The organism is Bacteroidia bacterium (assembly GCA_041391665.1).
In the GTDB taxonomy this organism is placed as follows: domain Bacteria; phylum Bacteroidota; class Bacteroidia; order J057; family J057; genus JAGQVA01.
This window is the reverse complement of record JAWKNO010000003.1, coordinates 692,058-749,728: the sequence shown is the minus strand read 5'-3', so window position 1 is coordinate 749,728 and position 57,671 is coordinate 692,058. Positions and strand designations below refer to the sequence as shown.

Below are 57,671 nucleotides of genomic sequence, written 5' to 3'. Positions count from 1 at the left end.
TTCGCCTTCTTCCTTTTGTTTGGCGGGCTGATCGTTTTGCGGGTGATGACCATTCAATGGAACAAAAGTGAATGGGTACAGAAGGAAATCGAAGACCAGGTGTTCTTTAAAAAGATGGTCGCCGACAGAGGCAATATCGTTTCTGAAGATGGTACCATCATGGCTACGAGTTTGCCCTTTTACCGTATTGCCATGGACCCTTCCATCATCGATACGGCTACCTGGTTAAACTTCAACGATTCTCTGATGCTGCTGGCAACAAACCTCGCCAGCCATTTTGGAGACAAAGAAGAAGATACCCTTATGTATTATCACCGGATCAAAGATGCCCTGGTCCGTGGAGACAAACACGTTTACCTCTCGCGTAAAAAACTCAACTTCAAGGAGCTTGAAATGGCCAAAAAATGGCCCATTATTAATATGGGGCGCTATAAGGGAGGCCTGGTTATTGAAAAATTCAACAATGAACGTTACTATCCCATGGGCGAACTCGCCCGAATTACCCTGGGGCGCCTGGTTGACGATACGCTTGGAATCCGGGGGATTGAGTATTCGTTTAACCGCGAATTGAGAGGCCGGGATGGTTATATTATTGCGCAGAAAGTAGTCGGGGACTCGTATGTTCCGCTTGATGAATTTGGTGATGACGGATCCAGGGATGGTCTCGACGTAGTGACCACCCTTAATGTAGATATGCAGGATGTCGTAGAAAATGCTCTCCGTAAGGGGGTGGAAAAACACGCGGCCAAATATGGAACTGCCATTCTGATTGAAGTGGAAACCGGGAAAATCAGAGCTTTGGCCAACTATCCTGAGAATTTTAACTATGGGATCGCCACACAGACAGAGCCTGGCTCTACCTTCAAAACGGCTTCAGCGCTGGCTTTGCTGGAAGACAACCTCATCGATGTATGTGATACTATCGATACAGGCAATGGCTCCGTTATGTACGATGATAAAGAGGTTACTGACAACGGCCACGCCTGGGGAGAGATTGAGTTTGAAAAGGTGTTTGCACACTCATCCAATGTTGGGATGTCCATGACGGTGAATGAGCACTTTGGTGCCAATCCGGATCGCTATATGGAGCATTTGAAAAACTTCGGCTTTTTTGCGACCAGTGATTTTCAACTGTTTGGAGAGCCGCAGCCGATTATCATCACACCCGATAGTAAAGATTGGACAATCGCTACTTTGCCTTCTCTTTCTTATGGTTACTCCATTCAGGTTACGCCTCTGCAAATGGCTGTGTTTTACAATGGCGTCGCCAATCAGGGCAAACTCATGAAACCCTGGATTGTCAAAGAGGTGAGAGATAATTCGAGGATTATCCAATCTTATGGCCCGGAAATGCTGAACCCTCAAATGTGTACCAAAGAAGCTGCAATCAAAGTACGGGAACTCATGAAAGCAGTGGTTGATTACGGTACCGCTCAGCCGGCTTTCCGTAACATGCCATTTGAAGTTGCCGGAAAAACCGGTACAGCCAGAAAAATACAGAATGGCCAGTATGTAAAAAAATACCGGGCATCGTTTGGTGGGTTTTTCCCCGCCAATAATCCCCGCTATACTTTGTATGTCATGGTGGATGAACCAGAAGGTGGATATGCTTCCGGTGGTACAGTGGCCGCCCCGATTTTCAGAGAGATCGCCGACGAAATTTATGCGATGGATATGAAACTCTCGAAGATTCCCCGGAAAGAAGATCCCCGCCCGACACGTAAACCGGCAAATCAACTGATGTTTACCCAAAGCGCAAAGATGGTTTATCCTGAATTTGGGATCAATACCAGCACACTTCCAGAAGGTGAATGGGTGAAAGCAGAAACGAACGGGCACCAGATTAATCTGGCGCCATTTGAAAATAATAAAGAAAATATGACCATTCCCAATGTCAGGGGCATGACCAGTCGCGATGCGATAACCCTGCTGGAAAGGATGGGAGTACGAGTTATTTTAAAAGGTACCGGAAGGGTAAGGCGACAATCGCTTTTACCTGGGTACAAAATAGGGAATGAGGCCTCGATCACATTATTTCTCGGATAGAAAAAAAAGAACCAGTGAAACTCGCAGCATTACTGAATCAAGTACCTACAATTACGATTCATGGTACTACAGACCGGGAAATAACAGATGTTCACTTTGATTCGAGATCAGTGAAGGAGGAAATGCTGTTTGTCGCTGTAAAAGGTACAGCAAGCGACGGGCATCAGTTCATTGACATGGCGATAGCCAAAGGTGCAAGTGCAATTGTATGTGAAATATTGCCTGAAAAGCTGGAAACAACTGTTACCTATGTGCAGGTAGAAAACAGTCAGCGGGAACTTGCCTATATCCTTTCCAACTTTTACGGAAATCCTTCCCGCAAATTAATTGTTGTGGGAGTTACCGGTACAAATGGAAAAACTACTTCTGTAAATCTGTTGCACAGGTTGTTTCAACAGATGGGATATATGTCGGGTATGATTTCTACAATCGGTAATAAAATCGGTGAAAAAGAAATACCTGCAACGCATACCACACCTGACCCCAGACAACTCCATATGCTGTTTGCGGAAATGGTGAAGGAGGGCTGTGAATATTGTTTCATGGAAGTGAGTAGCCATTCACTGGTACAACACCGGGTCACAGGAATTCCCTTCCGCCTGGCAATGTTTACCAATATTACTCACGACCACCTCGACTACCACGGAAGTTTTGCGGAGTATATCAGGGCTAAAAAAATTCTGTTTGATCAACTCCCTGCCGATGCTGTTGCGCTTATCAATGCAGATGATAAAAACAGTAAGGTGATGGTGCAGAATACCCGGGCAACTGTCAGGCAGTTTGCAATAAACCGAATGGCTGACTACCACGCAAAAATCGTTGAAAATACTTTTCACGGTTTGCTGTTGCGTCTCGAAAATGAGGAGGTATGGTTTCGGATGATCGGCAGCTTTAATGCTTACAACCTCCTGATGGTGATTGGTGCGGCAGTCGAACTTGGGCTTGACAGGCGGGAAGTGCTGGAATGCCTTAGTGGTTTTGATGGAGTTTCGGGGCGATTTCAGGTTATCCGAAGTAAAAGTACTGCGATTACAGGCATTGTCGATTACGCGCATACTCCTGACGCGCTGGAAAATGTACTCAATACGATTAAGAATATTCACCAGGCAGGAGGAAAAATCATCACGGTTGTAGGTTGTGGCGGAAACCGGGATAAGGAAAAACGGCCGGTTATGGGAAGGATTGCCGTGGAAAAATCAGATCAGGTGATATTCACCTCTGACAATCCCCGCAATGAAGAGCCGCAGGCAATTCTTGACGAGATTGAGCGGGGAGTGTCGATCACACAGAAAAAAAAGACGCTGGTGATCGAAAACCGCAGGGAAGCGATCAGAACCGCCAGCCGGCTGGCCAATGCCCAGGATGTGATCCTGGTCGCAGGAAAAGGACATGAAGATTATCAGGAGATTAAAGGGGTAAAATATCCGTTTGACGACAGGGCAATATTGAAGGAAGCATTGGATGAGTTTCACGGTTAATACCTAAATAAAATAGAAATAGTAACAGAGGATAAATTGAGGCGAAGTGCATCACCAAAAAAAATAACAACAAGAGATGCTTTATTACTTTCTGGATTGGCTGCATAAAACTTATGACTTACCCGGGTTTGGGGTATTCCAGTTCATTACGTTCAGGGCAATCCTCTCAATTATTTTCTCGCTCATTATTTCTTTGCTCATAGGCAAAAAGATCATTGACTTACTGAGAAAAAACCTGATCGGAGAAGTTGTAAGAGACAGTTCTACCGGTCCTGACCACGCCGCAAAAGCAGGGACTCCCACTATGGGCGGACTGATTATCATTGCCGCAATTGTGATTCCAACACTGTTGTGGGGGGATATTCAAAACGGATACGTCTGGCTGATTTTACTTGGGACTATCTGGATGGGCGTTATCGGATTTGTTGACGATTATATCAAAGTCTTCAAAAAAGATAAGCAGGGATTGAAAGGTAAATTCAAAATCATTGGCCAGATCGGACTGGGACTGATTGTCGGGATCACGATGTTGTTTCACCCTGATTTTATGGGAAGCCGGGCAAATATTACCCAGCTAAATAAAATCAAGACCAACCGCCTCCTGCGCGATGCTGGATTTTTGACAGGCGACGAATTGGTAAAAATTAATGGTGAGGCTTTTACGACTTTTCCCGATGGCGAAATCTACGATGAGTTGGCGCTATATCGGGTGATTCGAATAACAAAAGATTCTCTGGGTGAAACGAAACCTGAAGAAAAAATCATTTTGATCCCTCAGGAACAACGCAAGCTCATAGCCAGTGAGCTTTTCGGGCCTGAAGATCAGAGTTTTATATACATTACAGATTTTCCTTTTTTCAAAGAATATGTCTTTGACTATTCGAAGGTGTTTTTTCTCGATCGGGTGATTGACCCCAATGTTCTTGGAAGAATTGTATATCTGCTCATTGTCATATTTGTCGTAACCGCTGTTTCCAATAGTGTGAATCTTACAGACGGTATTGATGGACTGGCTGCCGGAACCACCGCAATTGTAGGCGCCGGACTTGGGGTATTTGCTTATGTTTCGGGTAACTATGTCTTTTCCAATTACCTGAACATTAGCTATATACCGCTTTCCGCAGAGCTTTTGGTATATGTGGCGGCATTGGTTGGTGGCTGTTTGGGCTTTCTCTGGTACAATGCTTACCCCGCTCAGGTTTTTATGGGAGATACGGGAAGCCTTGCATTGGGAGGAGCCGTCGGGATTCTTTCTTTGATGGTCAAAAAAGAATTGTTACTGCCGATTCTGTGCGGAATCTTCTTCGCAGAATCCATTTCAGTGATTGTTCAGGTTTCGTACTTCAAGTATACGAAGCGAAAATATGGAGAAGGAAGGCGGATTTTTAGAATGTCCCCGCTGCATCATCACTATGAGAAGGCCGGGTTACATGAATCAAAAATCGTCGCGAGGTTTTGGATTGTGGCAATATTGATGGTTTTAGTAGCATTTGCAACCTTAAAACTTAGATAACAATGGCCAAAACAGCAATTCTGGGAGGGGGGGAAAGTGGCGTAGGTGCAGCTATTCTGGCAAAGAAACAGGGGGAAGAAGTATGGCTATCTGATACAGGGTCGATAAAGGAGAATTATAAAAGTGAATTGATACAACATGCGATTCCATTCGAAGAAGGAACGCACAGTATAGATAAGTTCTTTGAAGCAGATGTGATTGTGAAAAGTCCGGGAATTCCCGGTACCGTGCCAATCATTCAGCAGTTGAAAGCAGCGGGTAAATCCGTGATTTCCGAAATAGAATATGCTTCCCGCTATACCCATGCGAGAATCATCGGAATCACAGGTAGTAATGGGAAAACCACTACTACTTCCTTGATTTATCATTTGCTCATAGCAGCAGGAAAAGACGTGGGTCTGGGTGGTAACATCGGCCAGAGCTTCGCCTTACAGGTTGCCATGGGCAAAAGGGAAGGATATGTGCTGGAAATCAGTAGTTTCCAACTGGACGATATCCAAAATTTCCACCCCGAAGTGGCTGTTCTGCTGAATATTACGCCTGACCATCTGGATCGGTATGGCTACAATTTCGACAACTATGCCGCAGCAAAATTCAGAATTACAGAGAATCAGACCATGCATAATGCATTCATTTGGTGTCTGGAAGATGAACAAAGCTTGCGAATGATGGAGAAAACGAAGGTGTCGGCCCAAATGCTGGGATTTGGTCTTAAAAAAGCGCCAGATTCTGCGGCGTGGATGGAAAACCATCAGCTGTGTCTGGCTTCTACAGGGCCTTTGATGGATTTCAGGGAAATGAAACTCCTTGGAAAACACAACGAGGCAAATACCCTGGCTGCACTTCTGGCAGTTGAAGCCTATGGCGTGGATGTAAAGGCGGTTTTGCCGGCACTGAAGACATTCTCCCCGATTGAACACAGGTTGGAGCCTGCTGGCGACATGGATGGTATTCGGTACATCAATGACTCCAAAGCCACAAATGTGGACGCTGTCTATTTCGCATTGGAAGGACTGGAAGGGCCAATTGTATGGATTGCCGGAGGGGTTGATAAAGGAAATGATTACACTTCACTTATACCGCTTGTCCTGGAAAAGGTGAAGGCCATTGTTGTCCTGGGAGAAAATAAAGGAAAATTTCTCAAAGCGTTTCATGCGCCGGTATATCAGGCAATGAGTATGAGCGCAGCGGTTGAGACTGCCCGGGGACTATCACAATCAGGAGATACGGTTCTGCTTTCACCTGCATGTGCAAGTTTTGATCTGTTTAACAACTATGAAGACAGAGGAAAACAGTTTAAAACAGTCGTACAGGAAATGATTCAAAAGAAGAAAAACTCATAAATACAGCAAAATGATACGCTGGATTCTACATAGACTAAAAGGAGATAAGATCATCTGGATTCTGGTGATCCTGATCTCGCTTGTAAGTATTCTGGCTGTTTACAGTGCATCCAGTGCTTTATCCTTCCGGCTTCACGGGGGCGATACAGAGTATTTTTTGGTTAAACATACGATACTGCTGGGAATTGGCTTTTTTGTCATTTTCGCCATTCACCTGCTGGACTACCGGATTTTTGCACGCATTACAAACATTTTGCTGATTATCACAATCCCCCTGTTGTTATATACTATTTTCCAGGGTAGTGAGGTGAATGAAGCTGCGCGATGGATTTCGATTTTCGGCCAGTCTTTCCAGCCTTCCGACCTTGCGAAGCTCACCCTGATGATTTATCTGGCAAAGCTTCTCACACAACGGCAGGACGTGATCAAAGATTTTTATGAAGGTTTTCTTCCTTCGCTTTTTTGGGTATCGGTGATCTGTGGATTGATTGCACCTTCTGACCTTAGTACAGCAGCGCTGATGTTTATCGCCAGCATTATGGTCATGTTTATTGCAGGGATTGATATCAAATATTTGGGCATGCTGGCCGGAATTGCATTTATCGGACTGATCATTCTGGTGATGACTGCAAAACGTTCTGAAACCTGGCAGTCGCGCTGGGGCGATTATGTAGAGCGAATGACCAACGAGTATTACGATGGCAACGTGCAGACCACTCAGGCCAACGTGGCCATCGCTTCCGGCGGATTTTTTGGAAAAGGAGTGGGCAAAAGTGCACAGAGAAACTTTATCCCGCTGGCACATGCTGACTTTGTGTATGCAATTATCATAGAAGAATATGGCCTTTTGGGAGGAATGATTGTAATCGGATTGTACCTCATGCTGCTTTTCAGGAGCGTGAGTATTGTTACTGTGAGTAAGACATTTGGGGCCCTGATGGCGGCAGGATTATCATTTATACTCGTTTTGCAGGCTATGCTAAATATGGGGGTTACCGTTGGATTGTTGCCGGTAACCGGGCTTACCCTTCCTCTTATCAGTATGGGAGGTACCTCTATCCTTATGACTTCGATCTCGTTGGGAATTATCCTGAGTGTAAGCCGTGAGGCAATGGACCCAAGTGAGAAGAAACAGGCAAGAAAACCAGGCGTTTTTAAAAATATCAAACCACAGGGAAACGTAAAATTTAGACCCGCACGTCAGGCATGAGCAGAAAAGTTATCATATCGGGAGGTGGTACAGGAGGCCATATTTTTCCTGCTGTATCAATTGCGAATGAAATAAAGCGCCGGGAACCGGACGCGGATATTCTGTTTGTCGGTGCCAATGGCGGTATGGAGCTGACCGTGGTGCCTAAATATAATTTTCCGATCGAAGCGGTATGGATCAGTGGCATTCACCGCCAGATCACGTTGCAAAACATTGTGCGCAACCTGCTCTTTCCTTTAAAGTTTGTGGTAAGTATTGTTCAGGCGCTCACGATTGTCAACAGGTTCCGCCCGGAGATTGTAGTGGGGGTGGGGGGATTTGCCAGCGGCCCTCTGGGAAGAGTAGCTGCATGGAAAAAAATCCCGCTGTTTATCTGTGAACAAAATGCTTACCCGGGTTTGGTCAACAAATGGCTTGCGCCTAAGGCTTCTGGTATTTTGCTGGGAAATGCAGATGCAAAAAAGTATTTCCCAACAGGAAAAGTAGTCGTTACGGGCAATCCGATCAGAACCTTCGGCCTGTCTCCGAGAGCAGAAGCCGCAGCAAAACTGGGTATGGATCCCAACAAGCCGGTTTTGTTGAGCCTTGGCGGAAGTCTGGGTGCGTTGACGCTCAATGATGCTTTGCAGCAAAACCTGCAAAAGATCATTGATGCAGACGTTCAGCTGGTCTGGCAATGCGGCAAAAGGTATTATGAGACGCTGGCTCCGGCAATTACCAGCCATCCGAATATAAAGTTGATGCCATTTATCGATGATATGGCTGTTGCATATTCGGCTGCGGATTTGATTATCAGCCGTGCAGGTGGCAGTACGATTTCGGAGTTGATTGCGCTTTCAAAGCCATCTGTACTTGTCCCCTCACCCAACGTAGCCGAGGATCATCAGACCAAAAATGCTCTGTCTCTTTCTGAAAAAGATGCTGCCGTTTTGGTTCAGGATAAAGATGCCCGGGCAAAATTGGTAGATGAAGCACTGGCTATTCTGGGAGATAAAAAAAGACTGACACAACTGACTGATAAAATCTCTGCCATGGAAAAACACAATGCGGCAAAAGAGATTGTAGATGAACTCTTTAGTACTGGAAAAATATGAACGAAGTGAAAAATATCTACTTTTTGGGGATCGGAGGAATCGGAATGAGTGCGCTTGCACAATATTTCCATCTGAAGGGAAACCGCGTGAGTGGATATGACCGTTCGCGGTCCATCGTTACCGACCAGTTGGAGTCAGAGGGGATGACAGTTTTTTACACCATGGATGCTGCCCATCTGGAAGGACAGGATCTGATGATATATACGCCTGCGATCAGCAAACAAAGTGTGGAATATACGGCTGCCGTAAACGCTGGCGTGCCTACCATGAAACGCTCTCAGGCGTTGGGCGAAATCAGCCGCTCTTACCGTACGCTTGCGGTCGCCGGAACCCATGGCAAGACGACCACATCCACGATGCTTACCCATGTATTGCAAAGCAGCAATATTAACTGTACAGCATTTCTGGGTGGAATATCCAACAACCTGAAAGCGAATTTTATGCTGGGAACCACCGACTGGCTGGTGGTCGAAGCAGATGAATACGATCGTTCTTTTCTGACATTGACACCAGCGTTTGCCGTGATAACTTCTCTGGACGCAGATCATCTGGATATCTATGGTACACCGGAAGCCATGCGCGAAAACTATACTGTTTTTGCCGGGCAGTCGGAATATTTGCTGATAGAAGAAACGCTGAAAGACCAGTTTCCTGATCATAAGTCAGAAACATTTGGACTTGAGGCTGGAACCTATTATGCAGAAAACCTTCGGTTTGAAAACCTGACTACTACTTTTGATTTTGTAGCTCCGGGTATAAAAATCGCAGATCTGGTACTGCCTATGCCCGGAAGACATAATGTGAAAAATATGGTTGCAGCTATAGCGGTTGCATTGCATTGTGGCGCAGATGAAGCAGGGATAAGAAAGGCGGTTACCTCATTCAGCGGCATTTACAGAAGGTTTGATGTGCATGCGCATAGCGAAACACTGACCTATGTCGATGATTATGCCCATCACCCTACGGAGATAGCTGCTGTGGTCAGAACAGCCAGAGACCTGTTTCCGGAGCGTAAACTGATTGTGATTTTTCAGCCGCACCTGTTTACCCGCACGAGGGATTTTATGGACGGGTTTGCCGAAGAATTATCTAAATCAGATGCGGTAATCCTGATGGATATATACCCGGCCAGAGAAGAACCGCTGCCAGGAATTACTTCCGAAAAGTTGCTGGAACGAATAACCTGTTCGCAGAAAGCAATGGTGACGAAGGAGACGATGGCGGACCAGTTGCGCGAATGGATAGAAAAACCTGCCGTCATTATGAGCCTGGGAGCAGGAGACATTGACCGGGAAACAATAAAAATAAAGACCCTGACAGAACAGATAGATAAAACTTACTAACCGAACAAATTTAACGAACTACCATGTTTTTTCTGGTAAAAGCATATTCACCCCGCACAGCAGCTCCAAGGCTCAACCGGCCTTTTGAGGAAATCGATGCGGAGAAAAAGAAGCGCCGGAAGACGTCTGTTTCCTTCGGGAAAATCAGAATGAAAAACGCACTTCTTTATCCGGCAATAGCAGCTGTTGTGCTGGTCTTGTTTTCCCTTGCCGGGCTGTATCAGCAGAATATGGCGCTGAGTGATATTCAGGTCAAAATAGAAGCTGACAGTGATAATCAGTTTCTGAATGCAGAAGATATTACCAAAGTCATTACAGATAATGGGGAACGCAAGATCATCGGCGAAAAAATGAACCGTCTGGACCTGAAAGAGCTGGAGACAATCATCAAATCAGATCCAACGATTGAGGAGGCGGAAATCTATAAAAGCATACAGGGCGCCTTGCATATTGAGGCGAAACTTCGCAAGCCGGTAGCAAGACTCATTAATAATGACGGAAACTCCGTTTACCTCGACGAAGGTGGCCATAAGTTTCCGGATTCATACAGGCATGCTGCCAATGTAGTGCTGGTGAGAGGAGATTTTAACGAGGCAATTGTAGATACGTTTGAGTGTACCACAATCCTGGCAGCACTGCCGGTATTAAACTACATCAATACCCATGAATTCTGGAATGCCCAGATTTCAGAAGTAGAGATCAAACAAAGTGGAGAACTGGTATTGTATCCACAGGTAGGGGATATGTATGTGGAGTTTGGCCAGCCTGTGAGAATCGAGGAGAAGTTCAACAACCTGTTGGATTTTTATCGTCAGGTGGTGCGGGAAGTAGGGTTGGACAGGTACCGGTATGTGAGCGTGGAGTTCAGAGGCCAGGTGGTGGCAAAAAGAAAACGATCATAAAAATTACGTCATACTTGCTCAGCTAAGTAACGAAAGTCCTAAAAATTAAACGCAAAGCTATGTCTTCAGAAAAAGGAATGTCAACCGAAAAAATCGTCGTAGGTCTGGACATTGGCACAACAAAAATTTGCGCCATTGTCGGTAAACGCAACGAATTTGGCAAAATCAACATCCTGGGTTTGGGCAAGTCTCATTCCGACGGTGTAAGCCGTGGTGTTGTTGTCAACATTGAAAAAACAGTTCAGGCGATTCGCGAAGCGATTGCCGAAGCTGAAAAACAGTCAGGAATTAAAATTGAGGTGGTTCATGTCGGAATAGCCGGTGAGCATGTACGCAGCATGCAACACAAGGGTATTATTACACTGAACAATCCCGATTTTGAAATTGCTCAGGATGACGTGAGCCGTCTCCACATGGACATGTTCAAAATCGCTACCCAGCCTGGTACAGAAATCATCCACGTACTTCCGCAGGAGTACACGGTTGATGCGCAGTCCGGAATTATTGATCCCGTAGGCATGTCCGGGGTACGTCTGGAAGGCAACTTCCATATTGTAACCGGCCAGACTACCGCAGCCAATAATATCTATAAATGCGTGGTACGGGCCGGGCTTGAAGTGGCCGAGCTTATCCTCGAACCGCTGGCATCGAGTGCTGCTGTGCTGACTCCTGAGGAAAAAGAAGCGGGTGTTTGTTTGGTTGATATCGGTGGTGGTACGACAGATATTGCAGTATTTGAGAATAATATTATTCGCCATACCGCAGTCATTCCTTTCGGTGGAAACATCGTAACTGAGGACATCAAACATGGCTGTAAAGTCATGAAAAAACATGCAGAACTGCTGAAAGTCCAGTACGGAAGCGCTCTGGCTGACGCAGTAACGGAAGATGTGGTGATCAGTATTCCCGGACCACGCGACCGGCCCGCAAAGGAAATACACAAGAGCATGCTGGCTCGTGTGATCCAGTCAAGGATGGAAGAAATTACCGAGTTTATTGCCGCTGAGATCAAAAATTCGGGATATGAAGATAAACTGGTTGCAGGGATCGTGGTCACCGGCGGTGGCTCTCAACTGCAACATATGAAACAATGTGTGGAGTATGTTACAGGAATCGATACCCGCATCGGTCTTCCTGGAGAACACCTGGCCAGCGGTCTGGTGGACGAAGTAAACTTCCCTATGTATGCTACCGGAACCGGTCTTGTGATTATGGGACTGGAAGCAAATGAACTAGAACCTGTCCGCACCAGTGCAAAACGCGAAGCTGTTTCTCAGTTTCAACAGCGCGGTGGCGGCCCCAGAATCAGTTTCATCGACAAAGTGAAAACCTGGTTTGAAAGTACACTGACCAATACCGGTGATTTTATTGAATAAAAAGAGACTCACATCAAAAAATATTAGCCATGCAATTTGAATTTCCAAAAAATCAAAACTCTATCATAAAGGTAGTGGGAGTAGGTGGCGGCGGTGGGAATGCAGTGAACAATATGTTCGAAAAAGGCATTGAAGGCGTTGACTTCATTGTCTGTAATACTGATCTCCAGGCATTAAAAAATAGTCCTATCCCCTCCAAAATTCGTTTGGGTGCCAACCAGACCGAAGGCCTCGGCGCAGGTGCAAACCCCGAAATCGGAAAAAAATCTGCTATCGAAAGCCTCGAAGAGGTGCGTTCTGTCCTGAAAGAAAATACCAAAATGGTATTTATTACTGCCGGGATGGGCGGCGGTACCGGTACCGGTGCTGCACCTGTGCTCGCAGCAATGGCCAAGGAAATGGGCGTTCTCACGGTTGGGATCGTTACCACACCCTTCAAATTTGAAGGCCCGCGCAGAACCCAGCAGGCACTCGCCGGTATCGCCGAGCTTCAAAGTGTCGTGGATACGCTGATCGTCATTGACAACAATAACCTTCACAAAATCCTCGGATCCAATGTGACCATGAAGCGGGCATTTGAAGAAGCTGATCAGGTGCTCTGCAATGCTGCCAAAGGGATCGCTGAAATCATCACTACCGAAGGGTATATCAACGTTGACTTTGCAGACGTATGTACCATCATGCGCGATGGCGGTAAGGCCCTCATGGGTACTGCGACAGCCGAAGGCGATGGTCGCGCTATGCAGGCCGTTGAAATGGCGATTAACTCTCCGCTGCTCGATAATATCGGGGTAGAAGGTGCACGTGGTATTGTAGTGAATATTACTGCTTCTGAAGACTCTCTCCGTATGGACGAAACCACACAGGTGGTGGAATATGTGCAGGAATGTGCCGGTAACCAGTCCAACATCATTTACGGTATCGTATATGATGAGTCTATGGGCGAAAAAATCCGCGTTACCGTAATCGCTACCCGGTATGATGAAGTGAAAAAACAAGCAACTCCGGTCGTAGAAGCCGAAAAAACTGCTTCGCCGGTAAAACATCATCAGCTCGACGAAGAAGAAGTGATTCGCCGCGAAAAAGAAATCCGCCGGTTGAACCACCTCGAAAGAGAACAAAGAATCAAAAAGTTAAATTCCAAGGTTTATGATCTTCATGACCCGGAAAGTCTTCAGGGACTCGAAACCGTACCTGCGTATTTACGGAAAAGTGTGCTTGTAGACCCCGAAAAGCCGGATCATAAATCCCAGCTTTCGCGTTTAAGTGTTGACGAAGACCACGACAGAAAGTATAAACTCAAAGACAATAACTCTTTCCTGCATGATAATGTAGATTAAGAGAGAAGAAATTTTTTTATACTTTCAATCCCTTCCCGCTTTCTATTTACAGGAAGCGGGATTTTTTTTGTTTAGATTTCTCAAACAAACCATATGGGCTTAAATTCGGCACGATATAAGCATCTATTCCACATAAAGCTTGTCTTATCTTTGTACTTTAATCTGAATGAACCATGGGGTATTATCATAAATTTCTGTTTTTTGTCACACTGACATTTCTTTCTGTTACAGGTCTTTTTGCGCAGACCTATATGACCACAGCAGGTATTCGTCTGGGAAACTCTTATGGCCTTACCGTCAACCAACGAGTGATGAAAAAGGTCACAATAGAGGGCATTCTTCAAAATGATTTTAAATCAAAACAGAATAACTTCAACAGCACTACCTATCTCCACGTTCTGGCCCGCAGGCACAATAGCATTCTTTCGCGCAGAGCGAATGTCTATTACGGTGCAGGTCCGCACTTTGGATTTCAAAACGGGACGGGAGGAATTGCCGGTGTGGACGCCATCCTCGGAGCAGAAATGACCGTAGCCGGGTTGAATATTTCCGCTGACTTCAAACCGCATCTTACCTCCGGGGAAGGAAATGGTTTTGGGCTTAATACGGCAGTATCGGTACGCTACGTTTTTGTCAAGGATAACGCGGTGGATAAATGGAAACGCAACCAGCAGAAAAAGAAAAAGAAGCGGCAGCGCCAGCGTGAAAAGGATCAGGGCGAGAAAAAACCAGGGGAGGGGAAGTTTAAAATCAATCTCCCTAAAAAGAGTTAGTGGCCTGTCATCTGACCACTATTTTGGATCTCAGTATATCGCCGCCTGATAACGTCCTGCTGTCAAAGGAAAAATCCGGGGGGAGAACCGGTGCCGGAATGCCTGTGCCGGTTTTCGCCATTCCCTCAAAACAATACATCTCGTCATATACGCCCTGATCTATAAACTGCTGCAAAATTTCCCTTCCTCCTTCAATCAGGATGCTGCAAATTCCTTGTTCTGAATATAATTCCTCCAAAAGGGCGGAAAAATTGGTCCATTGGGTGGGGGAATAGTAGGCGACGTTTTCTGTCTTCGTTGTTTCTGCTCCCAAAATCATCGTTTTGTTTCCATCCGTAAACAGTTTCAATGTGCGGGGAAGAGAACCTTGTCTGTCGAAAACGATTCGCAGCGGATTTTCTCCCGGGTAATGTCTGGTGGTAAGGGATGGATTGTCTGATAATGCAGTTTTCCTGCCGACCAGAATCGCCTGATGGCTCGCTCTCAGTTTGTGAACCAGTACGTCGGACGGGAAATCTGTGATTTTTATGGGAATACCATTCCCCGCCTCATCGTGTCCTGCAATAAAACCATCGGCAGTCTGTGCCCATTTCAGGGTGATATAGGGGCGATGGTACAACTGGTTGACAAAAAAGGCGCGGTTGGCAAAGGTGAAAGGGGTAGTATCTTCGGCTAATTCTACTTCTACTCCATTTGCCCGGAGTCTTTCGATGCCTTTGCCTGCTACTTTGGGGTTGGGATCGAGGCAGCCGACGACCACGTGGGGAATTTTATGCTCCAGAATCAAATCCACACAGGGAGGCGTTTTGCCGAAATGATTGCAGGGTTCCAGGCTGACATAGATGGTAGAAGCGGGTAGAAGGGTTTGATCTTTAACATCCCTTACCGCTACGACTTCAGCATGCGGACCGCCGGAGTAGGGGTGGAATCCTTCGCCGATAATTGTACCATTGTGAACGATGACGGCACCTACTTTGGGGTTGGGGACAACCCTTGTTCCGCCCAGTTCTGCCAGTTGGAGGCAGCGGTGTAGAAATTGCAGGTCGGAGGTAGTCATGGAAAATTTGGGCAAAAAAAAAGGGGTAAGAACTATATCACACCGATCAACCACTTACCGTTGCTACCTTTCGGTCCTGGCGGAGTTCAGTAGGATCTGGTCGTACAGCCTTACCCGGTGCAAAAGTAGCTCGGGAAATGTTGATTCCAAAATTTTTATGAAAAATTTTATATATCCAGCGCATCCGTATCCATAGCGCGGAGTTTAAACCCCGCGCTACTGATAGGCCTCACCCCACCACAAAATGATACCCGACTCCCTTCAGCGTGATAATCTGCACTTTCTCATCGGCTTTGAGGTAGTCGCGCAGCCGGGCGATATATACGTCGAGGTTGCGGGAGTTGAAAAATGAGTCGTCGCCCCAAACCTGATTGAGAATGTCTGCCCGCTTGACTGAGTAGTTCCTGTGATCGGCCAGGATACCAAGAAGCTGGGCCTCCCGGTGGGAGAGTTTACGCACTTCCTCTCCGTGGTGTAATTCATATTTCTGCGGAAAAAAACTGTACTCTCCAAGTTGAATGGTTTCCTGGCTCAAACCCTGATTCTTTCCGGTTTTGGTCAGCTTCAGCAGGTTGTTGATCCTCACGATCAGTTCCTCCACACTAAATGGCTTCCGGATATAGTCATTTCCCCCCGAAGAAAATCCGCTCAGCAAATCCTCTGTCTGTACTTTGGCAGTGAGAAAAATGATGGGAATAGAAACATTTTCCGCCCTTATTTTTTTGCCCAACTCAAATCCGTCCACATTGGGAAGCATCACGTCGAGCACGCAAATGTCGGGCACCTGCTGCCGGAAAACCTGCATGACTTTCGCCCCATCGTGAACCATCACCACCTCAAAACCCCGGCTCTCCAGGCTTTCTCTGACGATTTTGGCCAGAAAAGGCTCGTCTTCCACATATAAAATCCGGGTCTTAGGCATGATCGGCGGGCAATAAAACGGTAAAACACGATCCTTTGCCAGGCTGGCTTTCGACGGAAATTGTGCCCTGATGTTTTTCCACTACACTGGCAACATAACTCAGTCCCAACCCATGCCCTTTGATATTGTGCCTGTCTCCGGTGGGTACGCGGAAAAATTTCTCGAAGATTTTTTCCCGGTACTCAGACGCAATTCCCATCCCCGAATCTTTAACCGAAAGGCTGATCTGCCCCTGGGCTTCTGCCAATGCGATTTCTATCTGCGGATGTTCTCCGCCGTATTTTAAGGCATTGTCGATCAGGTTATAGACGACGCTGGTGAGATGGAGCCGGTCGCCGGTAAGGGAGAATGGAATTTCGGGTGAATGAAAGGACACCTTTGCAGACAGCCTTTCAAACTGAAGTTTCATCGATCCGAGTATCTCCTGAATGATTTCCCGCAGACTCACGGTTTCCATTTTCAGTTCGGGTTCTGCTTTTTCAAACAGCGACATTTTCAGCACGCGATCCACGAGGATTGCCAGGCGGTTGAGTTCCTGCTGGGAAATGTCGAGATATTCGCGGGTGCGGTTGGGATCGTCCAGTGCGTTAAAATTGCGCAGGGCTTCGATAGCCACGCTTACGGTCGTGATGGGCGTTTTTAGCTCGTGGGTGACATTGCTGATGAAGTCGTTTTTGAGCTGGTTGAGCCGCTGCTGGTTGCGAAGGTTGCGGTAAGTAAGGTAAAATGCGAGAGAAATACATACAAACAGGAAAATCGAAAAGAGGATTTCGGGAACGATTTTTTTGAAAATATAGCCCTGATAATCATTGATATATACTGCATAACCTTCTTCACTGGGAATGTCAATATAAGAATGGGTGATAATTCCGCTAAATACAGAATCTGTATCCGCGACTTCCCCCAGTTTATAAGGCAAACCGAGCCCCGTATTTTTAATTTCCTCATCAAATTTTTGCTCAAGCAGGGGTTTTAGCGAAAGCTGACTTATCAGGGGTTGCCCGGAATCCAGGGTTCGCAGCGTATCGGTCATCGCAACAAACAGTGAAATGGAGCCTTTCCGTTTGTCTTTGTCATCTTCATTAAATCGTGAGCGAAAGGTAAACCGGAAGGTAGAATCTGAACCGGACAGGTTTGTGCCCGAACTTTGTCCCAGAATCGTGATTTGTTTGTCAGTATCTGTATTGATCCTTTTGCGGATACTAAAATGTTCATCCTTAGGTCTGTTGACATGAACCATCAGGGGATCGATATAAATCTGCTGTACAAGCGAATCTTCAATGTCGCGGATGGCATTGACAAATAGCTGGTCGGTCTCTTTTCGGAGGTTTTCCACCTCGGTCTGCCACACATTGCGCAGCCACAAAAACTGGAAAACCAGCAAAAGTGCCAGGCTTCCGATCATCAGCGATATGGATAATTGATTTCGGTTCACAAAGGTAAAAATACCGAATCCATGGATACCTGCCGCAGATTTTAACCTTAATTAACATTAAATCAAGGTTGATTAACCCGCCGGTAAATTCCCTGCATGTAGTTTTACAGTCAAAATAAATCTTTATGAAAAAACTACTAAACTTTTTATTTGCGCTGTTGCCGCTGTTTGCTTTCAGCCAGTCAGTTGAGGGCGAAGTAACTTATGAAGAAGTCATTCAACTGAAAATCCATCTTGAAGGAATGGAAGACGACGAAATGATGGCTATGCTGCCCAAAGAGCAGGCGGCAAAAAAGACACTCTATTTTTCTCCCGACGCTTCCCTCTACAAAGATGCGGAATCAGATGAGGACGAAAATCAGGAAATCAGTGGTGGAAGTGGCGAAATGCATTTTAAAATGATTATTGCCCGCCCCGACAACAAGCTCTATAAAGATCTTCAGGAAGAGCAGAAAATCGAGCAGCGGGAGTTTATGGGGAAAGTATTTCTGATCAAAGACGAGTTGAAATCCTACGAGTGGAAACTGACCGGCGAACAAAAACAGATCGGTGAATATATCTGCCAGAAAGCTACCATGGCCGACAGTGTTACAAAGACGGAAGTGTGGTTTACCCCGCAAATTCCGGTTTCCACCGGGCCGGGCAACCTGGGCCGTCTGCCGGGACTGATTCTCGAAGTGAGTATCAACGACGGAGAACAGACCATTGTCGCCAAAGAAGTGAAAATCGGCAAAGTGGAAAGCGACTTGATGGCTGCGCCTTCAAAAGGAAGAGAAGTCACACAGGCCGAATTTGAAGAAATCATGAAAGAAAAAATGAAGGAAATGGAAGCCGAAATGGGCGGAAGCGGAAGCGGTGGCGGAACAACCATCAAGTTTATTCAAAGGCGAAATTAAAGGCTAAGAAAAAATAACCACGAAGCACACAAGGGAAAACCATCTACTGAGCAGATACACAAAGAAAACGTGTAAGTGTTGTCTTCTGTAAATTCATACACACCAGAAACCTTAGTGTACTTCGTGAGACCTTAGTGTCCTTCGTGGTTAACAGTAGCATCTTTAGCGTTCGTCGTGGTTTCGAGAGATAAAAACAATTTTAACCAAACTACTCTTCCCCATGCCCAGAATTTTTCTCATTTCTATCATATTGGCGTTAATCACCCTGTCCGTAAATATGTACGGACAGGAGGCGACAACCATGGTTTCCGGTACAGTACTCGATACCGCCAACGCGCCTCTGATGGCGGCTACGGTTACGCTGTTGAAAGCGGCCGACTCTGTTCTGGTTTCGTTTTCGCTCAGCGACAAGACGGGGAAGTTTCTCTTCAAAAAAACTAAGCCTGGTGAATACATCCTCCAAATCACCTATATCGGCTACCGGCAGGCAAGCCGTACACTTTCCGTCAAAGGTGATACACCGGAAATCAATCTGGGCGATATTCCGCTGGAGCCTCTTGACCTTTCACTGGGAGAAGTTACCATAGAAGGACAGCGAACCCCCATTCTCATCAAAAGAGACACGATCGAATACAACGCCGACGCTTTCCAAACCCAGCCCAACGCCGTAGTCGAAGATCTCCTCAAAAAACTTCCCGGCGTGGAGGTTGACCAGAACGGTACCATCAAAGCGCAGGGAAAAGAAGTGCGGAAAGTATATGTGGATGGGAAAGAATTTTTCGGAGACGACCCCAAAATCGCCAGCAAAAATCTGCCTGCCAATGCGGTGGACAAAGTGCAGGTTTATGATAAAAAGTCAGACTTTGCAGAGTTTACCGGCATAGATGACGGGCAGCGGGAAAAGACCATTAACCTTTCGCTGAAAGAGGACAAAAAGAAGGGGGTATTTGGCAATGTAACCGGTGGTTACGGCACAAAAGACCGGTTTGAAGGCCGCGCCAACGTTAACCGGTTTACCAAAAAACTTCAGTTTTCCGGCCTGGGCATGCTCAACAACACCAACCAACAGGGGTTTGGCATCGATGATTATATCAACTTTATGGGCGGGTTGCAGAATATGATGTCGTCAGGTGGTGGCGGAGGTGGTGGTTCTTTCCGCATTTCGCTCAATGCCAGCGACCTGGGACTGCCTATCAACAATGCACTGGGAAGCGGATTTACCACAACGGCAGCCGGAGGACTGAACTTCAATTACGATTTCAGTAAAAAGACCGAACTCAGTACCAACTACTTCTACAGCGGAATCAAAAACGAAACAGAAAGCAGCACCTTCCGTCAGAATTTTCTCGGCGAAAGTGTGTTTAATTCGGACGAAAATACCGACCAGACCAGCCGCAATCAAAATCACCGCATCAATCTGACATTGCGGCATGAGATCGATTCATCTAAGAATATCATTTTCCGCTCCAATTTTGGCTTTAACGATGCCGGGCTGGACCTCAATAGCAACAGCCGCGCACTGAATGAACTCGGATTTACCGAAAACAGCAGCCTGCGTACCAACACTTCCGACGGAACGAATCTCAGCTTTCGAAACAACTTCACTTATCGCCAGCGGTTTGCCAAAAAGGGCAGGGCAGTGGTGGCAAACGCAAATCTCGGTCTTACCAGCAATGACCGGACTGCGCTCATCGGATCGATCAACCGGTATCTGCCTGAGGACCCGTTGTACGCCTTCTCAGACAGTGTAAATCAGTCGCAAATACAAAATGGCGATCAGCTTGACTATAGCGCAAGGCTGACTTATACAGAACCTCTGGGCAAGGGCAAGTTTCTGGCTTTTAACCTTTCCCATCAGAACTATGGCAATAAGCTGATCCGCGATGTGTTTGACATTCGCCCCAACGACAATCCCCGGGAAATCCTCAATACAGACCTGAGCAACCACTACCAGCGCGGCTATTTTTACGAAAGAGCGGGTATGGATTTTCAGTACAACCGCAAAAAGTTCAATTTTACTACGGGGGTAAACCTTCAGCAGTCGCGCCTTCGTGGAGAAATATTTACCAGCGGGACCACCATTCGCCAGAACTTTCTCAATATCCTTCCCCTGATGCGGGCCAATTTTAATTTCACCACATCTACGAGTCTGGGACTTGACTACGAAACCAGCGTGCGGGAACCTTCACTGGAGCAGTTGCAGCCCATTGCGGACAACTCCAATCCGCTGAGCATTGTCATTGGCAATCCGAACCTCCGTCCGGAGTATTCCCATCAGATGAATTTGCGCTACAATTCATACAGCGCGTTTACCTTTACCAGTTTGTTTGCCAATCTGGAGGCCACTTATACCCAAAACAAAATCACCAATTCGCGGAGCATCGATTCGCTGTTCCGGCAGATCACAACACCTGTAAACGTAGCCAGAGACCTGCGAATTGCCGGGAGTCTGAGTTTTGGTACGCCCATCAAACCCATAAAAAGCAGAATCAACCTGGATTTAAATTCTATTTACAACCGGGGAATATTGTTTGTCAACAGCCGCGAAAACAATGTGGACCGGTTGATCAATTCGGTGGGATTGAGCATCGAAAACCGCAACAAAGACGTGGTGGACATCGTGTTGGGGGTAGATTTTGATCACAACCTGACGCGGTATTCGGTGAATCAGGATTTAAATCAGGCATTTTTGAACAAGCGGTATTACGCCGACTTTTCTGTCAACTTTGCCAAAACCTGGGCCTTGCGCACGGGCATCAACTACGCCGTATATGCCGGTACAGCTTTTAATGAAGAGACCCGAATTCCGCTGTGGAAAGCTTCACTGTCGAAGTATGTGCTGAAAAACCGCAGAGGCGAGATCAAACTATCGGCATTTGACATGCTCAATCAGAATCTGGGCTTTAGCCGCACGAGCGAGCTGAACTATATCGAAGAAGTGCAGACGTTGACATTGAGCCGGTATTTTTTGCTGGGCTTTACGTATAACCTTTCAAAGTTTGGCGCGGCGGGAGAGCCCGGTGGGAGTGGGATCAGGATTATCCAGCGGGGGAAGTAGGGCTATGTCCGGCGAGCAATATGAAAGGTTTGTGGAAAACAGGAAATTGTTCAACTGGAAGCTAAAAAACCTGTCAGCAGATAGTAAATTTTCTGTAGAATAAGTACATTTCGCTGAGAAACGTAACCTTCAAACGAATGCCCAACCCATTGACGATCACCCAAAATATCGCAATACAGGCTACTCCTGAGGCGATTTTTAAGATTCTTGCAGATGTTGAACACTGGCATTTGTGGACGGCTTCTATAAAAAAAATTGTCCTTATCAACAACACTGTACTTGGTCCTGGTGTCAGTGCAAAAGTTTTTCAACCCAGACTACTTCCCAATGTCTGGAAAGTGATACAATACGAGGAAAACCGATCTTTTACGTGGGTATCAAAATCTCCGGGTTTGACGATGACTGCTGGTCATGCCTTGTCACCGGGCGATAATCATACAGCCGTATCGCTAACGATGACCTATGAAGGTTTTTTGGCTAAGCTGTTATACAAGATGACGGCTAACCTGACTTCCCAATATATGACCATGGAAATTGAAGGCCTGAAAAAAGTGTGTGAACAACGCCCGTCCGGTACGAATTAATCGCGATTTTTAGGCCAAAACCTGAAGGAATCAATAATTGAAACGTATTCTATCCCACAACACAGGCTTTAGCCTCATGGTTTCCGCCCCTCAATTCAAACTCTTATACTCCACCGGGCTCATGCCGGTTTTGGCTTTGAATAGTTTGGTGAAGTGCTGCGGATACTCGAAACCTAGTCCGTAGGCAATCTGGCTGACGGGTTCGGTGGAGCCGAGCAACATCGTTTTTGCCTTGTCGATCACAAAATGGTGAATATGCTCCTGGGCATTTCTGCCGGTTTCTTTTTTCAGCAAATCGCTGAGATAATGCGAAGACATATTCATCTGCTCACCGCAGTATTTGACGGTCGGGAGACCTGATTCTGCGGGTTTTTGGGAGTTGTAATAGTCCCGCAAGAGGTTTTCAAATTTGGAGGCCAGATCCTGGTTGAGGTTGGACCGGGTGTAAAATTGCCGGTCATAATACCTTGCGCAGTAATTGAGCAGGAGTTCGATATTGGAGACGATCAGCCCCTGGCTATGTTTGTCCAGATTAAGGCTCAGTTCTTTTTCTATTTTTTTTACAATCTCGGTCAATGATTTTCTCTCTTCCTCAGATACGTGAAGCGCCTCAGACACTTCGTAGTCAAAAAAGGTGTAGGTGTGAATTTTTTTCCCCAACTCTGACTTCCTGATCAGGTCGGGGTGGAATAATAACAACCAGCCTTTTCCATTTTGGGTATTATTGGGTACGCCTGTATGGGTGAGTACCTGCCCGGCTTTCATAAATGCCAGCGTCCCTTCCCCAAAATCATATGAATTACGGCCATAACCAATTTCACACTCAACCCCTTCCTTCATCCATATTTGAAACAAATCCACTCTCACCCGGAAGCCAATTTCCTGAGGGATATGGTGCAATTCGTTTTGAGGGATAACCGAAACGAGCGGATGTTTGGGCTTTTTTACACCCAAAATCATATGGGCTTCGGTTACAGTTTGGATCAATTGAAGATCTTTCATTTTGCCTGGATCATATTATTGTCGATCAGCGACTGGAAAGAATCGATCATCGTGTTTTCCAATGACCGGTATTTCATGCCCAGCTCCTTTTTGCTTTTGAGGTTATCGGCCCGCCACACCTGATTGACGTTATTTCTGACAAACTTCCTCGTAATCGCTTTGTTTACCATCGGGCCAATCAAAAACAACAGCCATTTGGGCAGCGCCGAGTTGGGCACTTTGTACTGGCTGCCAAATTTTGTGTGCAGAATTTGGGCCATTTGAAGGAAATTGGTGTTGTGGCCGGCAATGATATTTCTGCCATTGGCTTTCGGGATAAAACCTGCCTGATAATGTGCTTCTGCGAGGTCTCTCACATCCACGACTCCCATTCCGATATTGGGCACACCCATGCGCAGTGTACCATCGCCCAATTGCTTCAGGAGATGAAAACTTTCGGAAGTTGCGGTTTTGGGGTTCAGCGGCGGTCCCAAAACCATACATGGGTTGACCACCACCAGATCCCAGCGGGATTGGTCTTTGACCATTTTCCAGGCTTCCTGTTCGGCCAGTGTTTTGGAGTAGGAGTATGGCTGATATTCGAGGGAAGCTGTTGTATTCCAGACTTTTTCTGTCAGAATACCATCGGGTGCGGCCTGCACGTCAATACAATCGGTGTAGATCGCGGCACAACTGCTGGTAACCACCACCCGTTTTACCGAAGCGGTCTGATTGGCCTGATCCAGCACATTTTTCGTACCGAGGACGGCGGGGTCAATGAGCTCTTTTTGCGGATCAGAGAAATTGCTGGTGAAAGGCGAAGCCGTGTGGTATACCAGTTCGCAGCCTTCCATAGCTTCGGCATAACTGCCATTTGCCAGCAGGTCAGACTTGAAATATTTGATCTGACCTTTGGAATTGGCGGCCAGCTCGTTGAGGTGGCTCAGTTTTGCGTGGTCATTGGGATTTCTGACCGCAGCGTGGACAGTCAGCCCTTCTTCCAGCAATTTTTTGATTACCCATCCGGCGACATAACCGGTGGCGCCAGTGACTAAGATTGGTTTGGATTTATCTATGGTTACCATTTTCTGAAATTTTATAAGGCAAAGATGGCGACATTCGTTTATACGAAAGTATATATTTTGCAGAATGGCTTATACTTTTTGCATTTTTGTACTGAACCTTTTTCCGATCAAATCCCATGAAAGACTCCGACAACGAACAACCCAACAACCCCTTACACGGCGTGAAGCTGGCCGACATCCTCGCGTATTTAGAGGAAGCCTATGGTTGGGAAGAATTAGGTGATCGCATCCCGATTCGCTGTTTTACTCATGACCCTTCCATCAAATCCAGCCTCACCTTTTTGCGAAAAACACCCTGGGCGCGGGAAAAAGTGGAGCAACTCTACCTTCGCAGCATCAGGCGAAAATGAGCCAAGGGTTTTTCTTTGTGGTTTATATTCTCTGTCCCCATAATTTTACGGAATTATAAACTTGTTGAGATAATGAACCGCTAAGGAAATCCGATGCCTAACCTTTCTTGAATAGCCACGAATCACACGAATTTCCACTAATCGGGATGCCTAAACCCCAATAAGTTTATAATTTCATTTTTTATATTGGGTCGAAAAATACTACCTATGAACCGCCGAAAAGTCCTCCAGTCGCTCGCCGCCACCAGTCTGGCAATGCCGTTGTACCCTTATGCCCGGGCTCATTCGCAGGCCGAAAGCCGGCAAAAAAGGGGCAGTTTTGCCCTCGACGGCAATCACCTCCGGTTTTTTAATACGGCAATTGAAAAGTCTTTTCAGATTACCATGCTGGCCGATACGCACCTGTTTACCGACGACATGCGAGGCGAGTTTTACCGCCCCTACAGCGCGCGGATGGCAAAGGCCTACAACGAAACCCGGCACTTCCGCACGGGCCTGCCGACGAATCCCGAAGCTGGCTTTCGCGAGGCACTGGCGATTGCCCAGGACGAGCAGTCAGAACTGGTCGCGCTGATCGGTGATATCTTCAGCTTTCCTTCGGAGGCGGGCATCGAATGGGCGTTGGCGCAGCTCCAACAGGCCGGTCTTCCCTACCTCTACACCGCAGGAAACCACGACTGGCATTATGAAGGTCTGCCCGGCCCACATGCAGCGCTACGCGCCACCTGGTGCGAAAGTCGCCTGAAACCGCTCTATCAGGGCGAAAATCCCCTCATGGGCGTGAGGGAAATCAATGGGGTTCGTTTTGTGTCGATCGACAACTCCACCTACGAGATTCTGCCTGAGCAACTGGCCTTTTTCCAGGCCCAGGCCGCCTACAAACAACCGATGGTATTGCTCCTGCATATTCCGCTTTACGCACCGGGCCGGACGGTGGGCTATGGCTGCGGCCATCCCGAATGGGGCGCCGCCACCGACAAAAACTACGAAATCGAGCGGCGCGAACGCTGGCCCGAAACCGGCCATACGCCTACGACCTTCCGCTTTCACCGCGAAGTATTCCGCAGTCTTCACCTTATGGGTATCCTCGCCGGACACATTCACAAGCCCACCCTGGACGTGATCCAGGGCATTCCGCAAGTGGTGACAGATGCTAATGCGACAGGCGCGTATCTGAAGGTGGAGTTTGTGGCGGAGGGGTGAGGGCAACCGCTGTAGAGGCGCAAACCAAAATGTCGCATCTGGGGTTTTGCGAGTCTGGTTATTGGCTATTTGCTATTAGCTGTTGGCTATTAGCTATTAGCTGTTGGGGGTTGGCTTCTGATTTCTGCCCTCTGACCTCAATGCGGGCTGTCGGGATTGGGATTAGCGCTTTTTGTCCTCATGCGCGCTGCCCGGTTTCTCCAACGGAGAAACCTTTTTCGCTCTCATGAGTAGCATCTCCTTCTAACAGATAACACCGACATTTTGGTTTGTGCCGCTGTACATGCCAGCTTTTCTGCGATTAGATTTTATTTCTCAGACTCATCCAACTGCCGCCGTTGTGAACGTTGGTGTAGCCGTTGGCGATCAGAATGCTTTTTGCAGTGGCGCTGCGCATACCGCTGGCGCAGCAGGTGATGATGGGCTTATCTTTTTTCAGCTTTTTCAAATTATTGCTGAGGGTATCCACGGAGATGTTGACAGATCCTTTGATGTGTCCGCCCGCATATTCGGACTTAGTTCTGACATCGAGGATAATGGCCCCTTGTTGTACCAGTTCGGCGTAATCGACTTTGGGGCCAAAGCCCAGTAAATTTTTGAGTGCGTTGAGCATATTTGTTGAAAATTATGATAAAGGGGTAATAGGGCTGGTTTGCGTTGCAGGATACAATTTCATGGGCACGAAGGTCGGTCGGGAATTTGTGTAGTACAGCAACTTATGTTACAGAAGGGTGATTTTATTCCGGCCCAGTTGCACGAGGTTTTCGGTTTCCATTTGTTTCAGCAGCCTCGATACCACGACACGGGCAGTTCCGAGTTCGTTGGCGATTTGTTCGTGTGTGACATTCAGGATGTTGCTCTGTGTGAGGGCGCATTTCCGTTTGATGAAGGCCAGCAGGCGCTCATCCATTTTCTTGAATGCGACAGCATTTACCACTTCCAGCAAATCCTCAAACCGCTTGTGATACAGTCTGAAAATATAATCCAGCCATTCGGGATACTCCTTGATGAGGAGGCTCACCTTGTCTGTCGGAATAAACAGAATTTCGGTTTCCTCCTCCGCGACAGCCTTCACCTTGCTGGTATCATGATGCATCCCTCCCAAAAACGACATGATGCAGCTTTCCCCGGCGTGGATATAGTACAAGAGAATTTCCCTGCCCTCCTCGTCGGTGCGCATCACCCGGATGGAGCCCCTCGTGACGATGGGAATCGCTTCGATCCATGCATCCTCCCGGAGAATCACCGCTCCCTCCGCGAAAGTTTTCGATGAACCCATTTCCGCCAATTTCTCCCTCAGCTCCGACGAAGACTTAAACTCAATGATATTGTTTAATTCCATGTGGGAAATTTAAGCGTTTTTTGGGAGTTTTTGGGTATTGGTGGGGGGATACAATGTTTGAATATTAGATTCCATGCTCTCTTACAATAGCAGTTTCCAACCCCACTGTTTTTTCACTTGATTATATGATTTTATTGCAGATCCGGTAAAATGCAATCCATCAGTAAGCTTCAGTTTTGAAACTAATGAAGGATGGATGAAAACATCATCAATGAATCCGAATGGTTTACCGGTAAGTATTTTAACGATTCCAGATACTTGCTTTAAAAATTGCATCTTAAACGCTTCGTCATTCAACTTGACTGCGGTATAGAGTTGATACATTCCTTCTTTGCTTCCGCCCTGAAATCGTACCTTCAAAGTATCTCCAATCTTCACATCTGAGAAAAAACGATCATATTTGAAAAAGCCAAACTTAGTTTCGGAGGCAATAAAATTAAGCATCTTCTTATCAGAGTTTACAAATTCAACAATTACTAATTCCTCTGGCACATCGCTGAATAAAAGTGCTTCAGCAATGGGTACATAAGCTTTATAGAATTCCCAATTGGATTTGGCTGCTACAGCCGTTTTGTACCATTCCGTAGCTTGCCATTTAGTTACTTCATTAGGTATGTTAAACCCATGCTCACTTCTTGCATAAACTAACAAATCTATCTCTGTCCTTGCCTCGTTATAGAGTTTTTTTGCGATTAATATCCTTGCCATTTTTTGCCTTAAGTTCACCAACATTTCATCCGGACTTTTACAAGATAAAGCTTTGCAATAGCAGGCAAATACTTTTTCAGGATCGTTTGAAAAAGCCTCTGCAAGGATTTCCCATACCCAAAAATCATTTCGTTTTTTCTTGGCAAAAGGCAACAATGATTCAAGCATATTGTCCTTGTCACCTAATGCTAATAATAATTTTGCATTGAAATAGGCCGGATACTGAAACTTTGGATAATCTTCAACTATTGCTGACAATATGGGTAAGAATGCCTCAGCCTTCTCTTTATTAAATATAATTTCACCGTGTTGTGTCTGTTTCGGCAGTAAATGCTTTGCATAGGTAATATAAGCTTGCTCTGCTATTGCCATTACCTCATTGCCATTTGGCATTCTTTCCTTTTGGAAATTTTCGGGCATGAAATTTTTAAAATCCCACCAATCAGCAAATTGAATATAATTGTCAGTTTCCTTTAGTGATTTATGTAATGCTTTAAATAAAAAGCTATAACCTTCTGATGGTTTTGGAAAATGGAATGATTGAATTACTTCAAATAGACGTACCCCTTTGTAATGGTCAGTCGGATTACTTCTTAGTAAACTGAATGCGATTATACCAACCTGCCAGCACAATTTTTCAAACAGCATTTTTTCTTCAAGAGGCAAGTCTAATTTTTTGATTTCATCAAGCCACGAAACAAATACGTCAAAATGATCCGGTGAATTATTCTGTTTCAAATAGTCATAATACACCCAGCTAATGTTACGTTTAGGCCAAATATTATCCGGATCAGCCTCTAATTCTGTTTTTGCTAAGCTCAGAGCTTCCTCCAACTTACCCGCCTGACGTAGTTCTTTTATTTCTTTAGCTGGCATATTCTTCTTGTTTAAAGGTTAGTAATGCCGTTTGAATGTCGGAAATCAACATCTGGCTGTTGGTTTGATTTTGAATCGGGACAACCCTTCCAAAGAAACCATTCTTTTTATATTCAAAATCTACAACGGCTGTTTCATTATTTCGCTTATATGTATAGCGTTCTTTGTATTGCTGATGTTCAATATTATCAATCATAATATCTGTTTCTTTAAACAACAATACTAAGTCATCAAACAAACTTCTTGTAAAAGGAAACGCCTCCTCTAACTCAAAGTCAAATTCTATTTGGCTAATAATCGTTTCGGCAGTATTTCGTTTTATAGAAACGTTTGGTAAATGATTTAATATTTCGGCAAGTGTATTATTGAATGCACTATTTGGAGAAAGATTTGGCATTGAGGCAAAAGGTTTTCTAAATTCATTTTGGCCATTGACATACGTTCTGAAAACAGCTCTGTCTTGTTCCCTTATAAGAGTGAATCGAACCTCATAGCCTATTTTCTCCCATCCAACTACTTCAATATATTGTCTTCTTACTGCATGGCGTACTTTGATAAAATGATCCTGTAATTGAATTGGTTGATCTAAAAGGTTCAAACTAGATAATTGTCGTAATAATTCGTTATCCAGACTGATTTCTTCTGTTTGGACTTGATTGCCGGTTAATTCATTTAAAGCATTCAAGACTGTTACATCGAGGAATGCCATAGCTGAATATGAGTTGAAAAACGGAGGATTTAATGCATACAGCGTTTTTGATGCCCGAGTGATAGCCGTGTATGCCCAGCGATAAAAATCCTGATTTGTTTTACCTGCTCTTCTTTGTTTATCAATAAAACAGTCGAATCCTTCCATATTATCATTGTCCCAAACGGTAAATACATTATCCCATTCGCCACCTTGTGCCTTGTGGCAAGTAACAGCATAACCATACTTCATAAACAGACAATTGAAATATTCATCCTGCATGATGGCGTCCTTAAACGCTATTGTTTTGGGTTTTAATCCTTTGTGCCGGGAGGTGAAATCTACATACAGCGCCTGCATTTCTTCCGGCTTTAAATAGTTGTCACCATAAAGGAAATTTTCAAGCATCTTACCCTTTACAATCTTATTATTGCTTTCAGCATCTGGGAAAACCAACTCCACATCACGCCAGGTTAAGGTTACCGGATTCTTACCTCTTAATGCAATTGTTCTCTGTGTGACTATATCACTTACTTCATTGATAACAGCAAACTCACCATTGAAAACACCTTTTCGATAATTGTTACCACCCATGATAACAATATCACTTTTCTGAACAGGCAAATCAGCATTGCCAAATCTCCTTTCTCTTATTTGCAAATTGAGGTCAAGACAGGTTTTGTTTTTACTTGCAATGATAATTTTTGGACTTGCTGCTTCTTGCCAGGTGTCAAGGAAAGTTTCATAAGTAGGATTTAAAATATCTTTTCCATTGGAACGCAAATTGAAGTCGTTAAAGAAACGGGCTGAAATACTCTTGCGTATTTTTGCAGCTGCTCTTAATATGCCACTATCACCACCTTGCCTTTTCACTTCCTTCATTTCGGTTTCTTCAGAAGAAATATTGAAATGCTCTTTTAGATAACTGGCTTCAAAAGCTTTTGAACTATTATCACCTACGGGAGGTAACTGACAAGGGTCTCCAACGAAGATGATTTGTAACTACTTAGGTTCCCTCTCAAGGAAATAAAAAAAAAGGAGAGACCTGAAAAAAAATAATAAATTAGATAAAAAGAGCGCAGATGAACTTACCCGAAACGCTGGAAGGCTGTCATGAGTTAATACGGGAATTAATGGCCCAGGTGTTATCCTTAAGTGAGGACGTGAAGCGTTTGCGTGCGCAGTTGGACCAAAACAGTGGGAATAGTTCGAAGCCCTCGTCAAGTGATGGATTTCGGAAGAAGATTGTGCTGCCGAAGAAGAAAGGCAAAGGGAAGAAGTCGGGGGGGCAGGTAGGTCATAAGGGTCACACGCTGGAGATGGTAGCAGAAGCAGATGAGGTAGTGGCCTTGATACCGGATCGATGTGAGTGTGGAGAAAGTCTGGCGGGGGGGGAACCCCAACTGGCAGCCCGTCGTCAGGTGTTTGATTTGCCCGTTCAAGCGTTGTATGTGCGGGAGTATCAGTCGTATGAATGTCGGTGCCCGAAATGCCGCTCGGTGATCTACCAACCGTTTCCGAAGGAGGTGTCGTCGCCGGTCCAATATGGTTCCGGGGTCAAGGCGCTGGTGGCCTTATTAAACACGAAGTTTCATTTATCGTGGCAGCGGACGAGTGAATTATTTCTGGATTTGTATGGATATTCGATCAACGATCATACGCAGGAACAGGCACTGAGTCAGGCCTACGAGCGGCTGGCGCCGGTAGAAGCCGAAATCAAGGCACAAGTTGCGGCCTCGGCGGTGGTTCATGCCGATGAGACCGGGGTGCGAACGGCGGGGAAATTACACTGGGTGCATACCAGCAGCACCGCCGATTATACCTACGTCTATGGGCATGAAAAGCGGGGTCGGGAAGCGCTGGGAGACGCCTCGATTTTACCGGGATATTCGGGCACACTGGTGCATGATTGTTGGGCTCCCTATTTTTCTTTTGAACACATACGACATGCGCTTTGTGGGGCGCATTTGGTACGGGAACTTCAGGGGTTGAAAGAAAATGGATCCCGTTGGGCCGCCCGGATGCAACGACTGCTCTTCACCCTACATCAAAAAATCCAGACTGAACCGACCTGGCAACTCACCCCGGAAGATCCCTTCTGGCGACGCTACGATCTCATCTGCAAAAGTGCCAATAAGGAAGAACCCCCGCCGATCAAAAATCTCCGCGGAAAACCCCGACAATCCAAGGGCAGGAATTTATACAACCGCCTAAACAAATTTAAATCCGCCGTCTTATTATTTGCCTCACAAACCGATGTGCCTTTTACCAATAACCAGGCCGAAAGGGATATTCGACCGCTGAAGGTCAAACAGAAAAATGCGGGTTGCTTCCGAACCAAAATCGGACTGGATCGCTTTTGTCGGATTTATTCCTTTTTATCCACCCTCCGAAAACGCAACCGCAATGCCCTCGACGAGTTGACCACTTTGTTTGATGGAAAAAATTCATTCTTTCCCCTCTTGAGTACCTAAGTAGTTACGATGATTTTAGAATTTACATTTGGCTGTGTTACTCTTGTGTAGGTAATCAAATCAGTCAATAAGTGGCTTGAACCAAAACGAAAAAACTCTCCTTCGCTTTTGGCATCAGATAGCATTGAGGCTTCATCCACTATGAATATCTTGCCAGCCACATCCACATTATTCCGGATTTTATAATAGTAATAGAAAGAATCACCTTCTTCAATCTCTACCATATCCTCATAACTGTAAATAGACTTATGAATAGTAAAAGCCTCTTGTCCGGTTTTTTCTCTAATTACTTTGGCTGCTCTGCCCGTGGGTGCCATTAAGGCAAAATCTTTTTCTGTGGCATTAAGATATTCTACTAACCCTTGCAGAATGGTTGTCTTACCGCTACCTGCATATCCCTTCAGCATAAAAACCTGCACCGGACTGGCTAAAAAAGCCTCCAGCTTAGTTAGGGCAGCCTCCTGACCTGGACTTAGGTTTAAATGCTTGAAGTGATTGAATATGCTCATGTCTTTTTATTTCTATGTAAATGTTGTATTAAACTGTGCGGTGTAACTGCACAGTTTAATATTTTTAAAAAGGCAATATATCGTCTTCACCATTTGGAATAAAATCATCCGTATTAACGGTATTATCAGAAGTGTTTTGAGTGCCTGTACCTGCTACCTCTATTTTCCATGCTTTAATATCGGTATACCATTTACTGTTGTATTCCCTGCTTTCGATGTCAAAATCAATTTGCAATGAGTTACCGATTTGCAATTGACCTTCATTGATCTTATCTCCCCAAATTGAGACGCATACTTTTTTAGGGTACTGACCATCTGTTTCAACAATGATATCTTGTTTTTTCCATTCTCCATTTTTACCTGTACCGGTTTGGATTGGAAGCAGCTGCGTGAGTTTGGCTGTGAGTTGCATAGAATTTACAGATTTTTAATTATACTTGTAACAGAAGTTGACCATTTCAAAATTTCTTTCGACTGCAAAACTTTTAACATACTTCTCTTTGAGGAATCTGAATGGATGAAATCATTACGGTAATCAGAAAGAGAAATTAAATCGATTAAGATACTATCATCTGTAATGTTAAGTTTTTTCACAGCAAGATTTAGGGTCTTGTTTAAAGTAGATTTTAACCATTCGGGTTTTATTCTAATTTGTTCTTTAACCCTTTTCTCCCTATTATAATAATCTAAACGATCTGTTGGCTTTTTCCATGCTTTTGAGTTTTTATCAAAATAATCTACAGGTACGTTGTCAAAAAATTTTGGCGGCTCATCCCATGCAATTTTCTGATAAAAAATCTCATTTAGGTATTCCAATATTTTATACAGCATTATCATCGCCATACCATATCTGTTTTCATTATTTGTTTTAAGTATTTCAAAAATTGCATCTAACTCCTGGAGTAGTAGATTTTGATATTTAATACCATTTAATTGTTCCTTTAAGTGCCTTGGAAAGTACTTAGTTGTCAATGGATTCTTAGAAAATACTTTCTTTATTTCCTCAAACAAATTCCATATCTCTTTGAGGTAAGCGTTTGACAAACAAATTGTAATTTGTTTACTTAATGAACTTAAAGCTTCGTAAGTATATGAACTATTGATTGTCAATTCAGGAGATTCCTTTAAAAGAAACCCATCAGCACCATTAGCTTGCAACTCTAATAAATTCCACACTTTATTGGAAGCTGTAAATATTATTACCTGGATACCGGGATTGATTAATTTTATTGCATTCAGTACTTTGTATCCGGTTAAAAGCGATGAATTGTGAGAATTTGTAAAATCGGAATCGGACAAACGCAAATCCAATAAAACTACATCCGGTTTAAAACTTTGAATTTTCTTATCGCATTCTTTTAAAATATCCTGATGCGACCTGTCCTTAAAATCGTACTTCAAAGTTTCGAACTTGATTTCCGTAGATGATGTAGCAAAATAATTTGATAAAACTACATTCCATCCTTTATTCCACTCATCATCAATATAAAGAATACGACCTTTCCCATTTATTTTAAAAGCTGCCTTATCTGGCTCTGCTTCTATCGGATACTTAGCTTGAAGAAATTTGTAATACAATAAGCTTTCAATATTAATCCTTACATCTTTTAAAGCTTCTACTTCAGTGGCTATACCAAGCACCTTTGCCCATCTTAAAATACTCCATTCATTTGCAATAGAATGGTGAGAAAGATAATTTGAAGGCGGATTTATAATTATTGAATTTACAAACGAAGAAAAATCATCCAAAGGCTTTATCCTTCCATCAATAAACCATTTCAATGTTTTTTTATAATCATCCAGCGACTCCTTTATAAGATATATACCTTTAGTAAAAAATATTGAAGGCTCAGGATGTGTTAAACCCAAGTATTGGAAACTTTCTTCAGCAATAAAAACAATTGGCATATAAGCTTTTGTTCCTATGCTCTTTGTCAATCTAATATGATATGCCAATCTCAAACCAAGGTATTCTAAATAGTTCTTCGATAGAGATACTTTAATGAAAACGATATCACATTTTTCAAGTTTTTGCTTCAGACCACCATCAGTCAGATTTTCATTTATGTAAAAATCAACATCCTTGTCAAAGTCTACATCAAATACAAACTGCTCCGCCAACGGAAATAATTCGGTATTGTTGAAAGAGGTGTTATTGCTATGTATTAAAAGTTTTTTCATGCCATTTCATTTATTACTCTGTCAATTACGTATTTTATATCCTGAACCTGGTCAAAAGAAATCGGTGTTAAGTCATCACCTGAAAAAATTACATTCGTTTTCTCATTTATTAAGTCTGCTTTTATTGCGTTATTAATTTGCAAGTCTCTCACCCTTTTAATCAATTCACTGTCATCAATTTCAGAATCCGGGAATTGTACTCTTAACGCTTCCTTATTTAAAGCCACCGCAATATTATTCCTCAGGTTAAGAAGCAAACTCAATTTCCACTTCTTGCCAAACTGCAGTACCAATAAATTAACAGCATTACTTTCTTCAAAAGCTTCAATAAATAATTTAAGATTCTCAGAATAAAACTCTTTTGAATTAATATGCAGAAAGGGGAAATCTAAATCTTTCAAAACACTTGTTGTAATACCACCGGAAAAGAAAATCAAGGGCTTTCTATTTATTCTGCAATATTCCTTTAGTGTATCTCTTACTTCATTTGATAAAGCAGACCGGTGACTTGCAATACATTCATATTGATCAAGTGGTTTTGTATTATTACTCTTAAAAGAGCCTATAAGGTTATCAAATTCTAAACCTGTAATTATTGTAACTGATTTGCATTTCTTCAACTCAAAATCAGTATACTGTTCAAGGCGTGCTATTCTATCTTCAATTATGGCAATTTTCATCTTCTATTTATAAAAGGTTAGTATGTGTTTAAAGCCCTCTGCTGACATTATTTTTTCATATGCCGGATTTTCATTGTCCGATACGAGATAATTAATGCGGTATGCACCTTCAGCAAATTCAGATTCTATGCACCAATCACATAGATTTTGTAACTTATCTTTTATGGTGCTAAAGTCACCCCGTTTAAGATTTAGCTTATCATCATAAATTGACAAGCCGTTCTTAAAAGAATTACGATGTAGAATGGTAAGAACCAATCTGTCATTATTATTTTCAGTTACAGCATATTCCACAACTGGATGCTGAGGGTATTTTTGTATTCCTTCAAAAATTAAATCAAGGGCTTTACCGAGCCATTGTATGTCAGTATAAAAGGTTTTGTTTTCCAGATTAGAAACCTTAGGGGCAGAAAAACTAATTAAATAATTATCATGCTTTTGAAGAATAAGGTTTAGCAAAGCGGAATTTTCATCTCTAACTTCAATCTCATTCTTAAACACATCTATTATGTGTTTAAACTTTTGTAGTGTTTTCCCAGACCGCTGAATCTGAAACTTCTCCGGCAGAATGAAATCTTCAGGGTTTAATGAAATATCATTTTTACAAGCTTCAAGTAATTCAGGCGAACTCCATCCGAAGTAAATACGTTTCTTTGGATTTATATCACCCCATCCGGATTTGGCTATCTCCTTATTGAATAAAAAGTTATAAATCTTTCCATTTAGGTTTTCACTAAGCCCCTTTAAGGCATAACTAAACTTGCTATACTGAGATTTGGCAATTGATAGAAATTCAGATAAATCTTTAAACATGTTAGCATCTCGGCCAGCATCCCAACTATGTGTTGTGTATTTTAAAGCACTATCATTTACAGAGAAATTTTTCAAAAGCGCAACCAACTCTTTAGGTTTATGAAACACAGGTATTGGTTTTTCTTCAGCTTTAACCTTAGTAGGAACATCAATAATTTTCTCCTCTGAAACAACCATAGGTTGTTCAGTAAGGCCAAGCAATAGCTTCATCAAAGGTGTATTACTTATATCGGCCTCCTCAATTTCAATTAGGTTTTTTGATACAGTTGCAACTTTCCCTGTAAGCTTTTCAAATCTGGTTTTGAGTTTCTGATACAATTCATTATCCGCCCCCCTAACCATTTTCAGGTAATCAAGTTTGCCGGAAATAACATTTGCCATATCTGGCTTGCCATTCTTTACATGGCCTTTGTCGGCAATGTATTGCTGTAAAAAGAACCCTGATGCTCTTTCGTAACCATACCTTTCCCAGTAATAAAGCCACATACGCAATTGCTTGATGTATCGCTGCTGCACATTGGCTTTTTCATTCACCAACAGGCCGGTTACTTCTTTACGGTAGCCATCTTTTTGCAAACGGGTTTTACTTTCTTTAATGTGAAAGTTTTGCTCTGCAATGATCCTGTGCAACTCCTTCAAAAACTCACTATCCGGTTGATACACATTGTGCATGGAACTAAAAGTGATGTCATCGGCATAACGGCTGTATTTTAGGCCAAAACGCTTGGCCACCGCTGAGAGTAAATAATCCAGCCGTTGGCAAACGATGTTTGTTATAATTGGTGAGGTAGGAGCTCCCTGCGGAAGTACATTGCGTGTTACTTTTTCCCATTCACCTGCTCCGTTCTTGCGTTCTACCTCCATTGTGGTACAGCACAATGATGCAATGATATTCGCAATATCCAGGCGACTTGTATTCGCAGAAGTTACTTTATTTAGGTTAAATGGTTTTAACTGTAAACATTTCCACACCCTTGCCTGATCAACTGAAGGGAAAAAATCTTTCAGGTCGATATTATACACAAACTTACTACCAACATGCAATTTGGCATTATCCACTATTGATCTATCTCTAACAAAACCCATCGCTGCATGGTGCGGTTCAAAAACACATTGAAGCACAAAACTCAAGGTCTTTTGAAGAGATTTTAGCCCTTTAACGGGTGCATGTATGGAGCGTTCTGCACCTGATTTTTTCTTGATTTTAAATTCCGTATATCGCTTTCCCCCTAGTTTTGGATTGGCATACCAGCTTAGCTGTTTCAATTCAAATGGAACAGCCTTCTCTCCATAAACCAGCGGTTTCGCTTCATTCAATAAATGAAGAAAATCTCCCCTGGACTGCATTTTTTCAAAAGCAGTTCTGATTTGGTCGATATGCGCTTGTTCCAGTTTCATCATTTTAATAAGGGTTCAATGAAGCCTGCTGCATTATTCTTTGTTGATGAACCCAACCTTTGTCTATGTCCATAAATAATAAATAATAATATTTCGACATAATCTATCTTTATATAGCTTACAGAAGTATATAAAAGACAATTACCTAGAAACATTCATCCCGGATTGCTCCGGAACACCAACCGATCTGAAACCTTCTTGCGAAGGCTTCCAGTTGGCACAAATCAATATCGTGCAGCAGGCTTTCAAAGAACCATGTGCAAAGTAATATTCCAACTGTGCAGTGTAACTGCACAAAAGTAATTATTTTCAATTAACTTTGTGCCTTGTGAGACACAGTTAATTGAAAGCAAATAGAAATCTTATAGATGAAGTGTCTCTGCACAGCATAAAGGTTTAGATTATGGCGACGAATAAAAATGCCCTTATACGCTATAAAGTACTGGATAAATGCTTCAGGAATCCGGGAAGAAGATATTTTATTGATGACCTGATTGCAGAATGTGAAATTGTGCTACTTGAAATTGACCCTGGATCAAATGGAATCAGCAGAAGGCAGATATTTGAAGATATTGCTTTTATGGAAAGCAAGGAAGGGTGGAGCATAGAACTTAACAAGCTTCGTGATGGGAAAAAGGTTTATTACCGGTATGCAGACATGTCTTTCTCTATCAACAATATGCCTTTGAACGAAGTCGAAATTAATCAATTGAAAGCTGCGGTGGATATACTTTCACAGTTCAGGGGTATGCCTCAATTTGAATGGGTAAATGAACTGGTTCCTAAATTACAACAGGGAATTGCTTCTGATGAGGTATCCGCTACTATTATGGAGTTTGACAGCAACCAATACCTGAAGGGTATTGAGCACCTGGGACCTTTACATAATGCCATTTTTTACAAAAAGGTGCTTTCTATTAGCTATCAGCCATTTGAGAATGATACTCCTTTTGATATTGTGATTCATCCTTACTTTTTGAAGCAATACAATAATCGTTGGTTCTTGTTTGGCTATAATCCTGAAAAGGAAAAGTATGATTGGAATCTGGCTATAGACCGCATCGTTTCAATTAAGGAAATAAAAGGGCAGTATCAGAAAAACAATAAGATAGACTGGCTGGAATATTTTGAAGAAATTATCGGAGTTACAAAGCCCATTGATGCAGAACCTGAAAAAGTAATTTTACATTTTACAGGTAGAACAGGAAACTATATGGAAACCAAGCCGCTTCACGGTTCACAAAAATCAAAATGGATTGATATTAATACCCTGGAAGTAACATTGCATATTATCATCAACTATGAGCTGGAAAGGTTAATACTTTCGTATGCGGACAGCGTTGCTGTTATACAGCCATTGACCCTTACCAAGGCCATAAAAAATAGGCTAGGGGAAGCGCTGAAGCAGTATAAATGACCTTTACCAAAACCACAAATGCTACAGGCCCAATTCTGGCAGGTTTTCCTTTTCTCCATGCAAACCTAAAGACAGAGAGATTAGCCACCGCGAAGAATGTCGGAGAATTTAAAGAGAATCTGAAGAAGGGGGATGAATGGTGTTCAGTTCCTTTTCTAATCTCTTCAATTTTAAATTGAGTTCAACTTTTTCATTAAACTGTCTCGAGTTAGTCATTGCAGATTTTACTTTAGCGATTTCCTTTTGGAGCGAGAAAATATTTTTTTCGAAATCAATAAGCTTTTGAAGGGAATGAGGTGAGAGCTTCCCACTAATAGACAATTGAGCACAAAAATCCAGATATACGGCGTCAAGGCTTTTCTTTAGCTGCAACTTGTATTGGTTATCTGGAAGCTGAAACCAACCGGTTTTGAATGTCCAATCGACAATTGCATTATGCTCATTTAGGGGATGTTGGTGTTTTGCGGAGGTTGAAAAATAAATTTGGCTATCGTACACTACGATAAAAATAATAATATAAGGAATAGCTTTGTCTATAATATCCAGAACCTGCTTAATATCTTCTTTAACTTTAAGTTCGACCGTAAAAACCTGGATTTCCTTAATATCTTTAAAGTCAAGATTGACAGTATCCGTTGAAATTTTATGTGTCCATGTGATCCTGGCTATGCAATCAGTAAACAGTTTTTTTTGTTTCGTATTGGTATAATTATCAAAAGCATTTTTAGGTATTACCCTATTTACTTTTGTCGTATATGGAAGACTAAATATTTCCACTTATCGTACAATTAGAAATGAAATAAGTTTAAAATCTTCTATTCCCCTAAACCTATCTGTCAGCGCCGCGGTGCCGCCAGATTTAAATAAGCTAAGCACTTCCTTTTCCTCCTCAGTGTGTAAAATAGTACCGATGCTTTGTTTTAAAAGCAGCGAATATTCATTCATATTGTGGTAGTCATCGGTCTCTTCGCTCAAAAGTTTACAAAGATCAGTTATGGGTTCGATTTTCCCCTTGCAAAGCAAGCGAATGGCATCTAATACCTTTTTTGACTCTACATGATTCAAATAAAGCTCCCCCGATTTTTTAAGGTAAACCAGATAATATGGATGCAGACGGTTTAGTTTATTGATATTGACACTGGAGTTGACATTTCTCAATACGAAAATCACACCAGGCGGTAAAGTTTCGGTTGCTTTTACAGCTGCATGAAGCCCCTCAGGAAGTGAGGCAATTTCTCCATAGGTTTTAATATAATTACTCAGGTCAACGCGAAAATCATTAAGGCCAAGGTCCGTAATGCTCACCCCTTCTCTCAAATCTTCAAGGTCGATTACTTCGTCCTGTAGCTTTTGAAGCTGGATTTTACGATACTCCAGGTCTTTTTCATCAGTATTCAGTATGTTGTCATCTCCCGTACTGGCCATATTGCTGATCAGCATTCGACTTTCAACACGCTGCTTTAAATTGATATAAGCATCCAGCGTTACATCTGGCCAGAAGTTTACCATAGTAATACTGTCGTTTATAGAACCAATCCGGTCAATACGTCCAAAGCGTTGGATGATTCTTACTGGATTCCAGTGGATATCATAATTGATTAGGTAATCACAATCCTGCAGATTCTGCCCCTCAGAAATACAATCTGTGGCAATAAGTAAATCAATAGACTCCCATATTCCAGGATATAAACGAGCTTTATCTTTGGAAACTGGAGAAAAGCAAGTGAGCAGGGGGTTCAAATTAGCAGGGATATTTTGGGCATTTGTAATTTTGCGTGAGCCTGTGATTAAGGCGCTATTCAGTCCATAAGCATCTTTTAAATAGCCCGCAATATTTTCATACAGATAGTTGGCTGTATCTGCAAATGCTGTAAATACTATTACTTTTTTGTTGTCAGCGTTGAATGGCTCTGCATTTTTCTTATCAAGCAATGAAATTAATTTCTGGAGTTTATAATCATTCTCACCCCTGATATCTACTATATGATTCCATAATTCATTTAATAACGAATAATCCTCCTGGAGGTCTTCTTCCCACTTACGGGTATCCATATCTGCAATATGAACCTTGACCTTTTTCCCAATTACACTTTCTTCATCTCCCCAGTCCGCTTCCCAGTCAAATTCTTCGTCATTCATTTTGGCGTGAATACCTTCATATTCACCCTGAGATCCATTTTTGATTATTTTTAGGGCTTGTTCAATCTGAAAAATAATGCCTTCCAATGTGATTCTGAAGGAATCAACAGAACTCTCCAAACGCTTGAGAAGATTAATCCGCATAAGGATGCGCAGACTATTATCGCGATCAATTTGTGACAATTTGCCTCCGCCTGATCTCACTGCTTTTTCATATAAGCTTCTGTATGCACTCAACTTACTGGGCAGAATATAGTTCAGCGGAGTATAAATTGACAGATTCAACAAAATCAGGCGCTCGGCTATTTCTTTGTATGTGATTTCGTCATTTTCGGTAAGCGGACTTTGAATGGAAACAGGCTTATTTCGTGTCGGAAATTTGCCAATTGCTGTTGTATCATAATAGGTCGTAATATGTTTTCTGGAACGGGCAATAGTCAGCGAGTCTAGAATTTCAAAAAAATCAAAATCAAGCATTTCGAGCAGGCTTTCGGTGGTTCTCTGTACAGCACTGAGCTTACTCCATACATTAAAAGCCTGCTGGGCACGTCGGAAAACCACTTCAATCCCCATATCGGTATCAAGCTTTCGGTCTATACTTTCTGAATTTCCTTCATAAGCCAAAGCCAACTGATTTCGAAGATCATTGAAACGATTGTTTACTGGTGTTGCTGATAACATCAATACTTTCGTTTCAATGCCTTCTTTTATTACTTTTCGAAGTAGCGCCTGATATCGGTTTTCCCTATCCGCATTTGCATTATTATTTCTGAAATTGTGCGACTCATCAATCACTACAAGCCCATAGTTCCCCCAATTTACATTCTCCAACTGACGGCCATTGCTTGTTCCGTATTTTCGGCTAAGATCCGTATGGAAAAGCACATCGTAACGAAAACGATCCCCTGCCAGCAAATTCGTTTTGTCATTGTATCGGTAGGTATTCCAGTTGTCTTCCAACTTTTTGGGACACAGGACAAGTACGTCCTTGTTCCGCATTTCGTAGTACTTAATAATACCCAGGGCGGAGAAGGTTTTTCCTAATCCCACACTATCCGCCAAAATACAGCCTTTATATTTTTCGAGTTTGTTGATCGCTCCTATTACGGCATCTTTCTGAAAATTGTATAGCTTACTCCATATAATTGTATCTTTAAAACCTATCTGATCATTGGGGAGATTTTCCAACGATATGTCCTGAAGGAAGTCATTAAAAATATTATAAAGCGTAATGAAATAGATAAACTCCGGGCTATTTTCTTTGTACGCATTCGCAAAATACTCCTGGACTTTCCTTGTTACTTCTTTCAAATCCTCCTCGTTTTCCCAAATCTGATTAAACCATTCAAGATAGGCCTGGCTATCCGGGAAATCTGTTTTTTGAATAAGTGTCGGAAAACTCTTTTTGTGTGTTATTCCTAAATCAGATGTGGTAAAGCTGCTTACATTTAAATAGGCGTATTCCTCCTTGCCTGGATTCTGCACATGGATCATTCCATTCAATGGAAGCTGATGATGTTTGTTTGATTTGAAAGTAACCTTTTCGTTAACCCATTTTGAGCACTCTTTCGCAATGGATCGTTGGTTTAATTGATTTTTTAAACGTAACTCAAACTCTCCTCCGCATAAATCTACTTCTTTGAACAGGTGCGGAATAAAAAATTTTGGTACTTCCTTTTTGAGGTTTTCTTCTACAAAGGTTGGTGAGCTGAAAATGAAGCGTAATTCTTCAATCTTCTCCAACTCTTTTTTCAAGGCTTCATATGCGTAAATAGAGAAGGATGATGCCGCAATGCTTAGCTTGCTGCCCCTTTTTATACTTGCCTTCAGGTCATCGCCCAAACGGCTATTTACGTTGTCAATCAGCTTCATAAGGCTTTATTTCAATTGAACTATCTCCATTAGCCTCTCATAGCTACTCACTTTTGAAAACTTTACAATTCCGCCACTGATCGTATCGAAATGTTTTTCGGCGCAATGTATTTTCAGCTTCTCTATCTCCCTCAAATCCATATCTGAATCCGAACCTTTCGTTTCGGTTACAAAGTAGATATGCCGCGCTTTATCCTTATCAAATACAATCGCCCAGTCCGGGCTGTAATTTGCTACCGGAGTCGATATGTAAAAGCTCCGTGGCAACTTGGCATATACCACCACATCTGTGCTGTTCTCTAATGCCCGGGCAAAATCAGTTTCAATCCTGGAGTCGGAAGTCAGGTAGTCGTAAATATGTTTCTTTAAAAGCTCGGAATTGCGAAATGCATTTTTATCGTTGGTGAAAACGGTCTTTGCATCATACGTTTCTTCTATCTTATGATAAACGATATTGTGAATGATAAGGCGTGCTTTTACCTCGTTTATAAGCTTGCTGCATTTAGCAATAAACGCTTCAGGGTTTTTTCGAATCAGAAGAAATTTTTCTTCCCGGATAGATTTTAATATCGATACAATTGTCCTGCGGGTAAGTTGTGTACGATCTTCTATTTCGCCTACGATGTCATAGACAGCATCTGAATAAAGATCGTTTTTGAGCTTCAAGTACTCCCTCTGTGTCTCCTGCACCAGATTCCCTTCCTCCATCTGCACTTTGGTACCATCTCTTAATTCCCCTGTTTTTACCTCATAAACCCGGTCGCCTATGTGGAGTTGAGAGTTGATCTGACTTTTGCTGTCTTTGATGAGTTGTTCTGTATCAAACTTTACTTCATAGATAGTTTTCAGGTTGATCTTTTCCCAAAGTGCCTGAAATTCTTTCTTTTTGAAGTTGAGGTTGGTGTTGAGAATGATGCTCTGCCGCTCATCTTCCGGCTTGAACTCTCCACCTGAGTAAATGGATTGTAAAAGCTTGCAAACAGACTCTTTGAAAGGTTCAAGCTTCTCAGGTAAGGCAACTTTGCCTTGCTCAATGAGTTCTTTTCCTTTTGATGTTATCTTGTAGTCTTCGTCAATGATTTCTCCTACTATGAGTTTGAACTGAAGCTTTTTGGCATCATCTTCTGTAATGCGTAATTCTTCACCTTGCTCATTGGTTACCACCTTGCCCACAAAATATTCCACTTCTGCTTTTTGCGGACGGTCTTTCAGCGTAGCGGCTATTTCGCTCTGCAGCCCCCTTGCAAATGCTTCATAACTTTCTGATGCTATTACTGTGAGTTTGTTGACTTCATGCACCTGTTCCCCTATAAGCTCAAAATCCTGGCGAACCCCACGCTTATCCACACACAACCGCATTCCCCGGCCTACCTCCTGCCTTCTGCGGGTCTGACTCCCACTCTCTGCATTTTTTAGCGCGCAAATTTGAAATACATTCGGATTGTCCCAACCTTCTTTCAATGCGGAGTGTGAGAATATAAAACGGGTGGGTTCCTCAAAACTCAGTAGCCTTTCCTTATCTTTCATAATCAGGTCGTAGGCAGAAATGTCTTCTGAGTCTTCGCTACCTCTTTTTACAGTTGGATCAATAGATTTGCCTTTCTTGTCGATGGAGAAATAGCCCTCATGTACCCTGTGTGCATCATCTCTGTTAAGATATTCGGCATAATGGGTTGGCATATAACCTTTATGCACAGTGCCGGGATCGGTATCTCTTAAATAATCGTTATAATCCTGATTAAATAAATCCAGAAATTCATTTCTAACCTTATTGTATTCTTCTTCGAATATTTGCGCATATTCCCCCAAAGCCTGCTCTCCCGCTTCATCATACACACGGTATTTTTCCACCGAATCAATAAAGAAAAGACTCAACACTTTGATCCCTTTTTCATAGAATTGTTTTTCCTTTTGCAGGTGTGACATGATGGTTTCCCGTATCTGCACCCGGCGAAATGCTTTTTCATCAACATCGTTCAAGATATCTCCGGGGTAAATATCCGTCCCGTTTACCACTACTTTATTCAGATAACCATTTATCTCAGTAATATTTTGGTTTTTATAGGCCGGAAGATTGCCTGAAAGCTCATAGAGACTAGCTCCTTCTCCCAATTTCTGCCTTACTTTTTTCACACCCTCACCCACACGTTTTTCAAACTCAACTACGGCGTAAGGTGGTTTGGTCGTGCTCAGGCTGATTTGCTCCAGGTATAAATAACCGGTGGTGCCGGTCGAACCTTTCAGGCTGATGCCTTTCACCTGTATTTTCTTTACAAGGCGTTTATTGTAAGCATCCAGGGCATCCAGCCTGTAAATCTTGTTGTACTCTACTTTGTGGGTTGCTGAATAACGCAACGTAAACAATGGGTTGAAGTCCTGCATGCTTTTCAGGGTCTTCTCACCGTCCACCGATTGCGGTTCGTCAATGATGAGAATGGGGTTGGTTTGGGCAATAATGTCTATCGGCCTTCGGGTGCCAAACTGATCCAGTTCCTGATAGATACGTCTTGCATCTGCCCCGCTGGCATTAAAAGCCTGGGTGTTGATAATCATCACACTGATGCGGCTGTCAGATGCAAAGTTTTCTATATCCTGTGGCCTGCCTGAATTGTATATGAAAGGATTGATTTTGTGGCCGTACAATTCCTGAAAGTGATCCTGAGTTACCTGAAACGATTTGTACACCCCTTCGCGTATGGCTATGCTCGGTACGATGACAATAAACTTGCTCCAGCCATAATGCCTGTTTAGCTCGTACATGGTGCGGATGTAGGTATAGGTTTTACCTGTACCTGTTTCCATTTCTATCGTAAGGTTATACCCCAGCTTTACGCCTTTTGGTCGCTCTATCTGAGCGCTCTCATTCAGGTCGTTGTGTTTTTGCACTTCCTGTATGTTGGTATGTACTTGATTTTCGGAAATTTGGACAGGACTATTGCGGTAGCCTATTTCTTCAAGTACTTCCGTTTCAAACGCAACAGCCTGCACTCCGCCCAAAGCAGCTTGTTTTGTTTTCCTGATAAGTTCTTTGCTGCGTTCCAACGTGAAGCGATTGGTCCTGAGGGGTTGCCCCGCAAAACAATCTACCACTGCTTTTACCGCCTGAACCTGAAAGTCTTGTTCTTTGAATTGGAGTTTCATCATTTTACAATCAATTTCATGATTTTTCTGCCTGCTTCAGTTATTCTGTACCGCTGATTGGGACTTGTCCTTTTATCCGGATATTCCATTCGTATCCAGCCGATATTAATTAAGGGATCGAGGTACTTCTGTCTATTTGTTGTATGATTACTTAACCCCATTTTATGAAACAATTCTTCTCTTTTGATCCATTCTTTTGCTGTACTGAGTACTTCACTTACTCTGGTATGTACTTGTTCACGAAGTAACTTCTTAACCGGGTCACTAACTTGGTCACCAGCTTCACCATCAACCCCATGATCAGCGCCTTTGCCATAGTCAATTACCTCTTGTATTGTGCTGAATACGAGTGGTTTAGCTTTTTCGCCAGCTTGGTCACTAACCCGGTCACCCGCCTGGTTTCCAACAGATCTCCTTGCAGGAAGTGTAACAAGCACATAACTAACATCATCTGTTTCAAACATTGGCGTAGAAGAACCATTTGCCTCCATAGCACCATATATAACAGGGAAACCCGTTCCTCTTCCTTCAGTCAGTCGGAGTTCTTTGAGAAAATCCCCAATTCTTCTATTCCGATATTCTCTGGCAATGATCCTTTTTTGGGTAGATAATACGTCGGCATTCACCGGAGGTACGGGACCTGGGTGACTCAGGATCGTCATTCTGTCCGGAAATATCTGTATTTCTATGGGTGCTCCATGCTCATAGCTTTTGTGATATACTGCATTGGATAACGCTTCCTCAATGGCTACAAATGGGTAATTGAAAAAACGCTCTGATTCAGCTTTGTCAGCATGTTTCATTACTTGTTCATTCACAATATTTGAGCGAATGAAAGATAGCGTATCACGCAATTGCTTGTGCAGGGGGCCTTTAAAGTACACTTCTTTAAAATTTTTACCTGATTCATCTTTATGCCAGACCAATTCAATCCATGCCCTTTCAAAAAAACGCTCCGGTTGTTTTGAGAAGAATAACAACCCCACATTTACCGGCCTGAAGTCTTCCCTGGGGCCTTTGCCAATCAGCATCGTACGGCATAGGTCTGCGAATGGCATTTTTTCACTTTCTTCCAGCAGGTTGCTATTGATCTCCTGTAAATACTCTCGTATCAAACCCAGGTTCAGGTCGTTAATGGTTGCCTGATTATTTACACGGTCATCAAAAGGTATGCGTGCAGTCAATTCATGCAGTCTGCGCAAATTTTCTCCCTGAGCCACGATACTCCGTGAGCCGATCCGCACATAATAAGATCGCTGTGCCCGGTCTCCCAGGGTAGAAGGAGCCGAGTAGGGGCGATTATCACCCGCCGGACACCAGATAACCAGGATATGTTTCGCATACAACACATAAGGCGCTATTACGGGAAAGTAAGTGGGCTGAATTCGGGTAGCAAGACGAATGATTTCTCCCTGAATGCGATCCAATTGATTAGGCTTCAATCCCACCGGAGGAAGAATGGGTTGCCCCTCCTGCTCGGCCACCCCAATAATGATATATCCGCCCCCCCAGTTGTGCAGGTCATTGGCAAAGGCACACATGGTGTGGATCACATCCTCTGGGTTCCAGCCTTGCTTGAACTCCAGCCGTTCCCACTCAATGGTTTGCCCGTGTATCAGGTCTGATAGATTAATAGGGAGTGCCATGTTTTTAATTGTTAATATGTACCAAAGCCTGCACTCTGCCGGAAGCCGCCTGAACCTGAAAGTCTTGTTCTTTGAATTGGAGTTTCATAAGTGGTTGGTGGTTGGTGGTTGGTGGTTAGTGGTTAGTGGTTAGTGGTTAGTGGTTGGTGGTTAGTGGTTGGTGGTTAGTGGTTAGTGGTTAGTGGTTAGTGGTTAGTGGTTGGTGGTTAGTGGTTAGTGGTTGGTGGTTTGTTTGTTCTGCTTCGCAGTTTTAATAATGGCGGTGCATAACCTGAGTAGTTCAGAAGCTTCTTTGTGCAATTCATTGAAGCTCATTTCAGTGAGATATTCTGTTGCATGCAGCAACTCCAACCAATACACCGTTTCATTACACTCCTTTTGTGCAATACCCATTTTATGAATGAAATCGGCTTTACTTTCTCCATGTTCAGCTTCTCGGTGTAAGGCACCAATAGCGGTAGCTGAACGCAATAATTGTTTACTCAAAACAAATTCCTTCTGCTCTGAGCTCAACAACTTACAGACTTTAACGACCTTAATGGCAAAACCAAAACTCTTCTCCCTAAAAACATGCTTACCCATAACCAAAAACATTTTTAACTAACAACTGACCACTCATCACTCATCACTCATCACTAACCACTAACCACTCATCACTCATCACTAACCACTCACCACTCATCACTAACCACTCATCACTAACCACTCATCATATCACCTTCATCTCCGTCTCCGGACTCAACTGCTTGAGCAACTGCTTCACATTCACCTTGGCGGTGTCGTCTTTAAAGCTATTATCCCGAAAGACAATCCGCAAGGGCTGATCTTTGGCTATTTCTTTGGCAAAGGCTTCGTCAATCCCGCTATCAAAGCAGGCATAGAGCGAGTTTTCGGCGACTTTGAATACCTGCCTACCCGCTACTTTTACCTGCTCGATCTTCAAGCTCAGCAGCAATCCCCAGTCCAGCATCACCTGCGCCAGCAGGTCGTCTGCCGTGCGGTCGGGCTTTACATTGTCGGCAAAGAGGTCCAGGTTGGCTTGTTGGTAGTCTTGCGGGCGATAATACACGTCCTGCATATTGCTGCTGTCGAGGCGATAGACGCGGAAGCCGGTGTCTAAATGGTTAATGGTTAATTGTAAATGGTTAATTTCTGCTAGCAGGTTTTTGGCTTTCTCATCTATGATTCTCCCCTCCGGAAAAACCCATTGACCATTCACCATTGTCAATTGACCATTAATCTGCTTTTCTAATTGCTGCTTCTTCTCATTAACCATTGACCATTGACCATTCACAATTGATTTTCCGGCGCGGCGGATACGCTCTTTTGCTATTTCTGATATAGTGCTAAAGCCACTTTTCTTTGCATTACTATCTTCTTCGGTTGCTTCAGGTATTTGAATTTGAATGAAGTTTCTATTTAACCTATCAGTCGCATTTAAATCAAGAACGGCATGCCCTAGAGTTCCTGATCCAGCAAAGAAGTCAAGAACAAAGTCTCCGCTTCCAATATTTGCTAATTCCATTAGATATTGGATGAGTTTTATGGGTTTTGGTGTATCAAACACATCTTCTGGCATCAACTTAAGAAGCTCATACTTTGCTTGTCTGTTATGCCCGCTCTTCTTTAAGTCAATCATTAAAGTTGAAGGAGGAAGGCCTGCCATATCTTTTAAATATGTCCTTCTTCTAATATTGGTACTATCTTCATTAAACCTTATTTCTCCTGAATCAATCTTTTCGTTCATTAATTTCTGAGACCATCTCCAACCATTTTTGGGCGGTTTAATGATATTTCCATTTGGTGCAACCAAATCATAAATAAGATTTTCTCGATAATTTGGAGAATTGAGTGGGTTGCCATCAAAGTAAGGGCCGAGAGGATCATTGTCAGGATTTTTAAAGTGTGACTGCTTTGATTCATCTTTTATCCTTGCTGGTTGCCACTCTTGTTTTTTTGAATAAACGAGAGTATGGTTGTGGTCTAAAGAGAATCTTTTAGCGTCATTGTTACTGTTGTCTTTTGATCGCCAAATTGCATCTGCTATGAAACAAACTTCACCAAAGACTTCATCAGCTATTTTTTTCAAATTAGCGGCTTCATTATCATCTATCGAAATAAAAATCACCCCATCATCGGTCAATAGATTCCTCGCCAACTTCAACCGGGGATACATCATTGACAACCAATCAGAATGGTAGCGCCCTGCGGTTTCGGGGTTTACGACAAGGCGCTGGTTGTACTCGTCTTTTTGGCCACTTTCAAAAAGTTCTTCCTGGCCGGTTTTTGAAAAATTGTCTTTATACACAAAGTCCTTTCCCGTATTGTAGGGTGGGTCTATGTAGATCATTTTGATCTTGCCGAGGTAGCTTTCCTGCAGCAGCTTGAGCACTTCGAGGTTGTCGCCTTCTATGTAGAGGTTTTGGGTATTGTCAAAGTCCACGGAGTCGGAGCGCACGGGGCGCAGGGTTTTGGTAGTAGGGAGGTTGGCGGTGACGATGGCTTCGCGCTTGCCGGGCCATTCGAGGCGGTAGCGCTCTTTGTTGCCTTCCACTACCTGGTGGCTCAGCTCCTGCTTCAGCAGGTCAAAGTCTATGGCTTTGCCCCCGGCGCTTTCGGTCACGCAGTGGGGAAAAAGGGCGGCGAGTTTTTCGAAGTTTTGATTTACAATATCAGGAGATTGCAGGTCGAGTTTGTCGGTCATGTCGTTGTGTTTTTTCGATAAAAACAGGACTTCCAAGATAATCAGAAAGCTGATAGATTTTTCATTTTTGTGCTAAAACTTCGCAAAACAGAAGGGGTAGGGCGCATTTAATCCTGTTTGGCAAACAACCTTTGGGCCCTGCCATCAATCTGACAGGCGGATTTTTTTTCGTCAGAGAGTAAAGAATGGCTTTAGCTTGAGGAAGCTTTCATCGAAACGGGGCCCAACTCATGGCCAAACATGGCCAGCACGATATTGACCTTTTCCACATTGAGGTTGCGTTTGCCCTGTTCTATTTTCCGTATCACCGTAAGCGCAACACCTGCCCGGTCTGCAAGCTCCGGCTGGGTAAGGCCGGCCTCTTTCCGGCGGGATTTTACAAATTCACTGAGGCTCATTTATATGGAATCAGATATAATTACGACTAAATATACGTTTTTATATCTAAAAGAATATAATGCTGCGGGAAAATTTATAATTATATCTATTTAGATATAATTAGGAGGAGGGTTTAAGGTTGTTTCTCTGAGGAAAAACTACCTGAAAGGTTACATTGTTAGCAATAGCCGCAGGGCGGTGAGTTATTTGTTTAATCCCCATCAAATTTTTTCAATTAAGGTAGTTCTTACTAATTCGTAGGCTTTTTGCGGATTGTACGGTACATCCGGTCGGAGTAATGCAGTGGTATCTCCTAAAAACTCAACATCCTGAATTTTTGCTTCCATATTCAGAATAAATTCACGCTGACTGGGAGGGTTTTCTACAGAGAATCTCATGTATTCACGATAGCTTTGCAGCAGGGCATCAATATCCATATCTGGTTTTTGGGTTAAAGCAATGTACATATCGTAAAGGTCTCGGCCTTTTCTGCGTTGATATAATGCCCGAAGCTTCGTTCCCATCAATTCTTCTAACCGATAAGTAGTGAGTTGACAACTACCGGTAAACCATGAAGAGTTGACTGTAAATGGGAATTGATGGAATCCATGGATTGAAAAATGCTCTCTTGTATTCGCCTCAACTTTTAGTCGTAATCGTATGATCGGTGGAAATTCGGAATCAAACCGGCAGATGATTTGAGTACCGTCTCTCCTGGGTTTAACAACAGAATCGCCCAAAAATGCCAGAACATGCTGCAACCTTTGTACAGTTTCTTTAATTGGCTCGGCCCTTATCTGTACCAGGTCTATATCTTCTGAATAGCGTGATTGCGCCTTAAAATATAGTTTGTGCAAAGCAGTTCCTCCTCTGAAGGCCAAACTAGCTGCCAACCATTCATCAGAGAATATCTCAACCAATGTGCGGCAAATCACCAAATCTTGTTCTACTTGCTCATTGCTTTGCCAGGGTACCTCCTGGCGCCATTCATTTATATAAGCCTGTGGTATCATTCGTCTATTTCAATTGAGGTGTTTACAATTACTTTCCAGCGGTTTTCTGATGAATACCCTCTGGTTTCAGCAGCTGGTTTTAGGGGTATTCGGAATAGCAGAAGCCCTTCCTCAGCCATAGCAGAAAACAAAACATCAGCCAATAAATGATTGTGGCACACTTGCTCTAGTATAAAACCAAGTCTCTGTAAAGCTGTCGAATGGCTGTGATGCAGGAGTTCAGGTGTAAAATCTGAGGGCCTGATACTTTCTATCAGCTCGCTGAGCACAGCGGCAGCCCGATTAAGACCGCCGATTCGTTTCTCAAATTGAATCAGGTCGCAAGCAGTCAATATAGCATTGGAAATCGTTATATAACCCGCTTCAGTTTTTCTCTTTTCCAATAAAATGTTTGGAATTTGCCTTATGCTTATATAATTGATTTTCAATCCTTTTTTTTGCATAGGTCGTAGCACGGGGAAATTTGTCAATACAAAATACTCTTGCGGTTGCTGGTGGGATGCGCCATGTAAAGCAGCAGCACTAAGTAAAGACACATAGTATGGCCTTTTTAGATAACTCATAAAAGCATCCAGAAATAGAGCAGGAGGCAAAATTCCCTTCAAAGCATATTGAGGGGGCAGAATGACGTAATACCCCTTATAAATGGAGACAATCTTCCCCTTCTTTGTTAACCTGCTTAAAGCTCGCTTAATGGCTGTCGGGGTATAATCCGGCAGTTCTTTTTCTAATATTCTCAATGCGAACCCATAAGAACCTCTGGCCAATAACCTTTCTAGCCAGTCTTCTACTCGGATCTCATTCAATTCTTTCATCGCGAGAGTAATTTTTTGCGAAAAATACCGATTTTTGGTACTTATTGCAAAAAATCTATTCAGAATCAGATTCGGTTGTTTTTTTGGGGGCAAACATCCCTTCCCTATACTAAAAATAACCAGCACTGGTTATTAGCTGGTTATGATTTTTTTGTGAAAAAACTACCTGAAAGGTTACATTGGCAGCAAAAGCCGCAAGCGGTGAGCTATTTGCTTAATCACCATCAATCTTACCAAACTCCTCATCAATCACCTGTTGTATTTCTTCTGCTTCCGCCGGAGATATCACTGCAAAATAACGGTTCATTGCATGTTTTTGGCTTTTTGCAGGCTTAGAACCATAGGATTTTAGTACCTGCCATACCTCGAAAAGGGGTTTGAGCAGTGCTGGTGGGGCCTCCTGTATATCCTTTAGTAATATTTCCCGAATACTCATGTTCCCTGTACTTTTTGGTTTGTACGTAATTTATGTCTTTTTAGGTTGATTTCCATATTTCGTCTAAAGAATAGAAAATCTATTTCCCTATACAAAACTTCGAGAAAATATTCCCCAGTATCTCTTCGGTGCTGATGTCGCCTGTGATGCTGCCGAGGTGGTGCAGTACGGTGCGGATGTCGATGGAAAGCAGGTCGCCTGTGAGTCCGCTGCGGAGGCCTTCTTCTACTTCCAGCAGGGCTTTCCGGGCCTGCTGAAGTGCCTGAATATGACGGGCATGGGAAATGATCACCTGCCCCGGGGCATCGTTGCTGAGGCTGCGCACGGTGTCCACCATCCAGGTTCGCAGGCCGTTGAGGTGATAGCCGGTTTTGGCCGAAATCCCCAGCCATGCATACTTCAGACCGGCGACATCGTGCTGGCTTACATAAGCTTCGGAGTCGGCGATCTGGTCCAACTTGTTGGCGGCCAACACCACTTCTACTCCTTGCGGCAGCCCAAGTGCCGCTACTGCCTCCTGCGCCATTTGGGGTGTCTCCAGCACTGCGTCAAAGACGTAAATGAGCACCTGCGCTTTTTGCGCCAGTTCGAGGCTGCGGTTTACACCTTCGGCTTCGATGATATCGCTGGTATGCCGCAGTCCGGCTGTGTCCATCAGGCGAAACTCAATGCCGCCGATATGGAGGCGGTCTTCGATCACATCGCGCGTCGTCCCCGGTATGTCGCTCACAATGGCGCGGTTGTCCTCCAGCAGGGCGTTGAGCAGGGTGGATTTGCCTGCATTGGGTTTGCCGACAATGACCGTAGGTACGCCCTGGCGCAGGGCATTGCCGAGGCGAAAGCTGTCGATCAGGGAAGAAAAATGCGCCATCATTTCGCCTGTCAGCGCCTGCAACTGACTACGGTCGGCAAATTCGACGTCTTCTTCGCTAAAGTCGAGTTCCAGTTCGATCAATGAGGTGAAATTGAGCAACTGCTCGCGCAGGTCTTTCAATTCGCGCGATACGCCGCCACGCAACTGGTTCATCGCGATCTGATGGGCACCCGCGGAGGTGGAGGCAATCAGGTCGGCGACGGCTTCTGCCTGCGCGAGGTCCATCGCACCGCTGAGATACGCGCGGCGGGTAAATTCGCCGGGCTCGGCAAGCCTTGCGCCGTTTTCTACCAAAAGCAGCAGCACTTCGCGCAGGATATAGGGGCTGCCGTGGCAGGAAAATTCGATTACGTCTTCACGCGTATAGGAGCGCGGCGCGCGAAAAACAGCGGCCACCGCCTCGTCCAGCACTTCACTGCCTTTCAGGATATTACCGTAGTGGAGGGTGTGCCCTTTCGCTTTGGAAAGGTCGCGCGAAAATACAGCATCAGCCATAGCGATCGCCTCCGGCCCGCTAAGCCGGATCACTCCCAATGCGCCCGAACCTGCCGGTGTGCTGATGGCGACGATAGTGTCGTTAATTGTCAATTGTTAATTGTTAATTGTCAATACAGGATGCGACTTACTCATCAAAAATCCCCCCAAATTAAGCATTAACCATTGACAATTAATCATTCCTCATCCCCCATTAACAATTAACCATTGACAATTAACCATTATTAACCCGTTTGGTTGATTTAATAATACTTGTGATAATTTTTATCAATTCTGTCGCGTCATCGTGCAATGAATCAAATAGATCCTGATCTAAAAAATCGGTGGCATTGAGCAATTCAAGCCAGTACAATACCTCATTACATTCCTTTTGCGCGATGCCCAACTTATGCACAAAATCAGCCTTGCTCTCTGCTTGTTCTGCTTCCCTGTACAAAGCCCCAATGGCAGTACCTGACCGCAAAAACTGCTTACTCATCACAAATTCTTTTTTTTCACCCACCAAATATTTATACACATTCACAACCCTGATTGAAAATGCAAAGCTCTTATCTCGTATCGGATTTTCTCTCTTCATTTTTAATTGTCAATTGTTAATTGTTAATGGTCAATACAGGAGGCTACTCACTTTTGAATGGTCAATTGTTAATGGTCAATTGTCAATAAAGGAGGCGACTTACTCATCAAAAATCCCCCCAAATTAAGCATTAACCATTGACAATTAACCATTGACAATTAACCATTGACAATTAACCATTGACAATTAACCATTGACAATTAACCATTGACAATTAACCATTGACAATTAACCATTGACAATTAACCATTGACAATTATCTGTGCTCATCCCTAAGCAGATCATTCACCGTTTTTACAGGATTGAAGGTGATAATGGGTACTTCGACAAACAGTGTATTCCAGTCCGACATGGCGCCGTTCCAAAGTCCTGGCAATTCCAGTGCTTTGAGGTCTTTGCCGCCCTGCGATTTGGAAGAAATGAAGCCTGTCTGCGGGTCGCGGTGCTGAAGCAGATCAAAGGGTTTGCCAAACCGGTCGCGGGGAGCACAGACGAGATCCACGGGATTAAAATGTGTGGCTGTCTCCATCAGGTCTTTTTGGCTGGGATCCTGCGTATCGATTTGCGCGCTTTCGGCGATCTGGAGGGATACGGAGCCGTCGCTGTTTTGCGCCCAGAATGGGCCGCCGCCGGGTTCTCCTTCATTTTTCACCATTCCACACACGCGGATCGGGCGGTTGAGTTTGGTCTGAAAATAGGCCTTTTTCTCTTCTGTACTTAAACTGGCAAATGCAGCGGGCGGCTGGGTACAAAGGGTTTTTTGGATAAATTGGTCAATTTCTCCCAACAGGGTCTCGTCAGCAGTATCGAGTTTCGCCAAATAGGAAAATACCTGTGCCTGAACGTCCAGCAACACCCCTGCGAGGGCTTTTTTATAGCGGTAGGTTTCGCCTTTAATCCTGTCAGGCACCACGTTGTCGATATTTTTGATAAAGATAATATCGGCATCTGTTTCGTTGAGGTTTTCGATCAGTGCGCCGTGGCCGCCGGGACGGAAAAGCAGGCTGCCGTCAGGGTTGCGGAAGGGCTGGTTTTCAGGGTCAACGGCAATGGTATCCGTGGAAGGTTTTTGGATGGAAAAGGAAACCTCAATTTTTACCCCATATTCTGCTTCGATGGCTCCTTTTTTGGCTGCGATATGGCTGGTGAATTTTTCCCGGTGTTCGGGAGAAACGGTCATGTGGAGGTAGGCGGTTCCGCCGCGAACAGTACAGGAGTTGGCGGCTTCGACGAGGTGTTCCTGAGCCGGAGTGCGTTCTCCTTCCTTATATTTGTGGAATTGCAACAGCCCTTTGGGCAGATTTCCGTAATTCAGGCCAGCTTCAGTAAGGAGGTGGCGGAGGATTTGGGGATAATTTTTTTCTGCGAGGAGTTTGTCCCATTCGGCTTCAGAAAAAGTCGCCTTCAGATCATGGAAAAAAGCAAAGTCTTCCAGGTGGTTGAAAAAATAGTAAACAGACTGAAAACTTTTATCTTTTTCAAATTTTGCGTCGTCCTCTGCCGTGCCCTTATAGCTGTCCATCAGGGTAAACAGCGACTTAAACATCCGGCTGGCGGCGCCTGAGGCAGGAACAAATTTGAGTACTTTCTTTTTCGGAAGGGCCTCCTCATACTGGCTTACAGCCTGATTGACAGCGGCTTCTTCAAGACGGATAATCCCATCTCCAACTGTAGCCGCACGGATAATTTTGAGAAAGGGAAAACCCTGGCGAAAATCTTCGATTTGCTTTTCAACAGTAACAAGTGTCGCGCCCTGGTCAGCGATCTGGCGAAGGTCTTTTTCAGTAAACATAGGGGGTATATATGATTAAATATCTTTTACACATCGGAAGCCTACATGAAACAAGCCGGTTTCAGGCGTCGAACCTGACCGGCCCGATACCCGGTACCCGTGGCAATAGTTGGGGTCGCACATAAACGACCCCCCACGCATCACTCTTTCGGGCTCAGCCGTAATGACTTTGTCGGGGTCGTTGGGGTCGTAGGATTTGTACCAGGTCTGGCACCATTCCCATACGTTGCCGCTGATGTCTTTTAGTCCGAGCTGCGTTGCGGGAAATGCACCTACCGGTGAGGTAAATGGAAACCCGTCGGCATTGGTATTAAATGCGGGAAAAACGCCCTGCCAGAAATTGGCCTTATACCGGCCGTTTTCCTCAATTTCGTCACCCCAGGAGTACCTTGCCCGCGAATTGTTGCCATTGCGCGCGGCATGTTCCCATTCTGCTTCGGTAGGGAGGCGTTTGCCCGCCCAGTCGCAATATGCGACTGCATCGTTGTAGGACACCTGCGTTACGGGATGATCGTCGGGCGCAATCGCATGGTCTTTGCCCTGTGGATATTCCCAGTAAGCAGTTTTTTTGAGAAACCAGTTTTGCCCTTCCATATCAAATACCGCTGCATCGCCAAATTTTTCTGCCTGGGTTACATATCCCGTGGCTTTGACAAACTTGCGGTATTGCCCTACCGTTACGGGCGTGATGTCCATAAAAAATCCTCTGATGGA

The 57,671-nt window shown here is 43.8% G+C and carries 46 protein-coding genes and 1 other RNA gene (2 of these 47 cut by a window edge); 18 read left to right on the top strand and 29 right to left on the bottom strand.

Annotation, left to right across the window (positions count from 1 at the left end; all coding sequences use genetic code 11):
* The 11 genes from R3D00_25860 to R3D00_25810 all read left to right on the top strand — a co-directional run.
* Positions 1-2,046, top strand: the 3' portion of a protein-coding gene (locus tag R3D00_25860) for a penicillin-binding protein (GenBank protein MEZ4776628.1). It extends 45 nt beyond the left edge of the window; only the last 2,046 of its 2,091 coding nucleotides appear in the window; its start codon lies off the left edge, out of view; the stop codon is at positions 2,044-2,046.
* A gap of 14 nt (positions 2,047-2,060) precedes the next feature.
* The gene (locus R3D00_25855) at positions 2,061-3,524 is read left to right on the top strand and encodes a UDP-N-acetylmuramoyl-L-alanyl-D-glutamate--2,6-diaminopimelate ligase (protein ID MEZ4776627.1); all 1,464 of its coding nucleotides are present in this window, start codon (positions 2,061-2,063) and stop codon (positions 3,522-3,524) included.
* Positions 3,525-3,600: 76 nt separating this feature from the next.
* Positions 3,601-5,037 carry a phospho-N-acetylmuramoyl-pentapeptide-transferase gene (gene mraY / locus R3D00_25850; GenBank protein ID MEZ4776626.1) on the top strand — a complete coding sequence of 479 codons (1,437 nt, stop codon included), beginning with the start codon at positions 3,601-3,603 and terminating at the stop codon, positions 5,035-5,037.
* 2 nt (positions 5,038-5,039) lie between these two features.
* Positions 5,040-6,380, top strand: coding sequence for a UDP-N-acetylmuramoyl-L-alanine--D-glutamate ligase (gene murD / locus R3D00_25845; GenBank protein ID MEZ4776625.1), 1,341 nt, complete (start codon positions 5,040-5,042; stop codon positions 6,378-6,380).
* A gap of 10 nt (positions 6,381-6,390) precedes the next feature.
* Positions 6,391-7,590: an FtsW/RodA/SpoVE family cell cycle protein gene (locus tag R3D00_25840; protein ID MEZ4776624.1), complete on the top strand. Its 1,200-nt coding sequence runs from the start codon at positions 6,391-6,393 to the stop codon at positions 7,588-7,590.
* Positions 7,587-8,684 (top strand): undecaprenyldiphospho-muramoylpentapeptide beta-N-acetylglucosaminyltransferase, encoded by a 1,098-nt coding sequence (gene murG / locus R3D00_25835; protein ID MEZ4776623.1) that lies wholly within the window; start codon positions 7,587-7,589, stop codon positions 8,682-8,684. Before R3D00_25840 ends, murG begins: the two co-directional genes overlap by 4 nt.
* A complete protein-coding gene (gene murC, locus R3D00_25830; GenBank protein ID MEZ4776622.1) occupies positions 8,681-10,027 on the top strand; it encodes a UDP-N-acetylmuramate--L-alanine ligase in 1,347 nt (448 codons plus the stop codon). Before murG ends, murC begins: the two co-directional genes overlap by 4 nt.
* A gap of 23 nt (positions 10,028-10,050) precedes the next feature.
* Positions 10,051-10,929 carry a hypothetical protein gene (locus R3D00_25825; GenBank protein ID MEZ4776621.1) on the top strand — a complete coding sequence of 293 codons (879 nt, stop codon included), beginning with the start codon at positions 10,051-10,053 and terminating at the stop codon, positions 10,927-10,929.
* Positions 10,930-11,006: 77 nt separating this feature from the next.
* Positions 11,007-12,305: a cell division protein FtsA gene (gene ftsA, locus R3D00_25820; GenBank protein MEZ4776620.1), complete on the top strand. Its 1,299-nt coding sequence runs from the start codon at positions 11,007-11,009 to the stop codon at positions 12,303-12,305.
* 29 nt (positions 12,306-12,334) lie between these two features.
* Positions 12,335-13,645 (top strand): cell division protein FtsZ, encoded by a 1,311-nt coding sequence (gene ftsZ, locus R3D00_25815; protein MEZ4776619.1) that lies wholly within the window; start codon positions 12,335-12,337, stop codon positions 13,643-13,645.
* Positions 13,646-13,818: 173 nt separating this feature from the next.
* The gene (locus R3D00_25810) at positions 13,819-14,418 is read left to right on the top strand and encodes a hypothetical protein (GenBank protein ID MEZ4776618.1); all 600 of its coding nucleotides are present in this window, start codon (positions 13,819-13,821) and stop codon (positions 14,416-14,418) included.
* A 7-nt stretch (positions 14,419-14,425) separates the two neighbouring features.
* Here R3D00_25810 and ribD read toward each other — a convergent pair whose 3' ends face one another.
* The 4 genes from ribD to R3D00_25790 all read right to left on the bottom strand — a co-directional run bounded on the left by ribD (position 14,426) and on the right by R3D00_25790 (position 17,832).
* Positions 14,426-15,475 carry a bifunctional diaminohydroxyphosphoribosylaminopyrimidine deaminase/5-amino-6-(5-phosphoribosylamino)uracil reductase RibD gene (ribD, locus tag R3D00_25805; protein ID MEZ4776617.1) on the bottom strand — a complete coding sequence of 350 codons (1,050 nt, stop codon included), beginning with the start codon at positions 15,473-15,475 and terminating at the stop codon, positions 14,426-14,428.
* Positions 15,476-15,494: 19 nt separating this feature from the next.
* Positions 15,495-15,592: signal recognition particle sRNA small type (gene ffs / locus R3D00_25800), an RNA gene on the bottom strand.
* A 112-nt stretch (positions 15,593-15,704) separates the two neighbouring features.
* Positions 15,705-16,397, bottom strand: a complete 693-nt coding sequence (locus R3D00_25795) for a response regulator transcription factor (GenBank protein ID MEZ4776616.1) — start codon at positions 16,395-16,397, stop codon at positions 15,705-15,707.
* Positions 16,390-17,832 (bottom strand): HAMP domain-containing sensor histidine kinase, encoded by a 1,443-nt coding sequence (locus tag R3D00_25790; GenBank protein MEZ4776615.1) that lies wholly within the window; start codon positions 17,830-17,832, stop codon positions 16,390-16,392. The genes R3D00_25795 and R3D00_25790 overlap by 8 nt, the downstream gene beginning before the upstream one ends.
* A 125-nt stretch (positions 17,833-17,957) precedes the next feature.
* Here R3D00_25790 and R3D00_25785 point away from each other — a divergent pair, with 125 nt between their 5' ends.
* The 3 genes from R3D00_25785 to R3D00_25775 all read left to right on the top strand — a co-directional run bounded on the left by R3D00_25785 (position 17,958) and on the right by R3D00_25775 (position 22,370).
* Positions 17,958-18,728 (top strand): GLPGLI family protein, encoded by a 771-nt coding sequence (locus R3D00_25785; protein MEZ4776614.1) that lies wholly within the window; start codon positions 17,958-17,960, stop codon positions 18,726-18,728.
* Positions 18,729-18,948: 220 nt separating this feature from the next.
* On the top strand, positions 18,949-21,786 hold the full coding sequence (locus R3D00_25780; GenBank protein ID MEZ4776613.1) for a TonB-dependent receptor: 2,838 nt from the start codon (positions 18,949-18,951) through the stop codon (positions 21,784-21,786).
* A gap of 137 nt (positions 21,787-21,923) precedes the next feature.
* Positions 21,924-22,370, top strand: coding sequence for an SRPBCC family protein (locus tag R3D00_25775; protein ID MEZ4776612.1), 447 nt, complete (start codon positions 21,924-21,926; stop codon positions 22,368-22,370).
* 90 nt (positions 22,371-22,460) lie between these two features.
* Here R3D00_25775 and R3D00_25770 read toward each other — a convergent pair whose 3' ends face one another.
* Positions 22,461-23,372 carry a helix-turn-helix domain-containing protein gene (locus R3D00_25770; protein MEZ4776611.1) on the bottom strand — a complete coding sequence of 304 codons (912 nt, stop codon included), beginning with the start codon at positions 23,370-23,372 and terminating at the stop codon, positions 22,461-22,463.
* Positions 23,369-24,436 (bottom strand): NAD-dependent epimerase/dehydratase family protein, encoded by a 1,068-nt coding sequence (locus R3D00_25765; protein ID MEZ4776610.1) that lies wholly within the window; start codon positions 24,434-24,436, stop codon positions 23,369-23,371. The genes R3D00_25770 and R3D00_25765 overlap by 4 nt, the downstream gene beginning before the upstream one ends.
* Before the next feature lie 116 nt (positions 24,437-24,552).
* On the opposite strand from R3D00_25765, the gene R3D00_25760 reads away from it, so the two are divergent.
* Together R3D00_25760 and R3D00_25755 are read left to right on the top strand one after the other, a co-directional pair.
* On the top strand, positions 24,553-24,786 hold the full coding sequence (locus R3D00_25760; protein MEZ4776609.1) for a VF530 family protein: 234 nt from the start codon (positions 24,553-24,555) through the stop codon (positions 24,784-24,786).
* Between the two features lie 207 nt (positions 24,787-24,993).
* The gene (locus R3D00_25755) at positions 24,994-25,989 is read left to right on the top strand and encodes a metallophosphoesterase (GenBank protein ID MEZ4776608.1); all 996 of its coding nucleotides are present in this window, start codon (positions 24,994-24,996) and stop codon (positions 25,987-25,989) included.
* A gap of 301 nt (positions 25,990-26,290) precedes the next feature.
* Here the strand turns inward: R3D00_25755 and R3D00_25750 are convergent, their stop codons facing one another.
* From R3D00_25750 to R3D00_25735, 4 genes are all read right to left on the bottom strand, one after another.
* Positions 26,291-26,602 (bottom strand): rhodanese-like domain-containing protein, encoded by a 312-nt coding sequence (locus R3D00_25750; protein ID MEZ4776607.1) that lies wholly within the window; start codon positions 26,600-26,602, stop codon positions 26,291-26,293.
* A 108-nt stretch (positions 26,603-26,710) separates the two neighbouring features.
* The gene (locus R3D00_25745) at positions 26,711-27,331 is read right to left on the bottom strand and encodes a Crp/Fnr family transcriptional regulator (GenBank protein ID MEZ4776606.1); all 621 of its coding nucleotides are present in this window, start codon (positions 27,329-27,331) and stop codon (positions 26,711-26,713) included.
* 81 nt (positions 27,332-27,412) lie between these two features.
* Positions 27,413-28,915: a hypothetical protein gene (locus R3D00_25740; GenBank protein MEZ4776605.1), complete on the bottom strand. Its 1,503-nt coding sequence runs from the start codon at positions 28,913-28,915 to the stop codon at positions 27,413-27,415.
* Positions 28,905-30,485 (bottom strand): ATP-binding domain-containing protein, encoded by a 1,581-nt coding sequence (locus tag R3D00_25735; GenBank protein MEZ4776604.1) that lies wholly within the window; start codon positions 30,483-30,485, stop codon positions 28,905-28,907. The genes R3D00_25740 and R3D00_25735 overlap by 11 nt, the downstream gene beginning before the upstream one ends.
* Before the next feature lie 200 nt (positions 30,486-30,685).
* Here R3D00_25735 and R3D00_25730 point away from each other — a divergent pair, with 200 nt between their 5' ends.
* Positions 30,686-32,077 (top strand): IS66 family transposase, encoded by a 1,392-nt coding sequence (locus R3D00_25730; GenBank protein ID MEZ4776603.1) that lies wholly within the window; start codon positions 30,686-30,688, stop codon positions 32,075-32,077.
* On the opposite strand, the gene R3D00_25725 is transcribed toward R3D00_25730, so the two are convergent.
* From R3D00_25725 to R3D00_25705, 5 genes are all read right to left on the bottom strand, one after another.
* Positions 32,074-32,586, bottom strand: a complete 513-nt coding sequence (locus R3D00_25725; GenBank protein MEZ4776602.1) for an AAA family ATPase — start codon at positions 32,584-32,586, stop codon at positions 32,074-32,076. The two genes, R3D00_25730 and R3D00_25725, sit on opposite strands and share 4 nt — an antisense overlap.
* A gap of 64 nt (positions 32,587-32,650) precedes the next feature.
* Complete coding sequence (locus tag R3D00_25720) at positions 32,651-32,998, bottom strand: DUF3127 domain-containing protein (protein MEZ4776601.1); 348 nt, start codon at positions 32,996-32,998, stop codon at positions 32,651-32,653.
* Between the two features lie 5 nt (positions 32,999-33,003).
* Positions 33,004-34,767, bottom strand: a complete 1,764-nt coding sequence (locus R3D00_25715; GenBank protein MEZ4776600.1) for a response regulator — start codon at positions 34,765-34,767, stop codon at positions 33,004-33,006.
* Complete coding sequence (locus R3D00_25710) at positions 34,764-35,447, bottom strand: hypothetical protein (GenBank protein ID MEZ4776599.1); 684 nt, start codon at positions 35,445-35,447, stop codon at positions 34,764-34,766. Before R3D00_25710 ends, R3D00_25715 begins: the two co-directional genes overlap by 4 nt.
* Before the next feature lie 3 nt (positions 35,448-35,450).
* The gene (locus R3D00_25705; GenBank protein ID MEZ4776598.1) at positions 35,451-37,661 is read right to left on the bottom strand and encodes a reverse transcriptase family protein; all 2,211 of its coding nucleotides are present in this window, start codon (positions 37,659-37,661) and stop codon (positions 35,451-35,453) included.
* 508 nt (positions 37,662-38,169) lie between these two features.
* Between R3D00_25705 and R3D00_25700 the strand changes: the two genes are divergently transcribed.
* Positions 38,170-39,075 carry a WYL domain-containing protein gene (locus R3D00_25700; GenBank protein MEZ4776597.1) on the top strand — a complete coding sequence of 302 codons (906 nt, stop codon included), beginning with the start codon at positions 38,170-38,172 and terminating at the stop codon, positions 39,073-39,075.
* Positions 39,076-39,183: 108 nt separating this feature from the next.
* Here R3D00_25700 and R3D00_25695 read toward each other — a convergent pair whose 3' ends face one another.
* From R3D00_25695 to R3D00_25630, 14 genes are all read right to left on the bottom strand, one after another.
* Positions 39,184-39,852 carry a DUF4391 domain-containing protein gene (locus R3D00_25695; GenBank protein ID MEZ4776596.1) on the bottom strand — a complete coding sequence of 223 codons (669 nt, stop codon included), beginning with the start codon at positions 39,850-39,852 and terminating at the stop codon, positions 39,184-39,186.
* The gene (locus tag R3D00_25690) at positions 39,853-43,086 is read right to left on the bottom strand and encodes a helicase-related protein (protein MEZ4776595.1); all 3,234 of its coding nucleotides are present in this window, start codon (positions 43,084-43,086) and stop codon (positions 39,853-39,855) included.
* A gap of 6 nt (positions 43,087-43,092) precedes the next feature.
* Complete coding sequence (locus R3D00_25685; GenBank protein MEZ4776594.1) at positions 43,093-46,227, bottom strand: DEAD/DEAH box helicase family protein; 3,135 nt, start codon at positions 46,225-46,227, stop codon at positions 43,093-43,095.
* Complete coding sequence (locus R3D00_25680; protein ID MEZ4776593.1) at positions 46,227-47,873, bottom strand: ATP-binding protein; 1,647 nt, start codon at positions 47,871-47,873, stop codon at positions 46,227-46,229. Before R3D00_25680 ends, R3D00_25685 begins: the two co-directional genes overlap by 1 nt.
* A 213-nt stretch (positions 47,874-48,086) precedes the next feature.
* Positions 48,087-48,455 carry a four helix bundle protein gene (locus R3D00_25675; protein ID MEZ4776592.1) on the bottom strand — a complete coding sequence of 123 codons (369 nt, stop codon included), beginning with the start codon at positions 48,453-48,455 and terminating at the stop codon, positions 48,087-48,089.
* 127 nt (positions 48,456-48,582) lie between these two features.
* Positions 48,583-50,577: a site-specific DNA-methyltransferase gene (locus tag R3D00_25670; protein ID MEZ4776591.1), complete on the bottom strand. Its 1,995-nt coding sequence runs from the start codon at positions 50,575-50,577 to the stop codon at positions 48,583-48,585.
* Between the two features lie 191 nt (positions 50,578-50,768).
* On the bottom strand, positions 50,769-50,975 hold the full coding sequence (locus R3D00_25665) for a type II toxin-antitoxin system Y4mF family antitoxin (protein ID MEZ4776590.1): 207 nt from the start codon (positions 50,973-50,975) through the stop codon (positions 50,769-50,771).
* A 201-nt stretch (positions 50,976-51,176) separates the two neighbouring features.
* A complete protein-coding gene (locus R3D00_25660; protein ID MEZ4776589.1) occupies positions 51,177-51,968 on the bottom strand; it encodes a nucleotidyl transferase AbiEii/AbiGii toxin family protein in 792 nt (263 codons plus the stop codon).
* Entirely contained in the window at positions 51,965-52,783 is an 819-nt protein-coding gene (locus R3D00_25655; GenBank protein MEZ4776588.1) for a type IV toxin-antitoxin system AbiEi family antitoxin, read from the bottom strand. Before R3D00_25655 ends, R3D00_25660 begins: the two co-directional genes overlap by 4 nt.
* 214 nt (positions 52,784-52,997) lie before the next feature.
* Positions 52,998-53,219, bottom strand: coding sequence for a hypothetical protein (locus R3D00_25650; protein ID MEZ4776587.1), 222 nt, complete (start codon positions 53,217-53,219; stop codon positions 52,998-53,000).
* A 79-nt stretch (positions 53,220-53,298) separates the two neighbouring features.
* A complete protein-coding gene (mnmE, locus tag R3D00_25645) occupies positions 53,299-54,681 on the bottom strand; it encodes a tRNA uridine-5-carboxymethylaminomethyl(34) synthesis GTPase MnmE (GenBank protein MEZ4776586.1) in 1,383 nt (460 codons plus the stop codon).
* A 121-nt stretch (positions 54,682-54,802) separates the two neighbouring features.
* Positions 54,803-55,165: a four helix bundle protein gene (locus R3D00_25640; protein ID MEZ4776585.1), complete on the bottom strand. Its 363-nt coding sequence runs from the start codon at positions 55,163-55,165 to the stop codon at positions 54,803-54,805.
* 256 nt (positions 55,166-55,421) lie between these two features.
* Positions 55,422-56,957 carry a DUF4301 family protein gene (locus R3D00_25635; GenBank protein ID MEZ4776584.1) on the bottom strand — a complete coding sequence of 512 codons (1,536 nt, stop codon included), beginning with the start codon at positions 56,955-56,957 and terminating at the stop codon, positions 55,422-55,424.
* A gap of 15 nt (positions 56,958-56,972) precedes the next feature.
* Positions 56,973-57,671: the 3' portion of a formylglycine-generating enzyme family protein gene (locus R3D00_25630; protein MEZ4776583.1), read on the bottom strand. Its footprint extends 339 nt past the window's final position; the window shows 699 of its 1,038 coding nt (coding positions 340-1,038); its start codon lies off the right edge, out of view; its stop codon occupies positions 56,973-56,975.

Bases quoted from the DNA above. Each gene is read 5' to 3' on its own strand.
- mraY (MEZ4776626.1), top strand. From the start codon at position 3,601: ATGCTTTATTACTTTCTGGATTGGCTGCATAAAACTTATGACTTACCC.
- murD (MEZ4776625.1), top strand. From the start codon at position 5,040: ATGGCCAAAACAGCAATTCTGGGAGGGGGGGAAAGTGGCGTAGGTGCA.
- R3D00_25840 (MEZ4776624.1), top strand. From the start codon at position 6,391: ATGATACGCTGGATTCTACATAGACTAAAAGGAGATAAGATCATCTGG.
- murG (MEZ4776623.1), top strand. From the start codon at position 7,587: ATGAGCAGAAAAGTTATCATATCGGGAGGTGGTACAGGAGGCCATATT.
- murC (MEZ4776622.1), top strand. From the start codon at position 8,681: ATGAACGAAGTGAAAAATATCTACTTTTTGGGGATCGGAGGAATCGGA.
- R3D00_25825 (MEZ4776621.1), top strand. From the start codon at position 10,051: ATGTTTTTTCTGGTAAAAGCATATTCACCCCGCACAGCAGCTCCAAGG.
- ftsA (MEZ4776620.1), top strand. From the start codon at position 11,007: ATGTCAACCGAAAAAATCGTCGTAGGTCTGGACATTGGCACAACAAAA.
- ftsZ (MEZ4776619.1), top strand. From the start codon at position 12,335: ATGCAATTTGAATTTCCAAAAAATCAAAACTCTATCATAAAGGTAGTG.
- R3D00_25810 (MEZ4776618.1), top strand. From the start codon at position 13,819: ATGGGGTATTATCATAAATTTCTGTTTTTTGTCACACTGACATTTCTT.
- ribD (MEZ4776617.1), bottom strand. From the start codon at position 15,475: ATGACTACCTCCGACCTGCAATTTCTACACCGCTGCCTCCAACTGGCA.
- R3D00_25795 (MEZ4776616.1), bottom strand. From the start codon at position 16,397: ATGCCTAAGACCCGGATTTTATATGTGGAAGACGAGCCTTTTCTGGCC.
- R3D00_25785 (MEZ4776614.1), top strand. From the start codon at position 17,958: ATGAAAAAACTACTAAACTTTTTATTTGCGCTGTTGCCGCTGTTTGCT.
- R3D00_25780 (MEZ4776613.1), top strand. From the start codon at position 18,949: ATGCCCAGAATTTTTCTCATTTCTATCATATTGGCGTTAATCACCCTG.
- R3D00_25775 (MEZ4776612.1), top strand. From the start codon at position 21,924: ATGCCCAACCCATTGACGATCACCCAAAATATCGCAATACAGGCTACT.
- R3D00_25770 (MEZ4776611.1), bottom strand. From the start codon at position 23,372: ATGAAAGATCTTCAATTGATCCAAACTGTAACCGAAGCCCATATGATT.
- R3D00_25765 (MEZ4776610.1), bottom strand. From the start codon at position 24,436: ATGGTAACCATAGATAAATCCAAACCAATCTTAGTCACTGGCGCCACC.
- R3D00_25760 (MEZ4776609.1), top strand. From the start codon at position 24,553: ATGAAAGACTCCGACAACGAACAACCCAACAACCCCTTACACGGCGTG.
- R3D00_25755 (MEZ4776608.1), top strand. From the start codon at position 24,994: ATGAACCGCCGAAAAGTCCTCCAGTCGCTCGCCGCCACCAGTCTGGCA.
- R3D00_25750 (MEZ4776607.1), bottom strand. From the start codon at position 26,602: ATGCTCAACGCACTCAAAAATTTACTGGGCTTTGGCCCCAAAGTCGAT.
- R3D00_25745 (MEZ4776606.1), bottom strand. From the start codon at position 27,331: ATGGAATTAAACAATATCATTGAGTTTAAGTCTTCGTCGGAGCTGAGG.
- R3D00_25740 (MEZ4776605.1), bottom strand. From the start codon at position 28,915: ATGCCAGCTAAAGAAATAAAAGAACTACGTCAGGCGGGTAAGTTGGAG.
- R3D00_25735 (MEZ4776604.1), bottom strand. From the start codon at position 30,485: ATGAAGGAAGTGAAAAGGCAAGGTGGTGATAGTGGCATATTAAGAGCA.
- R3D00_25730 (MEZ4776603.1), top strand. From the start codon at position 30,686: ATGAACTTACCCGAAACGCTGGAAGGCTGTCATGAGTTAATACGGGAA.
- R3D00_25725 (MEZ4776602.1), bottom strand. From the start codon at position 32,586: ATGAGCATATTCAATCACTTCAAGCATTTAAACCTAAGTCCAGGTCAG.
- R3D00_25720 (MEZ4776601.1), bottom strand. From the start codon at position 32,998: ATGCAACTCACAGCCAAACTCACGCAGCTGCTTCCAATCCAAACCGGT.
- R3D00_25715 (MEZ4776600.1), bottom strand. From the start codon at position 34,767: ATGAAAAAACTTTTAATACATAGCAATAACACCTCTTTCAACAATACC.
- R3D00_25710 (MEZ4776599.1), bottom strand. From the start codon at position 35,447: ATGAAAATTGCCATAATTGAAGATAGAATAGCACGCCTTGAACAGTAT.
- R3D00_25705 (MEZ4776598.1), bottom strand. From the start codon at position 37,661: ATGATGAAACTGGAACAAGCGCATATCGACCAAATCAGAACTGCTTTT.
- R3D00_25690 (MEZ4776595.1), bottom strand. From the start codon at position 43,086: ATGAAGCTGATTGACAACGTAAATAGCCGTTTGGGCGATGACCTGAAG.
- R3D00_25685 (MEZ4776594.1), bottom strand. From the start codon at position 46,227: ATGAAACTCCAATTCAAAGAACAAGACTTTCAGGTTCAGGCGGTAAAA.
- R3D00_25680 (MEZ4776593.1), bottom strand. From the start codon at position 47,873: ATGGCACTCCCTATTAATCTATCAGACCTGATACACGGGCAAACCATT.
- R3D00_25675 (MEZ4776592.1), bottom strand. From the start codon at position 48,455: ATGGGTAAGCATGTTTTTAGGGAGAAGAGTTTTGGTTTTGCCATTAAG.
- R3D00_25670 (MEZ4776591.1), bottom strand. From the start codon at position 50,577: ATGACCGACAAACTCGACCTGCAATCTCCTGATATTGTAAATCAAAAC.
- R3D00_25665 (MEZ4776590.1), bottom strand. From the start codon at position 50,975: ATGAGCCTCAGTGAATTTGTAAAATCCCGCCGGAAAGAGGCCGGCCTT.
- R3D00_25660 (MEZ4776589.1), bottom strand. From the start codon at position 51,968: ATGATACCACAGGCTTATATAAATGAATGGCGCCAGGAGGTACCCTGG.
- R3D00_25655 (MEZ4776588.1), bottom strand. From the start codon at position 52,783: ATGAAAGAATTGAATGAGATCCGAGTAGAAGACTGGCTAGAAAGGTTA.
- R3D00_25650 (MEZ4776587.1), bottom strand. From the start codon at position 53,219: ATGAGTATTCGGGAAATATTACTAAAGGATATACAGGAGGCCCCACCA.
- R3D00_25640 (MEZ4776585.1), bottom strand. From the start codon at position 55,165: ATGAAGAGAGAAAATCCGATACGAGATAAGAGCTTTGCATTTTCAATC.
- R3D00_25635 (MEZ4776584.1), bottom strand. From the start codon at position 56,957: ATGTTTACTGAAAAAGACCTTCGCCAGATCGCTGACCAGGGCGCGACA.